The 43,496-nt window shown below is 63.3% G+C and carries 39 protein-coding genes, 2 tRNA genes and 2 pseudogenes; 20 read left to right on the plus strand and 23 right to left on the minus strand.

Annotated elements, in window-relative coordinates:
• The 17 genes and pseudogenes from BLT40_RS19410 to BLT40_RS19505 all read right to left on the minus strand — a co-directional run.
• Positions 1 to 167 (minus strand): transposase (locus tag BLT40_RS19410; protein WP_143025902.1); only part of this gene is annotated, 167 nt, incomplete at its 3' end.
• A gap of 603 nt (positions 168 to 770) precedes the next feature.
• Entirely contained in the window at positions 771 to 1,136 is a 366-nt protein-coding gene (locus BLT40_RS20700; protein ID WP_254857345.1) for a hypothetical protein, read from the minus strand.
• A 1,042-nt stretch (positions 1,137 to 2,178) separates the two neighbouring features.
• Entirely contained in the window at positions 2,179 to 2,748 is a 570-nt protein-coding gene (locus BLT40_RS19425) for a hypothetical protein (RefSeq protein WP_079523022.1), read from the minus strand.
• Between the two features lie 1,695 nt (positions 2,749 to 4,443).
• Positions 4,444 to 5,526, minus strand: coding sequence for a TrbL/VirB6 family protein (locus BLT40_RS19440; protein WP_079523019.1), 1,083 nt, complete (start codon positions 5,524 to 5,526; stop codon positions 4,444 to 4,446).
• A gap of 92 nt (positions 5,527 to 5,618) precedes the next feature.
• Positions 5,619 to 6,428: a hypothetical protein gene (locus BLT40_RS19445; protein ID WP_079523018.1), complete on the minus strand. Its 810-nt coding sequence runs from the start codon at positions 6,426 to 6,428 to the stop codon at positions 5,619 to 5,621.
• A gap of 42 nt (positions 6,429 to 6,470) precedes the next feature.
• Entirely contained in the window at positions 6,471 to 8,936 is a 2,466-nt protein-coding gene (locus BLT40_RS19450) for a VirB4 family type IV secretion/conjugal transfer ATPase (protein WP_079523017.1), read from the minus strand.
• Between the two features lie 63 nt (positions 8,937 to 8,999).
• Positions 9,000 to 9,311, minus strand: coding sequence for a VirB3 family type IV secretion system protein (locus BLT40_RS19455; RefSeq protein ID WP_043693047.1), 312 nt, complete (start codon positions 9,309 to 9,311; stop codon positions 9,000 to 9,002).
• Positions 9,304 to 9,723 (minus strand): TrbC/VirB2 family protein, encoded by a 420-nt coding sequence (locus BLT40_RS19460; RefSeq protein WP_043693050.1) that lies wholly within the window; start codon positions 9,721 to 9,723, stop codon positions 9,304 to 9,306. Before BLT40_RS19460 ends, BLT40_RS19455 begins: the two co-directional genes overlap by 8 nt.
• A 131-nt stretch (positions 9,724 to 9,854) precedes the next feature.
• Complete coding sequence (locus BLT40_RS20755; protein WP_176167898.1) at positions 9,855 to 10,871, minus strand: transglycosylase SLT domain-containing protein; 1,017 nt, start codon at positions 10,869 to 10,871, stop codon at positions 9,855 to 9,857.
• A gap of 49 nt (positions 10,872 to 10,920) precedes the next feature.
• Positions 10,921 to 11,961, minus strand: coding sequence for a P-type DNA transfer ATPase VirB11 (gene virB11 / locus BLT40_RS19470; protein WP_043693053.1), 1,041 nt, complete (start codon positions 11,959 to 11,961; stop codon positions 10,921 to 10,923).
• A gap of 7 nt (positions 11,962 to 11,968) precedes the next feature.
• Positions 11,969 to 13,216 carry a TrbI/VirB10 family protein gene (locus BLT40_RS19475; protein WP_079523014.1) on the minus strand — a complete coding sequence of 416 codons (1,248 nt, stop codon included), beginning with the start codon at positions 13,214 to 13,216 and terminating at the stop codon, positions 11,969 to 11,971.
• A complete protein-coding gene (locus tag BLT40_RS19480; protein WP_239708995.1) occupies positions 13,213 to 14,022 on the minus strand; it encodes a TrbG/VirB9 family P-type conjugative transfer protein in 810 nt (269 codons plus the stop codon). Before BLT40_RS19480 ends, BLT40_RS19475 begins: the two co-directional genes overlap by 4 nt.
• Entirely contained in the window at positions 14,022 to 15,059 is a 1,038-nt protein-coding gene (locus BLT40_RS19485; RefSeq protein WP_079523013.1) for a VirB8 family type IV secretion system protein, read from the minus strand. The genes BLT40_RS19480 and BLT40_RS19485 overlap by 1 nt, the downstream gene beginning before the upstream one ends.
• A gap of 134 nt (positions 15,060 to 15,193) precedes the next feature.
• A pseudogene (locus tag BLT40_RS19490) lies at positions 15,194 to 15,610 on the minus strand (hypothetical protein); the annotation flags it as partial.
• A 758-nt stretch (positions 15,611 to 16,368) separates the two neighbouring features.
• A complete protein-coding gene (locus tag BLT40_RS19495) occupies positions 16,369 to 16,920 on the minus strand; it encodes a hypothetical protein (RefSeq protein WP_079523012.1) in 552 nt (183 codons plus the stop codon).
• A gap of 1 nt (position 16,921) precedes the next feature.
• The gene (locus BLT40_RS19500; protein ID WP_090356143.1) at positions 16,922 to 18,091 is read right to left on the minus strand and encodes a peptidoglycan-binding protein; all 1,170 of its coding nucleotides are present in this window, start codon (positions 18,089 to 18,091) and stop codon (positions 16,922 to 16,924) included.
• Positions 18,092 to 18,103: 12 nt separating this feature from the next.
• A complete protein-coding gene (locus BLT40_RS19505) occupies positions 18,104 to 18,769 on the minus strand; it encodes a hypothetical protein (RefSeq protein WP_079523010.1) in 666 nt (221 codons plus the stop codon).
• A 283-nt stretch (positions 18,770 to 19,052) separates the two neighbouring features.
• Between BLT40_RS19505 and BLT40_RS19510 the strand changes: the two genes are divergently transcribed.
• From BLT40_RS19510 to BLT40_RS19540, 7 genes are all read left to right on the plus strand, one after another.
• Positions 19,053 to 19,562 (plus strand): CinA family protein, encoded by a 510-nt coding sequence (locus BLT40_RS19510; protein ID WP_036114736.1) that lies wholly within the window; start codon positions 19,053 to 19,055, stop codon positions 19,560 to 19,562.
• A 97-nt stretch (positions 19,563 to 19,659) separates the two neighbouring features.
• Complete coding sequence (gene recA, locus BLT40_RS19515) at positions 19,660 to 20,700, plus strand: recombinase RecA (RefSeq protein WP_036114733.1); 1,041 nt, start codon at positions 19,660 to 19,662, stop codon at positions 20,698 to 20,700.
• On the plus strand, positions 20,687 to 21,193 hold the full coding sequence (locus BLT40_RS19520; protein WP_036114731.1) for a regulatory protein RecX: 507 nt from the start codon (positions 20,687 to 20,689) through the stop codon (positions 21,191 to 21,193). Before recA ends, BLT40_RS19520 begins: the two co-directional genes overlap by 14 nt.
• Before the next feature lie 71 nt (positions 21,194 to 21,264).
• Entirely contained in the window at positions 21,265 to 23,898 is a 2,634-nt protein-coding gene (gene alaS / locus BLT40_RS19525) for an alanine--tRNA ligase (RefSeq protein ID WP_090356146.1), read from the plus strand.
• 302 nt (positions 23,899 to 24,200) lie between these two features.
• Complete coding sequence (csrA, locus tag BLT40_RS19530) at positions 24,201 to 24,404, plus strand: carbon storage regulator CsrA (protein WP_036114720.1); 204 nt, start codon at positions 24,201 to 24,203, stop codon at positions 24,402 to 24,404.
• A 77-nt stretch (positions 24,405 to 24,481) separates the two neighbouring features.
• A tRNA-Ser gene (locus BLT40_RS19535) sits at positions 24,482 to 24,574 on the plus strand.
• 178 nt (positions 24,575 to 24,752) lie between these two features.
• Entirely contained in the window at positions 24,753 to 25,157 is a 405-nt protein-coding gene (locus tag BLT40_RS19540; protein ID WP_090356151.1) for a globin family protein, read from the plus strand.
• Between the two features lie 104 nt (positions 25,158 to 25,261).
• Here BLT40_RS19540 and BLT40_RS19545 read toward each other — a convergent pair.
• Positions 25,262 to 25,338 (minus strand) — tRNA-Pro (locus BLT40_RS19545).
• Positions 25,339 to 25,495: 157 nt separating this feature from the next.
• On the opposite strand from BLT40_RS19545, the gene hisS reads away from it, so the two are divergent.
• Positions 25,496 to 26,887, plus strand: coding sequence for a histidine--tRNA ligase (gene hisS / locus BLT40_RS19550; protein ID WP_090356156.1), 1,392 nt, complete (start codon positions 25,496 to 25,498; stop codon positions 26,885 to 26,887).
• Positions 26,888 to 26,920: 33 nt separating this feature from the next.
• Positions 26,921 to 28,816 carry an HAL/PAL/TAL family ammonia-lyase gene (locus BLT40_RS19555; protein WP_090356161.1) on the plus strand — a complete coding sequence of 632 codons (1,896 nt, stop codon included), beginning with the start codon at positions 26,921 to 26,923 and terminating at the stop codon, positions 28,814 to 28,816.
• On the opposite strand, the gene BLT40_RS19560 is transcribed toward BLT40_RS19555, so the two are convergent.
• Positions 28,817 to 29,518: a response regulator gene (locus tag BLT40_RS19560; RefSeq protein ID WP_051943797.1), complete on the minus strand. Its 702-nt coding sequence runs from the start codon at positions 29,516 to 29,518 to the stop codon at positions 28,817 to 28,819. It lies immediately after the preceding gene.
• Between the two features lie 149 nt (positions 29,519 to 29,667).
• Between BLT40_RS19560 and BLT40_RS19565 the strand changes: the two genes are divergently transcribed.
• The 9 genes from BLT40_RS19565 to hisIE are packed head-to-tail and all read left to right on the plus strand — an operon-like array spanning position 29,668 to position 37,000.
• Positions 29,668 to 29,985, plus strand: coding sequence for a YerC/YecD family TrpR-related protein (locus BLT40_RS19565; RefSeq protein WP_036114643.1), 318 nt, complete (start codon positions 29,668 to 29,670; stop codon positions 29,983 to 29,985).
• Positions 29,982 to 30,875 (plus strand): ATP phosphoribosyltransferase, encoded by an 894-nt coding sequence (gene hisG / locus BLT40_RS19570; protein ID WP_090356166.1) that lies wholly within the window; start codon positions 29,982 to 29,984, stop codon positions 30,873 to 30,875. The genes BLT40_RS19565 and hisG overlap by 4 nt, the downstream gene beginning before the upstream one ends.
• A complete protein-coding gene (gene hisD / locus BLT40_RS19575) occupies positions 30,872 to 32,179 on the plus strand; it encodes a histidinol dehydrogenase (protein WP_090356171.1) in 1,308 nt (435 codons plus the stop codon). The genes hisG and hisD overlap by 4 nt, the downstream gene beginning before the upstream one ends.
• On the plus strand, positions 32,176 to 33,234 hold the full coding sequence (gene hisC, locus BLT40_RS19580; protein ID WP_090356175.1) for a histidinol-phosphate transaminase: 1,059 nt from the start codon (positions 32,176 to 32,178) through the stop codon (positions 33,232 to 33,234). Before hisD ends, hisC begins: the two co-directional genes overlap by 4 nt.
• Positions 33,231 to 34,295, plus strand: coding sequence for a bifunctional histidinol-phosphatase/imidazoleglycerol-phosphate dehydratase HisB (gene hisB / locus BLT40_RS19585; protein ID WP_090356179.1), 1,065 nt, complete (start codon positions 33,231 to 33,233; stop codon positions 34,293 to 34,295). Before hisC ends, hisB begins: the two co-directional genes overlap by 4 nt.
• Positions 34,295 to 34,885 carry an imidazole glycerol phosphate synthase subunit HisH gene (hisH, locus tag BLT40_RS19590; protein ID WP_090356182.1) on the plus strand — a complete coding sequence of 197 codons (591 nt, stop codon included), beginning with the start codon at positions 34,295 to 34,297 and terminating at the stop codon, positions 34,883 to 34,885. The genes hisB and hisH overlap by 1 nt, the downstream gene beginning before the upstream one ends.
• Positions 34,882 to 35,634 (plus strand): 1-(5-phosphoribosyl)-5-[(5-phosphoribosylamino)methylideneamino]imidazole-4-carboxamide isomerase, encoded by a 753-nt coding sequence (gene hisA / locus BLT40_RS19595; RefSeq protein ID WP_090356188.1) that lies wholly within the window; start codon positions 34,882 to 34,884, stop codon positions 35,632 to 35,634. The genes hisH and hisA overlap by 4 nt, the downstream gene beginning before the upstream one ends.
• On the plus strand, positions 35,628 to 36,398 hold the full coding sequence (hisF, locus tag BLT40_RS19600) for an imidazole glycerol phosphate synthase subunit HisF (protein ID WP_079523000.1): 771 nt from the start codon (positions 35,628 to 35,630) through the stop codon (positions 36,396 to 36,398). Before hisA ends, hisF begins: the two co-directional genes overlap by 7 nt.
• On the plus strand, positions 36,395 to 37,000 hold the full coding sequence (hisIE, locus tag BLT40_RS19605; protein ID WP_090356191.1) for a bifunctional phosphoribosyl-AMP cyclohydrolase/phosphoribosyl-ATP diphosphatase HisIE: 606 nt from the start codon (positions 36,395 to 36,397) through the stop codon (positions 36,998 to 37,000). The genes hisF and hisIE overlap by 4 nt, the downstream gene beginning before the upstream one ends.
• Positions 37,001 to 37,131: 131 nt before the next feature.
• Here hisIE and BLT40_RS19610 read toward each other — a convergent pair whose 3' ends face one another.
• From BLT40_RS19610 to BLT40_RS19620, 3 genes are read right to left on the minus strand one after another with little or no spacing between them, the layout of a single operon-like run.
• A complete protein-coding gene (locus BLT40_RS19610; RefSeq protein WP_090356195.1) occupies positions 37,132 to 38,754 on the minus strand; it encodes a pseudouridine synthase in 1,623 nt (540 codons plus the stop codon).
• Positions 38,751 to 39,608 (minus strand): SMC-Scp complex subunit ScpB, encoded by an 858-nt coding sequence (gene scpB / locus BLT40_RS19615; protein WP_090356199.1) that lies wholly within the window; start codon positions 39,606 to 39,608, stop codon positions 38,751 to 38,753. The genes BLT40_RS19610 and scpB overlap by 4 nt, the downstream gene beginning before the upstream one ends.
• Before the next feature lie 24 nt (positions 39,609 to 39,632).
• Complete coding sequence (locus tag BLT40_RS19620; protein WP_176167901.1) at positions 39,633 to 40,439, minus strand: segregation and condensation protein A; 807 nt, start codon at positions 40,437 to 40,439, stop codon at positions 39,633 to 39,635.
• A gap of 394 nt (positions 40,440 to 40,833) precedes the next feature.
• Between BLT40_RS19620 and dinB the strand changes: the two genes are divergently transcribed.
• Together dinB and BLT40_RS19630 are read left to right on the plus strand one after the other, a co-directional pair.
• The gene (dinB, locus tag BLT40_RS19625; protein WP_079522997.1) at positions 40,834 to 42,021 is read left to right on the plus strand and encodes a DNA polymerase IV; all 1,188 of its coding nucleotides are present in this window, start codon (positions 40,834 to 40,836) and stop codon (positions 42,019 to 42,021) included.
• Positions 42,022 to 42,154: 133 nt separating this feature from the next.
• Complete coding sequence (locus BLT40_RS19630) at positions 42,155 to 42,505, plus strand: PilZ domain-containing protein (protein ID WP_043693093.1); 351 nt, start codon at positions 42,155 to 42,157, stop codon at positions 42,503 to 42,505.
• A 63-nt stretch (positions 42,506 to 42,568) separates the two neighbouring features.
• On the opposite strand, the pseudogene BLT40_RS19635 reads toward BLT40_RS19630, so the two are convergent.
• Positions 42,569 to 43,405 (minus strand): annotated as a pseudogene (locus BLT40_RS19635) (IS3 family transposase); the annotation flags it as partial.
• Positions 43,406 to 43,496: the final 91 nt, after the last annotated feature.

Here is a 43,496-nt window from a genome sequence, read left to right on the forward strand (position 1 = left end):
AGTCGATGCACATCGGATGCCTCCATGCCGCCGTACTTTGACTTCCAGGCGTAGTACGTCGCCTCGGAAATGCCCAGCTCCCGGCACATATCTTTGACCTGCCTGCCGCCTTCGACCTGCTTCAGCGTCGCGACGATCTGGCTCTCGGTGAACTTGCTCTTGCGCATCGTGGGTCTCCTTGGGGATATTTTGCCCGGAGACCTCGGTTTATGTCTGGAGTAAGTTTACGGGGAGTCGACACCAACGTGGAGCCGGCGAGGGCGGGCTTTGTGCCTGCGAGGCGCCCGGAATTGGCACGCATGTCTGCCACCCTTGGCCTTGTTGCGGGTACTGTCCGGGTGGGCACCCACCTTCGGCGTGTGCCGGAATGCAACAAATCGCACACAAAGCAAGAAAGGTCGAAAAAAAGAACTTCATAAATACCCTTACGTTCTTAGAGGCGCGGACTTGGTTGTGCATAGCATGAGCAAAATAATCAGCGGCAAGATGCTGGGAACAAAGCGCAATGAATCGGTTTCCGGAGTGCGAAGTTGGGGCCGCCAAGCATCATGCCACCGGGTTGGCCTTGTCTCGTCGTTGCCGCAGATGAGGAGGTTGCGATCTTCGGAGAGGCAACGTGACGGGAGTCAACGTATCCGCTGAGCTACGCTGCACGCCGAATAATAAACTTGGCAGTTCTGGTCATCTTTGTTGCGGCTATCGATGCCTTTTCTTTCAACTTCTTCTTTTCGTATCAACGCTCTGTATGTTCAGCTTTTTTTCTCCAAAGATCATAGCGACGCACCAATTTCCAGTTGTGACCTGAACTTCACACGCAGTGCCCCCTTTTTCCCTGCAATCTGCTGCTGCGACTTGTTCGGCCGCGCTTGAACTACCTTGGTCCACTGATGTACCCAAGATGCCTTAAGGAATGTCCGCAACGAGGGATTGCCATCGATCACGGCAGACTGGTGCGGGCCGAACAGGCCTGGAGGCAGGTCGCTGATTTTAGTCGGGGCGCAGTAATTCCATCCTTGCCCAACAACCGGATATTGGCCGGGGGGACAAACTTGAGCGAAGGTATCTTGAGCGGCAAGCACGCCACATAGGATGAAGCTTGCTCGTAGCAGCCGTCTCAATGAGTTTGTTTCTTTCATGAGACTAGTCACCTCGCTTTATTTCGGCTGCACTTTCACGTCGTCGTTCACGGTCTGGACGGGTGTTGTTATCCGTTACGTCGAAAACCGCCCGCGCTGGTTCCTGTCGTATTCGGGCCATGTGAATCAGTATGCAGCGGGGTGTATCCGCCGCCCCCTGTTGCATCGGGCGGTTGCCCCTGCGCTCCGGGCCGGCCATTGCCGCCGGGGCCTCCGAACACCGAATAGCGTGCGAATCTACCCAGCGTCCCCTGGAAGAATCGCCGTCATAGGCGATTCGGAGACGCCCACGATGCTGAGGAACAAACCGTTGTCACCTTGTTACATCGCTACGCTACTCAAGCCCTTGGGCTGATCTCCCGTCAGCGAATTCCATTCTTGAGTGACCCGGAACGCGATGCTTATGCGAATCGTCAATTCAAGAAGCATGGCGGCGACCGCACACAAGGCTGCCATAGAAAATATCGCGCATATGCAGTGACTCAGTCAGCTCTGGAGTGCAGCAGATCACGAGTAGGGCGTATGGGCGGCGGGTATCTATTGAATCCGAACTGGCGGACTGCACTCAGCGTAGTGAACGGTGCACTGGGAGTTGGTGCGGCTACATTGCTCGTAGGCAGCGAGCTTCGCCTCGCTCTCAGTGGCTGCACTCTTGAAGTTCAGGGTCTTTTCGCCAACGACCATCACAATGCAACCGTTCTTTGCTGATACTTGCAGTTCGCAAGCAGTGCCTCCTTTTTCTCGACAGTCATTTATAGCTTGTTTCTCAGCATCACCTGCATTCGCAAGCCCCTTGGACGTCCCTAGAATGCCCTTGGGTATATCAGCTGCAGTTGCCTGCCAGCGATCGGCCCAGCGTGCTACAGGCACTTGCTGCGTTTGCTGTTGCTGCCCAGGAATGGGGACGCAAGTCTGGAAACCCTGCCCATTCTGAGGATACTGGCCTGGCGGGCAACCGCCTTCCGCACGAACGGGAGCGGCTACGAAGAACAGTAGCGCAAGTGACAGCACAGAAAGGGAGGAGCGAATCACAGCGAGACCCTCATGTTTTCGAAAATTGCTTCGTTGCATCTGCTTGTGCGACAGGAGTGGTACCGGAAAGGCGTGGCTCGAAGCCTCCGGCTTGTTGATCCCCCGTTTTTTGCGCGTGGCCCGCGTAACTTGGTGCCTTGATCATGCCCGGCGGCTGCCCCTGCGGCCCCGGTCGACCACCCGCACCCTCGAACGCCGAGTAGGTCAGCGCGCTACCCAGCGTCCCCTGGAAGAACATCGCCGCCATGGGTGGAACCGAAACAATGAGAATACTTAGCAGCAGCCCGATGCCGCCTTGCTGCTTGGCGACGCTCGTCAAACCTTCCGGCTGATTCCCCATCAAAGTGTTCAGCCCACGGTTGACCCAGAACGCGATGCTTGCATGCACGGTGAGCCGAAGCACCATGGCCGCCACCGGACTGAGCAACGCCATGGAAAAAATCGTGTCTATGCCGTACACAAACCCGCGTTGAAACAGGCATCTGGTCTGGACGAAGATGAGGGCACCGGCTTTTTCGAAAGCGCGACCCACGTCATGCGCACAATCGAAGGCTGTATCCACTTCTACAACGACCAGCATCCCATCAACCACCGAATATTAAGACACCGCTCCGGCATATGCTTAAGTGGCCTGGCCTGTACGGGTGATGGGGCCTTAGACACGCCGGATGTTTTGCCGACGGCCGCGATCTACAGCGAGTAATTCTTTGCCGGTTGCGTGTCGTAGTTACCCCGAACGAAGTTGGCCCCGTTGATGTGCATATGAAGGCTTGCTGCGGGCGAGATTCTGGACCACCGACCACTATGCCGTTTTCTTCCTTGGCGATGAGGTTGCTGGCTCCCTTCTTTGTCAGCTATTAAGCGAACCTCATTCGCCATCGCAATGCTGCGAGTACCTCAATTAGTGCAGTTTATTGCAATCTTACCGGTGGGCTACACGATGAGTAATATACCCTGCAATTCACATCGTCCTTATTGCACAGTGCAATGCCTTTATCTTCCGCTTGCGCCTTCGTTGGTGCGTCATTCGTATTCATCACGTTATCGCCGACGACCATCGCGACGCAACCATTCGCGTTCGTGATCCGAACTGAGCAATCAGTTCCACCCTTCGATTGGCAATCGCTTATAGCGGTACGCTCGGCAGCCTCTTCGCTTTTCTGATTCGTCGCGGTTCCGAGAATTCCCTTTGGCGTATCACTGGCGATTGCTTGCCACCGAGACTCCCACCTTACGGGCGGTTGTGAAGTGGTACGGTTGTCGCTACCTGGGATTGGGACACACGTTTGCCAGCCTTGACCAGACTGTGGATATTGGCCAGGGGGCAACCGCCCTCGGCGGCTGCCGGCTTACAACCTAAACCGCTCAAGATTAGGAGAGCGATCGAGAAAAGATACTTCATAATGCTTAAGTCCGAGCGATTTGATTATTCGTCTCCTTAGGCAGTGTGATCGTAGGAGACGGAGTGGTTTGGGCGCCCGTGAGTTCCCTGATTTCCTGATTCCGAATGAGTAGTCCTGCTTGCAGGTGCAGGTACAGCCCCGGAAGGAGTATCCCAATCGCCGGATCCTGGTGGCTGCCCCTGAGGCCCTAGTCGGCGACCCGTGCCCCGGAACAACGGGTAAACCAGCGCCGCTACCCAGCGTTCGCTGAAAGAACATTTTCGCCATCGGACGAACGGTACAATCTAATTGCACAGTATTAATCTTACGCTAACCTCGCCCAACTGCCCCAGTGATACGGCGCGCGGTTGCAGTCGAGCATACGAGTTTACTTGGTGAACTTTATTTGATGCGTACGGGTAGAGAGCAGGCCGAATAATATACGCTGCAATTCTCGTCTTGCATGTTGCAAGCTTTCACGGACAACGATTCTGCTTCTTCTTTTGTCCTTGCAGCCCTTGTCAGCATGCGCTTAGCACCCACTGCCATAGCGACACAACCGTTGGATGCTGAAATTTGGAGTTCGCAAGAGCGCCCGCCTTTTGCGCTGCAATCGCTTGTTGCGGAACGTATAGCATCCTGTTCTGTGGCGGCGCCAGTAGAGGTCCCAAGGGCACCCTTGTCAGCATCGGTAACGATGGCCTGCCAGCGTGAGCCCCACTGGACCGGAGCGGGAAGCGTGGCTTGCGACGAAACTTGCTGGCCAGGGATCGGTACGCATGTTTGCCATCCCTGACCTTGTTGTGGATATTGTCCGGGTGGGCACCCACCCTCCGCTTCGGCCGCAAGTGGAGCGAGGATCCAAATGATGGCGAGGAACGAGAGCTTTCTGATCATTGGGCCGGTCTCACTTGTGATGATGGCTTTGTCGCGTCCTGCTGTATTGGCTGTATCGGAGCCGACGTTCTCGAGAATGAACCGCTGGATGAGCCTTCTGCATGTGGCTGATTCGAAGTCATCTGCGGCGCGTAAGTGGTACCTGAGCCCGGCGGCTGCCCCTGAGGCCCCGGTCGACCACCCGCACCCTGAAACACTGAGTAAGTCAGCGCACTACCCAGCGTCCCTTGGAAGAACATCGCCGCCATGGGTGGAACCGAAACAATGAGAATACTTAGCAGCAGACCGATGCCGCCTTGCTGCATGGCGACGCTCGTCAGACCTTCCGGCTGATTTCCCATCAAAGTGTTCAGTCCACGGTTGACCCAGAACGCGATGCTTACACGCACGGTGAGCTCGAGCACCATCGCCGCTACCGCACTGAGCAACGCCATCGAAAAAATTGTTCCTATGCCGTACATAAGCCAGCGCTGAAACAGGGATTTGGTCTGGTCGAAGATGAGGCACAGGATAAAGAGTGGCCCGAGTCCGATGAACAGCGCCATAGCGAACTGGTAGAGAAGCAGCATCGCGCCGGCTGCCATAGGCGGGGAGGCGGTGCCGAAGGTTGCGATATAGAGCGAGCGATCCTTTGCTGACTGCATCTCGTCGTCGCCCTGGACGACCTTGACCCCGTTGATAGTGGAAAGGGCGAGCTGGGTATAAGCGAGGTTCTCATCGATCGACGACGAGGTGGTTTTGTCGTCTTTACCTGTGAATACACCGTTGATCTCCTTGTCGAGATTCTTGGTCAGGTAGGTATGCAGATCAGATCCGGCGAAGGCCATGGTCGTCGCTGCGCCGACGATAACGGCAATGCGTCCCATGTTGAGGACGGTCGCCATCAGCGGCTCGCGTGACTGACCGGTCAAAATACGGAAGCCCTGGAACATGATCCACAGCGTCACGAGCACCAGGGCGATACCGCTGGCCCAGCTCATCATGTTTTTCATGAGGGTCATGCCGAACGTGCTGATCTCATCGCTGAGATAGTCGTAGACAAGCCGGTAGTAGATATAATCCGCGACGTTAGTTGGCATGTGAACCCTGATTCCGGTGCCGGCAGGCAGTGCCTGCGACGGTCTTGCTTATGTAATGGACATCCGTGAACATCAAATCGATCTTGCCCGGCTTACTTGTCGACGGTGAGAGCAGCCTTGAGGACGGCCGCATTCACCAGTGATCCGATCAGCGTCGGCTGGCCGTTCATGGCTCGACGCGCGAAGATCGACTGCTGTTGCTTCAGCATGGCAATCTCGTTGTCTTGCTGCGTGATATTCGTCTCCCACGTCTCTTTTGCTTTAGCCATGGCGGCGTTGTAGCGTCCCGTGTCGCCCGAGAGCGCGCCCATGTTTGCATTGGATTGACCGATCGATGCGCGAATGGCGGCGAGTTGGGTGAGCATGCTCGATTGCTTTTCCAGCTCTTTGAAGTATGCGACCGTGAAGTTGTACTTCTTGTTCTCAGCTACGACCATCGCGGTGCAGATCTGATTTTGCCTGTCGACGATATTGCCATCCGCGTTGATCGCGGTGGTCAGTGCTGACATGATCGACGACTTCAATTGCGAAATGGCATCGGCCGACACGCCTGGGCATCGTTCGGCGACGCCATAATCGAGCGCGATTTCGTTGTACTGCTGCGTTATCGAGAAAATATCGAACTGCAGGGACTGAAGTTTGACGAGCTGCGTCTGCCAGAACTCGTAAGTCTTCTCCCAGTGTGCAATCTCTTTCCCATACTGCGCCGCAGTCTGCGCAAAATCTGCAACGGCTTTTTCGAACGAGGTCTCGCGCTGGATCAGCGCGGCGGCATCAACTACTGGTATGCCGGATGCTTCCGCGCGTTCGATGTTCAGCCCTGCCGCCAAGGTAATTGCAGCCGCCAGCGAGCATTTGGCGAAGCCCTGGATGACTAAGTTCTTGCGAGATGTCGTTTTCATACCATGGTTTCCGTATTTCGATACCGATCTGAGCGCGCCCTGTCAGGCGGCGCGCGTGGACGAGGAGGGCGTTGGGCGGGGTGAGGGCCGGCCTTTGCCGCTTCCCTTGCGGTTTTCGTAGAAGGCTTCCAGCCATTGTTCGGGTTTCAGATCATTGGTCGACACGCCTTCGCTCTCAGCGCGTGCCTGCAGAATCTCGTGCATGATTTCAATGTTGTCCGTCGAGGCGGAGATCACCGCCAGGGCGTCATCCAGGCCGCGCAGATTCAGCTGGCACACGGCCGAAGCGTGGCCTTGCTTCACGACGAAGCAGCGCGAACGCTCATCCAGACCGACCACCACCTGGTACTCGGCTTCGGTCAGTTTCAGGCCGTCGACGTAGTCTTCGCGGCTGGCATTCGGATTAGGCAGCAGGATCATGGTGGCGGTCTGCTCGATCAGCGCGGCCGAGATGTCGCTGGCCAGTGCATCTTCCGGGCTCTGCGTCGCGAAGATGCCCATACCGTTCTGCTTACGGATGGTCTTCTGCTTGTTCTTCGCGAACTCTTTCAGGCCGCCCTTGCCGTCGAGGATCTTCCAGAATTCGTCCATGACGTAGATCAGACGGCGACCGTCGATCAGCGCTTCCAGGCGATGCAACAGGTAGTTGATGACCGGGGCGCGGACTTCCGGATTGTCGATGATATCGGTGTAGTCGAAACCAATGATGTTTGCCTTGGTCAGATCCACGGTATCGCGCGGATTATCGAACACCCAGCCGAGCGAGTTGCCGGCAGTCCACTTGCGCATGCGGATGAACAGACCGTCGTCGCCCAGATTGGGCAGGCTCTTCTGGAAGTTCGTCATGTTGCGGAGGTGGATCGGCGTGTCTAGCATGTTTTCGACGGCGCGGAAGATGTCCTCTTCCTCGCGCGAGCTGTATACGCTCTTGCCGGCCAGTACTTTGATGAGGTTTCCCAGGAACTGGACATTCTCTTCGCTGCGGTCACATTGGAACGGATTGAAACCCGTGGGCTGGCCGTTCTCGAGCGCGAGGTAATTGCCGCCGCAGGCGCGCACGAAAATCTCCGCGCCACGGTCCTTGTCGAAGAAGAAAATTGTCGGCGCGGGGTCGAGCTTCTGCACCTGGCTCAGCAGAAAGTTGATCAGCGCGGTCTTGCCGGTACCGGACTTACCGATGACCATCGTATTCGCAATGGCCTTCTCACCCAGCGAGTTCTCGGCGGGGTGGGTGGCGTGAAAATTGAAGTAGTACGGCTGGCCGTTGGTCGTCTGCAGGGTGGTGACGCACTCGCCCCACGGATTGTTTTCTTTCTTACCCGTGGCGAAGTTGTGCAGCGGCGACAGGCCGAGGAAGTTCAGCGAGCTGACGTTAGCCAGTCGGGTACGGAACTTCCAGTTGCCGGGGAACTGAGCATAAAACGCGGAGGTGACGGCCAGATCTTCCTTCACCGTGACGAAGCCGGCGTTGGACATCTCCGCGCGCGTCGATGCGATCTGCTGCGACAGCAGGTCCTGGCTGGGCGCGTAGATGGCGATGGTGAAGTGATACTCGCCAAGCACGAAGTTGCCCGAGGCCAGCTGATCCATTGCATGGTCGAGCTCGATGATTTGACTGACGGCCTTATCGCCCGAGGAGATCATCATGCCCTTGGTTCGCTCCAGCGCGGACAGCGCGCTTGTGCGGCCCATGGGTGTGAACGAATGGGTGATGACGTACTCGAAATCCAGGTACTTCAGACCATTGAGGATGCCTGGATAGGTGCCGTCGGTGTATTCCTTGATGTTGAGTAGCGCGCCAAAGTGATTCACGCCACTGGGCGTGGTCAGTACGAAGTCGCCGGTCTTGGCCGAAAAGCGCTGGCGGCTGATGGCAAGGTAGTCGTAGACAGGCGCGTTCAGCGCAGGCACCGGCTCGTCCACACGGTTGAGAATGAATCCGTAGAGTTCGAGAATTTCGGAGAACACGATGCCGTTCGAAGCTTCGTACAAGCCAAGACGGTACGGTGCGTAATCCTTGAGTACGGCTTCTACGTTGCCCGCAAGCTCGAGAATGGTTGTGATCGCGTGTGCCTGCTCCTGCTGGAGCCGGTCGACGCTCGTGGATTTCTCCGCCAGTCGACGGTTCTCCGGCATCGGGCGGTACATCATGGTCAGGTAGAGCTCGTTCTGCATGAGCTTCTGCCCGGACAATGCGTCGAAGTACTGATCCGACATGTCCTGGTTGAACTTCTGGCCGAACTTCGACGAGTCGCGCAGGGTGCGACGACGACGGATGTCGTGCACCCAGAAGGCGACGTTGGTGTAGTCCGGCGCACGCAGCGTCTGCAGCATGCGGTTGAACGTATTGTGACGGTGTTCGATCTCCCACTCTTCTCGCCCGACGAAAGGTAGTCCTCCAAGACGCCACACCAACAGAAAGTCGCCGCCGGTCGTTTTCACGACGGTGGGGGAGACGTGGCTGGAGAGAGTGATGTGGGCTGAGATGGGCGCGTCGGGTGTGAACATGGTGGTCGATACCGTGAAAGCCGAAAGGCCCTGGCACGAGGTGCCAGGGCGTGGGTCCTTGATTTACCGCTTGTCCTTTTTACGCGGGTCGCGATAGTTGTTGGGTGTAAACACCCACATGCCGTCGTGTTCCCGTACGTTCCTGACCCTTGTCTTGAACTGAAAGCGCAAGCCAAGCAGGCGGAAGATCAATTCATCGCGACGCGCCATCTGGCGCATCACGAAGATCACCACCGGGATGAGGAGGAGGAAGAAATAATTGAAGTACATGGCCAGCAGCAGACACGAGCCGGCACCCATGAAGAAGGGCACGTAAGGCACGCCCATGAACATGGGCGGGCGCGTGCAGCCGCGGAACAGTACGTTCTTATGCATGGAACGACACGAGGTGGATCGCGGAGTTGATCACGTCCATGAGGAACAGAGACGTGCCGCTGGTGGCGCCGCACTCATCATTGTCCGAGCCGACCACGGTCTTCGCGATCTGGGCAGCCGCACCGATCATCACGCCGCCGATCAGAGCCGGGGTGACGTCCGCGATACGCTTGTGCGCGAAGGCGATCTGGTAGCCGGAGAAGATGACCGCGACGGTCACGACCACGATGGAAGCGGCGTTCAGGATGGTCTTGATGCTTCCGAAGAAGCCGCAGACCTTGGTCTGGGTGGTGTCGTCAGCAAGCGCCAGCTCCGGCAGGAAGGCCAGGGCAAGTAAGGCGAACAGGGCGACCGTGTTGAGCAAGGGGCGCTTGGACTTGGCGATCGTGGTGCTGAGGGCGGACAGGGCCATCTTTCGGTTCCTTCGTTGCGATTGAATCAAATTGCGCCGACGCAACATGCGACGGAGCGGATAAAGCTGCGTGCCGCGCAGCCAACGGTGCCATGGCGCCGCCCGGAATCCGTCCGGCACGGGCCTGCGTATCAGAAGACAAAAGCGTCATCGCCTGACTGCGTTCGGGTATCGGCGTTGTCGACAGGTCGTCCCTGGGGTTGTTGCATCTGGCGTACGGCACCCGGCGGTGGGTCGTTGGGTCCGTGCACCTGCGGTACGAAGATGCCGCCGGCATCCTGTGCGGGCGGTACGGCTTGCGCGCCGGTCGGTGACGCGGCCGACACACCGATCTGCGACATTGCCGCAGCGGTCGATGGATCGGTCTGTATCCGTCCGGCCTGCGACGGCGTATTGACCTGCGGCAGGCGTGCGCCGATCTGCGACATGATGGCGGCGGTATCGGGATCGGTGACGATCGCGCCGGGCGCCGTTTGTGGCGTCTGCACCAGCGCGGGGTTGGTCACCGGTACTGTCTGCATGGCGACCATGCGACTGGAGGGCGCGACGCCCGTGGCGGTGCCGATCATCGCGGCGGCGGCGCTGTCGAGCACGCTGCTGCGCATGGCGACGCGGTAGCTGGGGCTGTCTTCGACCACGCCCCTCATGCCGTTGCCGACCTTGACGACGCGTACCGGGACCGGCCTCGCCTGAAGCGGAATGGCCGCTGCGACCGCGGTTCCCGCGCTGCGCGCCATTGAGGCGAATATCTTCTGCACGTAACCGTGCTGGTATCCGGTGACGAAATTGCCGGAGTAGTAGCAGCTGAATGCCTTACCCCAGTCCTTTCCTGCGCTGTCGTAGCATTCGCGGAGGATGCGAGAGCCGGCTTGCAGGTTGGGGCAGAAGTCAAAGGCCTTCTCGAAGGTGTCCAGCCCGTACTTGCCGAGATTGGCGCGATTCACCTGTGCCGCGCCGACCGAGTAGTTGTAGCCCTGATCCTCGAGCGACTTGACCGTCGCGATGGCTTCACCGAGGTTCTGGGGCTGACGCACGAGCTGACCGCCCACCACGCCGATGGCGTACGGGTTGCGGCTGGACTCTACGTTGACGACGTGCTGCATCACCTCCGCCGGTACGGCAAGGTTGGGGCACGCCATCATTTCCATTCCCGGTATCACCGTTACAACTCCTGTCTAATGACCGATGTCTTAAGTGTTACCCCCCGTCCGCGCTCAGTGCGCGAGCCGGGTTGAAGTCGATGCCGGTGATATAGCGCCGGCCCGCATGTGCCTTGATGTGTACGACGATGTCGATGGTGAGCATGAGCAACCGCTTGATCGTCGCGAATTCCAGTCCAGCGCCTTCTGAAGAGGCCTTCACCATCAGTGCCAGCTGGTCCCAGGTCTGCTCTACGCTGCCTGCGTGGCAGCTTGTGATCGAACCAGGGTGGCCGGACGCGCAATTTCGGATGAAATAAAACGACTCGTCACCGCGCAGCTCCGCCAGGATAATCCGGTCAGGCTTCATGCGCAGGCAGGCTTCCATGCAGCTCTTTGCCGTTACATTGGCTGCACTCTGGCCGCCTTTGGAGTAGAGCAGGTGCACGACGTTGGGCTGGTCGATGAACAGCTCGCGGGCATCTTCAATGGTAACCAGCCGCTCGTCGTCGGGGATGTGACCGACCAGCGACTTCATGAATGTCGTTTTGCCGCTGCCGGTTGCACCAGCCACCACGATATTCTTCTTGCTGAGCACGGCATGGCGAAAGAAGTCCGCATAGCGACGCTCGGCACGTAGTTCGAGCAGTTCCTTGTCAGCCTGGCTGATCGTGTTCGCACCTTCGAGAATTTCGTCGAAGAAACCGTCTTCGCTGTACTGAGCGAGGGTACGCGTCTGCTTCGACGGAAGACGGATGGTGATCGACACACGACCGGCTTCCACGGCGGGCGGGATGACGAATTGCGCGCGCTGGCCGGTGGGGAAGGTCAGCGACACCACGGGATCCGTGTCCGTGATGCGCTGACCGGTATTGCTTTCGTTGACGACGGCGGTACAGAACTGCCGCGCACGCTCGAACGTCAGCGACGGGACGTCCACGCGCTGCCAGCCGCCCTTGCGCTCCAGATAGAGCTCGCCGGGCCGGTTGATGCAGATTTCGGTCACATCCGAAGACGCAAGGAAATCCCTCACGCCCAGCACTTCGTACTGGTAATCGAGGAAGTCGTTGCTGACCTGTGCTAGCGCGCCTTCGTCCATAGTTCCCTCAATACCTCGCGACCACGCCGGTGAAGTCAACGTCCTTGGCGACGTAGATTGCCAGCACCGTACCCTGGTTGATCGTGACGGTCGCCGGGCGGTTGGCCTGGCGCTGCACGGCCTGATTGGCCAGCTGCTGAATGGTGTCCGCGGTATTGCTCTCGAACGGTGTCTGGGTGACGACACCATTGCTGATCGTGGTGCTCTTCGGGCCGTGCTCGGCGGCTTCGTACTTAAAGGCGTCGCTGAGCAGGCTGATCAGCAGGGCGGCACCGATACGGCTACCCCAGTGAGCGTTGTAGTAGCCCGGATGACCGGCACCGCCGAGCGCGTCGATACCGGGGCTCGCCATGTTCACGTCGATACCGGTTGGCGTGACGATACGGTCCCAGATGACCGCGACACGCGGGCCGCTGGGTTCCATTTCGTACTTGCCCATCACCTTGCTGCCCTTGGGCAAAAGCAGGCGCTTGCCGGTGAACGAGTACACCGGTTCGGTCACGACGCAGGACGTAAAGCCCGGGATGTCCGTGATGATGCGGGTCTCGAGGACGCAGCGGATGAACGTGCCGCGCAGCATGATCGTGTCCGGATGCGTGAGCGGAGTGGCGCTCGACACATCCGGTAGCTCCTTCGCCGAGTAGGCGAGGTTGCCGTTGGCGCTCATGGAAGGTGCGGCAGGCGTCTGCTCGCCGAAGGCCCCGGGCGGGAACTTGAATCCGGTGCCTTCCTGCGACGGAGCGTTGGCGACGCCATTGGTCCCGCCATTCGACGCGGCGATGCGTCGCTCGAGCAGCGTCGGCCCACGCGGCGCTTCCGGCTGCGTCGGCATGGGCGGCATCTGCGACGGGACCGGCGGTGCCTTCAGTGCGATGGGATCCGCGGGCGGCGGAGTCGGCGCATTCTCGGGCGGCATCGGCGGCGGAGCGCGCGGTGCCTCGGGGATGCTGACCGTTTCTTCGCGGACCTTCGGCGGGGTCTTGGTGCTGCTGCCGCCGAATACCCAGAAACCGATCACCAGCAAGAGCAAGGCAATGCTCGCCAGCAGGCCCAGCGCCTTACGATTCATGCGCTGCATGTCGTTCGAGGTCAGCTGCGGTGCGGCGCTGTCGAGGTCCGGCTGTCGCGTCTGACGCGCATTGTTCGAATACGGGTTGTTTGCCAGTGGATCGTGCTGCTCGGCGGCACGATCCTGCGGCGGCACGTTGCTGCCGTTGGATTCTTCGTCCGGGTGATAGGGGTTGTTCGGGCTCACTTCTTTGTGTTCCTTCGCAGACCGACGACATTGCTGTCGTGGCGGATGACCAGGTAGGCGTACGTGCCATGGACGACGATGGTGTTGCCCTCGACGGTGGTATTAACCACTGCGTCTTCGCCGTGTTCCTTCTCGCGCATGTACACCGTGGGGAAGTTTCCCGTGGGGAACTGCTTGAGGTCCGGCATCTTGATGTACGTAAAGCGGCCGTCGTCGTACACGTTGATCGGCACGAGCCAGGGCGGCGTCTTGCGCGTCTTCGCGAAGTCGTAGTCGAAGTTGTAATCGCGACCCTTGACCAGCGAGGTGTCGAGCGCAGGCGCCTGTTCGACCTTCTTGGCTTCCGACATGAAGCTGGTGTCGGACGGATAGGTAAACACGACCTTGTACTGCACGCCGGCACGGCGAGCCTGGTCAAGGGTCTTCCAGTCCGTCGCCACGACCTTCAGCTCGAAGATGTACGAGTGGGTCGCCGTACGGATCATCATGTTGGTGTCGACGTCGACGTTCTTCGGCTTGACGTAGAACACATTGTCGCGCCGGGTAAGATCCCAGCCCGTGCTGAAGCCGGTGCTGTAGTCGAGGATCTTTTCGTTCGGGCTGAGTTCGATCTGGGTGGAAATGCCGAGGCCGGTGCGTACCTGATAGATGCGATCGGGCTGGTATTCATAGGACGTGACGCCGGTCACCGCCTGCATCGCGGCCGTGGGAGCACTCTGCTCGGTCTGGGCGATGGCGAACGGCGCCAGGCACATCGCGGCTGCACCAACGGCGGTGCGCAGACTCAGCTTGATTGGTCGATTCATCAACGGCGCCCTCCATTGGCGGCGCTACGGGGCGAACGAGCCGCAGGTGCGGCGTTGGAAGGCACGGGAACCGGGGTTCCTGCGGAGGGTGGTGCGGCGTAGGCGCCGTCGACCGGAATGGGAGCCGTCGGCATCGCACTGCGCTGAAGGGTGTCGTTGGTCGCCGCGCCGGGCGCGTAACCCTGCGGAGCAGCGCTCTGGGGCGCCGCACCCGCAGCGGGCAGGTCGTCGGGATCCACGCCCGGGGCGGTCGGCGCGACGGGCGCGTTCGGGTTGACCGTAGCCGCTGGATTGACCTGTACTTCGGCCGGCGGCGTCGAGCCGTAATCGTTGTCGACTCGATAGCTCGTGACCTGGAAGCCGAGCGGATTCTCGACGCGGCTCTGATCGTCCATGCGGAGGTTCGGGTTGTACGAGAACTCCATCGTCGCGATTTTGTTGTCGAGAACCGACGTGGCGCCGTTGGTCTTGTCGTAGATGCTGCGCTGGAAGCGTACGGTGGCGCCCTTCGGGGGCGAGCCCTGGCCACCGCCAATGAGCACGATGCTGAGTATCTTGACGCGAACGGCCTTGTTCTTGCCGTACAGCTTGTAAGGGCTGTTGTCATTGTTGGTCGAGTGCAGATTCATGTAAGGCCGCGCAACGTCGGGTGCGGCCATGGTCAGCACGGTGGGCCAGTCGCGCATGTTGGTCAGCGCGATGTCATAAGCCTCGCGAGCCAGGACAAAGTGCGCGATGTTGCTGCGATTGACGGCTTCGTTCGTAGTGACCCGCTTGTTGACCAGGTCTTCGGTGAGGCGCGCGAGCGAGCTCGTACCCGAGTACGGGTCGGCCATCACGATGTACGGCACCTTTTCCTTGAGCGGCAGCATGTAGAAATAGCCACCCACAAGAATGCACGAGACCCCGAGCGAGCAAAGCGCAACGATCCAAGCCCGACGCTCGCTGCGTCTGGCCATGTCGGCAACGGTAACTTCGAAGTTGACGCTCTGTTGCACGGCGGCGTCGATCTTCGGCGAACTTTTCTTCTTGAGCATGTGAGTGCGCTGCCTGGCGGTTACTTCGAATCGGGCGTCGCGGCGACGTTGCCCGCATCGCCTGTGGAGACGGCGGCGTTGGGCGCCGATGCCGGAGCCGGCGCGGCAGGCGCGGTCGGCGGGGCGATCGCGCTCACTTCCTCGACGATCAACTGCGGTCCGTCGACGACCACTGCGACGCCCTGCGCGGCGTAGATCGCGCTGAGCTGTGACGCGGCGTCGCGGACCTCCGTCGTGTGGATGGCGGACGTGGTCTTGGGCAGCGTGAAGTCGGAGCGGAGCTTGTAGGCCAGCTTCATGCCGGTATCGGTGGTCCACCGCGTCAGCATCGTCTTCAGCGTCCCGTCCATCGGCGCCGCGTAATACGTATAAGGCACGGCGAGCGGGATCTCGACCACCTTGTCGTCGTACTTGTTGACCGGACGCCAGCGACCGCCGAAGTCCTTCGCCGGCGGCGTGCCGCATGCGGACAGCAGCAGGACAAATCCGGAGACGAGGAAGAGAGTAAGGGCAGGGTGCAGGATTTTTTTCACGCGTGGCTCGTAAGTCATGAAAAGCAAACAGAAAACATCAGCGGCCCTCGTCGCGGAAGCCCGGACGCGGGGTCGAGAAACCGTTTACATCGCTACGAAAATGACGACGGAACGTGCCGCCTGGCGACTTGCCAGACCGGTATCGGTCGATGAGCCGTGGCGCGACGCGCGCCAACGGCAAAGGACTCCCCTGGAGGAGCTGGAACCTCGGGCCAACCGGCCCCGAGCGATATGCAAATCATCCATAGAACATCCTGTATCGAGCGCCTGCGCGCCCTTGCATTACGTGCCAGCAAAGAATGGCCGCACGACCCCCGGAGCGATAGAGATATCGCCACTCGCAGTTGCCGCACCGAACCAGTGATTCCCCAAAACGCTTCTGCGGATCTCAGTCCACGTTGTTAAGATAGCGCAACGCCGCATTCCTGACTAGTGGGCTGTATAACCGTTTTCTGTGGCGAATATCACACAAATCCAGCCCTTATCATGTCTTGAGCTAACCGAAAGTTGACGCAGATCACATTCTTGCCGTGCGTTAATGCTTACGAGAACGTTTGGAATGTGTATGTCTCGTGAAGGTTGCGCTTGAAACCAAGGCGCACGCTTCCTTGCGGATGCAAACGTTGTCACTTTGCGATGTCACTCGTGCGACAGCCGTGTCTCTGGCTGAGTTTTTGCCGCATTCAAAAACGGGGGTGCCATGCTGAAGGAGGAGCGCCGGTGCTGGCAATGTGCGTCGCCCTGAAAAACATGTGAGCAACGGCCAACCGTTGCCCTCAGTGGCCCAGGCGGTGCCAGCGTTTACCGACATAGACGCACACGCCGCCTTCAGGGCAGGGTTGCAGGCGCCCGTGCGCGCGCGCTTCCTGCACCTCGTCGAACCACGCGGCGTCGTCCATACGCTTGTAAGTCGTCCAGCTGAGCACGCAGGCGCCACAGATCGCGAAGACCGCCGCCGCGCCTGCGGCGGCCAGCGCCTTCCACGCGCTGATGGCGTGCAGGCGTCTCAGGGCGTGGACGTTCGCTTCCAGCGCCGTACTTGCACGTGTCAGCCGGGTCGACGCCTGCGTCATCGCACGCTCGAGATCGCCGGCGGCAGCGGCGGCGCTGGCGACGATCGCGTCGCCAGCGCGCAGGGCAAGTTCGGCGGTCGCGTCGCGTGCGCTTGTCTCCGCGGTCAGTGCAAGCGACTCCGCCGCGCGGACGAGTTCGGCGTGCGACAACTCCGCCTGTCGCGTCAGGCGCTCGCCCAGGCCCTGCAGGCCAGAAGCGAACATGCCGAGTTTGACCGTGATCTCTTCAGCGTCGGTCCGGGTCATCGGCAGCATGTCAGAGCGCCATCGCTGGAGCGCTTTGCTCCGCGACCTGGGTAGGCGCCTGTTCCGCTGCGGGCTGCACCGGGAGCGAATCGGTCAGGGCCTGCTGGTTGCTCCGTTCACCCTGAAGCAACCAGGTCTGCCCGTCCAACGTTTCGCCATAGATCCGACCGACCCGGCACAAGGCGTCCACGTCGCCCTCGGCGCCCGAACGGCACAGTGCCTCGAACATGTCGTGCGTCGACGTCTGCCGCGTGACATTTCCATCAGGTCTGTCGGGTGCGCTGACATATGGGCCCTTGTTCTGCATGAGCGTTTCATGCGCCGTCCTGGCTTGATCGACGGTCCGCACTCCCGCGATCCCGTCGACGACCAGGTCGTGGTTCTGCTGAAACGCCATGACGGCGAGCCGTGTGGCGTTGCCGTAAGCGCCATCCGGGCGCAACGCGTAGCCGAGGTCATGCAGTTGCGTCTGGAGTTCACGCACCCGATCCCCACGAGCGCCCTCGCGCAGGGTGGAAGAAGCCGGCGCGTGGTGCGACGCATTCATCGCCATGAGGTCTTCGGTGCCGATGGTCTGGTTACGGATCCCTTCGACGAGCTCGGGCGTGATGACGGTCGACCACTGATTCACCGCCGCGACGCGCTCGGCGTAGCCATTGCTGCCGCCATTGATGGCCTTGGTCGCCGCGCGTACGTCCGTAGGATCGATGTCTCTGCATCGTTCCTTCCAGTAGGCGATGGCGACATCGGCGGAAACGTCGGGCTCGCTGGCAAGGTGCGGGTGCTCGACCAGGTCCACGCCCACGAGTCGCCCGAACTTTTCGTAATTGGAGCGTCCGGTCAGCTGGATCACGCCGCGCCCGTGAAAACGCCAGCCATCCCCTGGCTCCCGGTTACCAAGCGTGGGGTGGGTGTCGTAAAGGAGGTTTGCAATGGTCTCGGGATCTCGCGTAGCCAGTGCCGCGTCGACCTCCTCGCGGGTGTGTCTGGAACCAAGGCCTTTGATCTGGCTGAGCGCACGATCCGCGCTCGAATACATCATGCTTTCGTTTACGCGATGAAAGTTCATCGACTCCACCGCGGCCTGGCCCATGAGATTGGCCAGCTCGGCGGGCGAGGTGATTCCTTTGTCGATCGCGCGCTTCAGCAGTGTCGTCGAGTGTTGGTTGAATGTGCTCACGGTTCCCTCCGCTCAGAACGTGGTTGTGGTGTGTTTGACGAGCAGAGGCCAGAGGCGGTCGGGATCGAGGTCTTCCATCGGAGTGACGGGAAAGTCGCGAGGCGAGACGATTTCACCGTGGGCGGCGCCCAGGGGCGCGTCGGGGTCGGCTGACCGCTCAACAGGGAAGTCCTGCGTCATCGCATGGACGTTCCACCGCTTTCTCGTGGCGTCGTAAGTGAACTCGAACGTGTGATGTTGGCGATGGGTCGCGTTTGCCCAGCGGATGGTGCCGGCGGCGATTTCCAGGTCGTAAATGCCCATCATTTCCTGCGGGCGACTCATGTAAGGGTTGTTGACGCAGTCAACCGCGCTGTCGCTGCGAGCCGTTTCCTTCCACGCGCCCTCGTGATCGGTGAACACGATCAGCTTGCATGGGTTGTTTCCGCCATGACGGGGCTCTTCCACGTAACGTGCGCCGGGGTAGACGGCAACGACGAGCCCTTTCGTGCCGTTGCCGGTCAACTCGCCGGTTTTGAAGGCGAGCACCAGGTCGTCGGGCGCGAGAGCGGCGCGGACGTCGTCCGGGACGGTCGGCAGCGGCGGCGCGGGCAGCGCGAACGGCCGCGTGCTGACGAACAGGGCGGTGGCGACAGCGACGCGAAGCCGCGCCACGTTGCGAGTGACGTTCCTTTTCATGAGGGTGCTTCTTCCTGCGCCTGCCGAAGCAGACGGTTTGATGGGCAGTACGCGTTGGTAGGGGAGGGCGGCGCTCTGGACCAGCTTGCGACGACGGGTCGGCAACTAAGGATCGTCGTTGCATGCCAATCATGGGTTGCCATCGTAGCGGCGTTGGCCGGACGCGACAATGCGTCGTACATAGAACTTTTCTGAAAAATCGTCCGGATTGGGGTTGGCTTCGCATCGACAGCCCGCCACCTTCCGGGTTAGAAGTTCTCTCTTTGCCCGACAGGATCCCCGGATGGCCGTTGACCTCATGCCCACCGATGCCGAACTCATGGCGCTGGCCCAGGAGGTCGCCGCCGCCGCGCAGGAGCGCCGGGTGATGGTCGCGACCGCCGAGTCCTGCACGGGCGGCTGGATCGCCAAGACGCTGACCGATCTGGCCGGCAGTTCCGCGTGGTTCGAAGCCGGCGTCGTGACCTACAGCTATAGCGCGAAAGAGTCGCTGCTCGGGGTCAACCCGCGCACGCTGGAGCGGACGGGCGCCGTCAGCGAGGAGACCGTGCTGGAAATGGTGTCCGGTGCACTGGCCCGGTATGGCGCCGGTGTCGCGGTGGCGGTGACCGGCATCGCGGGCCCGTCCGGCGGCACGCCAGACAAACCTGTCGGCACCGTTTGGATCGGCTGGAAGCGCCGCGGGGGCTATGCCCACGCCACGCTTCACCATTTCGATGGTGACCGCGAGGCGGTGCGGCGGCAGACGGTCGCGGCCGCACTTGCTGGAATGACTGCGGAACTGAAGGGCTGAACCGTCCGGGCTATGGCAAACTTGGGGATTGCGGATCGCAGTCCCTGAGACGACGGTCCGGCAAGATACTCACCTACACACGAGACCGGATACCACGATGGACGACAATAAGCGCAAGGCGCTGGCGAGTGCCCTCGGCCAGATTGAAAAGCAGTTCGGCAAGGGTGCGGTCATGCGTCTGGGCGACCGTGTCGACGACAACATCGATACCGTGTCCACCGGTTCGCTCGGCCTCGATATCGCCCTGGGCATCGGCGGCCTGCCGCGTGGCCGTGTCGTCGAAATCTACGGCCCGGAATCCTCCGGTAAGACGACCCTGACCCTGCAGGCCATCGCGTCCTGCCAGCGCAACGGCGGCACGGCGGCCTTCGTCGACGCCGAGCACGCGCTCGATCCGAGCTACGCCGAGAAGCTGGGCGTCAACGTCGCCGATCTCCTCGTCAGCCAGCCGGATACCGGTGAGCAGGCGCTCGAAATCGCCGACATGCTGGTTCGCTCGGGCGCCGTGGACATGGTCGTGGTCGATTCGGTGGCCGCGCTGACCCCCAAGGCGGAAATCGAGGGCGAAATGGGCGACTCCCACGTCGGCCTGCACGCCCGTCTGATGAGCCAGGCCCTGCGTAAGCTCACGGCCAACATCAAGAAGACCAACTGCCTCGTCATCTTCATCAACCAGATCCGTATGAAGATCGGCGTGATGTTCGGCAGCCCGGAAACCACCACCGGTGGTAACGCGCTGAAGTTCTACGCCTCGGTTCGTCTGGACATTCGCCGTATCGGCGCGGTCAAGAAGGGTGACGAAGTCATCGGTTCGGAGACCCGCGTCAAGGTCGTCAAGAACAAGGTGGCTCCGCCGTTCCGCCAGGCCGAGTTCGAGATCCTCTACGGCGAGGGCACCTCGCGCGAAGGCGAGATCATCGAGCTGGGCGTGCGGGAGAACCTGATCGACAAGTCGGGCGCCTGGTATAGCTACAAGGGCGATCGCATCGGCCAGGGCAAGGAAAACGTCCGCCAGTTCCTGCGCGACAACCCGGCCATGGCCAACGAAGTCGACGCGGAACTGCGAGCGCGCCTGCTGGTCAAGGCCGGTCCGAAGTCCGAAGCCTCGACCGAGGCCGACGAGCTTGAGGAAGTCTGATAAAGGCGCGGGGAAGGGCGACGGCAAGGCCGATCGCCCCACCCGTACCGCGTACGACAAGGCGCTTGGGCTGCTTGCCCGGCGCGAACACTCCCGCCGCGAACTCAGGCAGAAGCTTGATCGCGGCGGTTTTACGCGTGATGAGTCGACTGCCGCCGTCGAGCGGCTGGGCGACCAGGGCTACCAGGACGACGATCGCTTCGCCGCCTCGTTGTTCCGCAGTCGGGCCGGGCAGGGCTATGGGCCGGCACGGATCCGGGCCGAACTTCGCAGTCAGGGCGTCAGCGATGCCACGATCCGCCAGTTGATGGAGGAAACGGACATCGATTGGGACGATCTGGCCGCCGGTCAGCTGCGTCGGCGCTATGGCGGATCCTCGGCCGACCCCGCTGAACGGGCACGGCGGGCGCAATTCCTCTTGCGTCGCGGCTTCGCCGCCGCCACAGTACGTGGTCTAACCCACGCCGATGCGGAAGACGCCGACGACGACTGAAGGCAACGAGCCTTGATTCTGGACGGAGCGTCGACGTAACGCGTCTCGCAGCTTCCAAGCCACGATCGCTCATGAAAACCGCCGAAATCCGTTCGACCTTCCTCGAATTCTTCCGTTCCAAGGACCACACCATCGTGCCTTCGGCATCGCTGGTGCCGTCGAACGATCCCACGTTGCTGTTCACGAACTCGGGCATGGTGCCGTTCAAGAACGTGTTCCTCGGCAGCGAAAAGCCAGGCTACGTCCGTGCGGCCGACGTCCAGCGCTGCCTGCGGGCGGGCGGCAAGCACAACGACCTCGACGCGGTGGGCTACACCGCCCGCCACCACACCTTCTTCGAAATGCTGGGCAACTGGTCGTTCGGCGACTACTTCAAGCGCGACGCCATCCGCTTCGCCTGGGAGCTGCTCACCGACATCTACAAGCTGCCAGCCGAGCGCCTCTGGGTCACCGTGTACCACACCGACGACGAGGCCTTCGATATCTGGAACAAGGAGGTCGGTGTCCCGGTGGACCGCATCGTCCGCATCGGCGACAACAAGGGTGCGCCGTTCGCCTCCGACAACTTCTGGCAGATGGCTGACACAGGCCCCTGCGGTCCGTGTACGGAGATCTTCTTCGACCACGGTGCCGACGTGGCCGGTGGCCCCCCGGGCTCGCCCGACGAGGATGGCGACCGCTACATCGAGATCTGGAACCTGGTCTTCATGCAGTTCGACCGTGCCCCGGACGGCACGCTGACGCCGCTGCCGGCGCCCTGCGTCGACACCGGCATGGGTCTCGAGCGCCTGGCCGCCGTGCTGCAGCACGTGCATTCCAACTACGAAATCGACCTGTTCGCCCATCTGATCGCCGAGGCCGGTCGTCTGACCGCCACCGCCGATCTGTCGAACAAGTCGCTGCGCGTCATCGCCGACCATATCCGTGCCTGCTCGTTCCTCATCGTCGACGGCGTGCTGCCCTCCAACGAAGGTCGTGGCTACGTGCTCCGCCGCATCATCCGTCGCGCCCTGCGCCACGGCTGGATGCTGGGCGTGCGCGGCGACTTCTTCTGGAAGATGGTCGCGCCGCTGGTCGCCGAGATGGGTGAGGCTTATCCGGATATCGCGAAGAAGCAGGCGTTCGTTGAGCAGGCGCTCAAGAACGAAGAAGAGCGCTTCGGCGAAACCCTCGAGCACGGCATGCGTCTGTTCGACGACATCGCATCCCGGGCGGAAAAGGTGATTCCCGGCGTCGACGCTTTCCGTCTGTACGACACGTATGGCTTCCCGGTGGATCTCACGGCCGACATCGCCCGCGAGCGCGGCATGAGCGTCGACATGGACGGCTTCGAGCAGGCCATGGGCGAGCAGCGCACGCGTGCTCGCGCCGCCAGCAACTTCTCGACCAAGGCCCAGTTGCCCGCGGAAGTCGCCAGCGCGGTGTCGCCGACGGTTTTCACCGGCTACGACAGCCTCGAGCTGAGCGATGCCCGGGTGCTCGCGATCGTCCGTGACGGCAAGTCGGTGGATCGCCTCTCCGACGGCGAAGAAGCTTTCCTGTTGCTCGACCGTACACCGTTCTACGCGGAGTCGGGCGGCCAGGTGGGCGATACCGGCGTCCTGCGCAATCCTTCGGGCGCGCTGGCCGTGGCCGATACGCAGAAGGTCGGTGGCGCGTTCTTCGCGCACTTCGGAACCTGGCAGGGGTCCGCGCCGCTGAACAAGGGCGACATCGTCGGCGCCGCGGTGGACGCCTCGCAGCGTCAGGCCACGGTGCTGAATCATTCGGCGACCCATCTGCTGCACGCCGCGCTGCGTACCGTCCTGGGCGACCACGTTTCGCAGAAGGGCTCGCTGGTGGCTCCTGAGCGCCTGCGTTTCGATTTCTCCCACTTCAAGGCGCTGACCGCCGACGAGCTCGCGCTGATCGAGCGCATGGTCAACGACGAGATTCGCCACAACGATGCCGCCGAAGTGCACAACATGGCGTACGACGAAGCCATCGAGTTCGGCGCCATGGCGCTGTTCGGCGAAAAATACGGTGCCGAAGTGCGCGTGCTGAAGATGGGCGACTTCTCGACGGAGCTTTGCGGCGGCACGCACGTGTCCCGGACGGGCGACATCGGTCTGTTCAAGATCGTGGCGGAATCCGGCGTCGCCGCTGGCGTACGACGCATCGAGGCGGTGACTGGCGCGGGAGCCATGGCACGTGTTTCGGATGAAGAACGCGTCCTTGGCGAGGTCTCCGGACTGCTTGCCGCGACCGGTGACGAAGTTGTCGAAAAACTCCGTCAGCTGTTCGATCGACAGAAGAAGCTCGAGCGCGAAATCGAATCCTACAAGGCCAAGGCGGCCAGCTCCGCCTCGGCCGATCTCGCCGCCTCGGCGGTGGATGTCGCCGGTATCAAAGTCGTCGCCGCCCGTATTGAGGGTCTCGATGCCAAGTCGCTGCGCGACAGCGTCGATGTGCTCAAGCAGCAGCTCGGCGATTGCGCCATCGTGCTGGCAGGTGCGGTCGATGGTCGCGTGGCACTCGTGGCAGGCGTCGGCGGCGCCGCGCTGGGCCGGGTCAAGGCCGGCGATCTGGTGGGCGAAGTGGCCTCGAAGATCGACGGCAAGGGCGGTGGCCGCCCTGACATGGCCCAGGGTGGCGGCGTCGACAGCCCGGCGCTTCCCGGTATTCTCGAAAGCATCCCTGCGTGGGTGGAAGCTCGTCTGCGCTGAACGGGAGATAGATGGACCCGTACCAAAGTGCCGTAAAGGCGCTTTGGTACACGTCTTCACGGCTGTGTGCGTTGCTTACGCTGGATTGGCTCAGCTAGTATGATCCGAATGCCGAACGTAATTTTCGGTGTCGGTCCTTCGGATCGGAATGGCAGGACAGCTGGTCAGCGACACACACAACTAGAGCCGGGGAAGGCAGTTCGGCCTTCGATGGTCGAAACGTCAATCCATCGACGGCAAGCACTCGGGGTGAGGTTGTCGTTGGTGGGGAAGCCAATACCTGATTTTATGGAGTATCAATCATGCTGATTCTGACCCGCCGGGTCGGTGAAACCCTGATGATCGGCGACGAGGTGACCGTCACCGTTCTGGGTGTCAAAGGTAACCAGGTGCGCATCGGCATCAATGCACCGAAAAATGTCGCAGTCCATCGCGAAGAGATTTACCAGCGCATCAAGAACGAAGGCGACGCCGGCGGCCATTCCGGGGACGACCACGACCAGTAAGGTCTGAGGCTTTACGAGTCGACCAAGGTTAAGTATCCTTGCCGGCTCGTGAAGGCAGGTCCTTTACGAAACATCCCGGAGAGTTGCCCGAGTGGCCGAAGGGGCTCCCCTGCTAAGGGAGTATAGGGTCAAAAGCCTTATCGAGGGTTCGAATCCCTCACTCTCCGCCAGTTACGCAAGACGCCCCTAACGGGGCGTTTTGCGTTTCCAGACCACCGTTTCCAGAGTCATGTAGGAGCGCGCCCCGCGCGCGACCGGCTACCCTCGCGCCCGCAAATTTGACCAGAGTCGGGGCAGCCCACACCCCACCTTTCTAAGCTCGCAGCTTTTTCCCAAGGCGAGCCTCCCATGTCCACCGGATACGACGACCTTCAGGTCAGCTACGGTCGCTGCCTGAGCACGCGCGGTTTCATCGGGCGCTTCTACGAGATACTCCTGTCCCGCGACCCCGGCCTCGCGCTCCTGTTCGCCACGACCGACTTCCAGAAGCAACACATGGCCCTGCGCCGCGGCATCAGCCTGGCGATCTCCTGGGCCGCCGGCGACGGTATGGCGAAACGCCCGGTCGATGAGATGATCCGCGTCCATGCCCGCACGGGCAGGGCGCCGGTACCGCCGGAGTACTACGCGTACTGGCTCGACAGTCTGCTGCAGGCGGTACGTGAGCGTGACGATCAGCTCACGCCGGAACTGGAGGTGCGCTGGCGTGAGGCGATGAGCGCCGTGACGCACGCCTTCGCCGTCGCCTACTGACGCGGATCGCCAGGCGGCTGTGCCTGCGGGTCGTTCGCAGGCCGGATCCCGCGCAAACAAAAACGCCGGCACTAGGCCGGCGTTTTCATAATGAACGAATTCATTGGTCGGGGAGACAGGATTCGAACCTGCGACTTCTACGTCCCGAACGTAGCGCTCTACCAGGCTGAGCTACACCCCGACGGGAGCCGCGTATATTAGCCATGCTCCCGATCAATGGCAACAGGTCGCTTCAACTTTTTTCACGCATTGCCTACCGGGGCGGGCTGTGGCCATCTGCTAATCTATGCGGCTGCCGCGTGGCGGCCTCCGTATAAGCCTGTCCGAAGAGGAATTGCATGGCACTCACCCCGGCCCGCACCATGCCCGGTGTCCTCGAGCTCCTGCCGCTCGATCAGATCGCGTTTCAGCGCATGCTGGACACGATCCGCCGTAACTATGAGAAATTCGGCTTCCTGCCGATCGAGACGCCGGTGATCGAGCACAGCGATGTGCTGCTGACCAAGACCGGCGGCGAGACGGAGCGCCAGGTTTACTTCGTGCAGTCCACCGGTGCGCTGGGCGCGGCGGCGGAGAAGGACAAGGGCGGCGTACCCGAGCTGGCCCTGCGTTTCGACCTCACCGTGCCGCTGGCGCGCTACGTGGCCGAGCACGAGCACGACCTCAGCTTCCCGTTCCGTCGCTACCAGATGCAGCGCGTCTATCGCGGCGAGCGCGCGCAGCGCGGACGCTTCCGCGAGTTCTATCAGTGCGACATCGACGTGATCGGCAAGGACTCGCTGTCGGTGCGTTACGACGCCGAGATTCCGGCGGTCATCTACAGCGTGTTCCGCGACCTCAACATCGGTCCGTTCACCATTCAGCTGAATAACCGCAAGCTGATGCGCGGTTACTTCGAAAACCTCGGCATCGCCGACGCCGAGCAGCAGATGCTCGTGCTGCGCGAAGTCGACAAGCTCGACAAGCGCGGTCCGGACTATGTGCGCGACACGCTGACCGGTGAGGCGTTCGGCCTGTCGGCCGACGTGGCGACGAAGATTCTCGCGTTCGTCCAGGTACGTTCCACCTCGGTCGACAACGCCTTCGCGCATCTCGACGCGCTGGGTGCCGGTTCGGAAACCTTCGAGCAGGGCAGGGCCGAGCTGAAGGAAGTCCTGACCATGATCCGCGACTTCGGCGTGCCGGAGACGCATTTCGCACTGAACCTGTCGATCGCCCGCGGCCTCGATTACTACACGGGGACGGTCTACGAGACCACGCTCAACGATCATCCCGGCATCGGTTCGATCTGCTCGGGTGGGCGCTACGAGAATCTGGCCGGTCAGTACACGAAGTCGCATCTGCCGGGCGTCGGCATCTCGATCGGCCTGACGCGTCTTTACTGGCAGCTGCGTGACGTCGGCCTGATTTCGACCGCGCAGAGCACGGTGGACGTGCTGGTGACGCAGATGGACGCGGCGCAGTTGCCGACCTATCTGGCCGTCGCGACGGAACTGCGCAACGCGGGCATCGCCACCGAGGTCGTGCTCGAGGGCGGCAAGCTCGGCAAGCAGTTCAAGTACGCGGACAGGGCGGGCATTCGCTTCGTCGTGGTGCTGGGCGAAGACGAGATCGCGAAGGGCGTGGTCACCGTGAAGGATCTTCGTCGCGAAGATCAGTTCGAGGTGGCTCGTGCCGACCTGGTCAAGACGTTGCGCGTCGAACTGGCCCAGGCCGAAATCGGTCGCTGAGCTTTCTCATACCCCCACCGCACGGCATTCCCCATGACCAGCAGCATTCTTCTCGACGGACGTAGCCTCACGCGCGCCCAGGTCGCCGCTATCGCTCGCCACGGCGCTTCGATTCGTCTCGACGACGCGCAGCTGGTGAAGGTCAGGCGCGCGGCCGACTTTCTCGCCGAGAAGGTCGGTGGCGGCGAGCCGATCTACGGCGTGACCACGGGCTTCGGCAGCAATGCCGACAAGCTGCTCGGTGCGCATCGCGTGCGCGACGAGTTGCCCGGCGGTAATCCGGAGCCGCGCGAAGGCACGTTGCTGGAAGAACTGCAGCACAACCTGATCATCACCCATGCGGTGTGCGTGGGTAAGCCCTTCGCTGAAGACGTCGTGCGCGCGATGCTCGCCATCCGCGTCAACACGTTGATGAAGGGACACTCCGGTATTCGCGTGGAAACCCTGCGTGCGCTGGCCGAGCTGCTCAACCGCAACGTCATCCCGGTGATTCCGGAGAAGGGCTCCGTCGGCGCCAGTGGCGACCTGGCTCCGTTGTCGCATCTGGCCATCGTGCTGCTGGGTGGTGGTGAGGCCTTTTATCAGGGCGAGCGCCTGCCCGGTGCCGAGGCGCTGAAGCGTGCCGGTCTCGAGCCGGTGCGCCTGTCCTTCAAGGAAGGTCTTGCGCTCAACAACGGCACGACGCAGATGCTGGCCACGGGCGTGCTCGCGCTCGACACGATGGACATGCTGATCCGCACGGCGGACCTGGCGGCCGCGATGACGCTCGACGCGTTCGCTGGCCGCACGGGCGCTTACGCCGAACAGGTGCATGCGCTGCGCCCCCATCCGGGGCAGGTGGCGGCGGCACGCAACATACGCGGTCTGCTCGAAGGTTCGACGCTGGCGGACATCGCGTACCACATGGTGCCGCGCTTCCGTCCGTGGCTGTCGGACTCGTGGGCGGATCCCGCCGACCAGGCGTATCGATTCGACATCGGCTGGGATTGGGTGCCGGCCACGCAGCGGCATGGCAAGGAAGCGTTCTACTCCCGCTTCCTCCCGTTCAAGGGCGGCAAGAAGCATCAGCCGCAGGACGCGTACTGCCTGCGCTGTGCGCCGCAGGTGCATGGTGCCGTGCGCGACGCGTGGGAGCAGGCGTGTCGCGTGTTCGACGTCGAGCTCAACGCCGTCACCGACAACCCGCTGGTCTTCCCCGATGCCGAGAACGCCGAGGTCATCGAGGATCAGGTGATTTCCGCCGGTCACTTCCATGGCATGCCACTGGCGCTGGCGATGAGCTACGTCAAGGCGTCGATTCCGGTACTCGCCTCGATCTCGGAGCGTCGCACCGCCAAGCTGGTGGATCCCGCGAATAACGACGGCCTGCCGGCCTTCCTGATCGGCAATGAAGACGCCACGGATTCCGGTTTCATGATCGTGCAGTACACCGCGGCGGCGCTGGTCAACGACCTCGCCACGCGCGCGCACCCGGCCTCCGTCTATTCGGTGCCGACCAGCGCCAACGCGGAAGACCACGTGTCCATGGGTGCCAACGAGGCCCGTCACGTGCTGGAGATGACCGAGGACCTCGGCCACGTGCTGGCGATGGAGCTGTATACCGCCGCGCAGGCGCTCGAATACCGCCAGGACATGCTCAACGCCGCGCGTACCCTTGCGATGCGCGGTGACTGGCAGGCGCTGGCGTCGAAAATCGCCGGAGCGCCGCGTACCGACTCGCCGCACTACGCGCGCTTCGAAACCGAAGTGCGCGCGCTGATGGACGCCCTCGCTGTCGCCGAGGATTTCCATGGCGGTGTCGCCGTGCGCGAGGCACTGGCGGCTCTTCGCCAGCACATCGCCTTCATGCAGCGCGATCGTGCGATGGATGGCGAAGTCCGCCTGATGTGCGAACTGGTGGCCTCCGGGCGTCTCGTCGCCGCGGCCTGATCACGGCGGGAAAAAGTTGAGGCTGGCGGCGGCCTCGTCGGTCGGGGACCAGTCGTCGAGTTTGTCGGCGCGGATGCCGGCCAGGTAGTGATAGAGCTGGGCGTCGTTGACGAGGCCCAGCTTGCTCATGGCCGAGCGCTTCTGCCGGCTGATCGTCTTGATGCTGCGACCCATGGCCGAGGCGATCTCGGGCAACTGGTAGCCCTGCGCGTACCCGCGCAGCACCTCGATTTCACGGGGGGACAGCCGGGTGGCGAGTTCTTCTTCCTGCGCCGCCGCGCAGTCCGCCTCGTGGAAGAGGCGGCGGATGGCCGGGCTGAGGTAGGAGCGCCCGACGTTGGCCGCATGCACCGCGACCGGGATGTCGCGCAGATTGGTGCGCTTGTCGAAGATGGCCGCCACGCCCGCGTCGAGCAGGCTGCGCAACATGGCCGTGTTCGACAGCATGGTGAGTACGACGATGCCGGTGTCCGGACGCATCGCACGGATGCGCCGGATCATGGGCATGCCATCCGGGCGGCTGCCTTCGGGCATGGAGAAGTCCGTCACGACGACGTCGCACGGGTAATCGGCCAGGGCGTGGAAGAGGGCGTCGGTGTTGTGGACGCGCGCGACGATGTCGTAGCGATGCGACTTCAGCACGGTTTCGACCCCCGCGACCACGACCGGGTGGTCGTCCGCGATGATCACGGTACTACGCATGGATAAGGCTCACAGCTTGGAGATGGTCGCCATGTTGGCCGGGTGCTGCGATGCGGTATATGGAAGAAAAGCGCAATTCTCTGTCGGCGCTTGCCACGAACCGGTTGCTCAAGTTAGGATGCGTTATCGTATTAACGCATTAGTACACTATGAAGCGTCGCTCACTCGACCCTGAGACGCCCGCCGATTCGGCGGAAACCAGCCTGTGCGAAGCCCTGGCCGGCCTGGCCACGATCGAGGAGATGCGGGCCTTCCTTCATGACCTCTGCACGCCGGCCGAGATCGAAGTCATGGTCGATCGCTGGCGCGTTGTGCCGTTCCTGCTCGAGGGCCGTTCGTACCGCGAAATCCATGAGCGTACGGCCGTCAGCATCACCACTATTGGCCGGGTCGCCCGGTACCTCAACCAGGGCAGCGGGGGCTATATGGCGGCCGCTGCCCGCCGTAATGCCGGGAGTGCCGTATGAAGCCGCGTGATCGACTGCGCATCGCCATGCAGAAATCGGGGCGCCTCACGGAGCCCGCACAGGAGTTGCTGGCCCGGTGCGGCCTCAAGTTCCGCCAGAGCCGCGACAAGCTGTTCTGCTTCGGCGAGGGCGAGCCGGTGGACCTCCTGCTCGTTCGCGATGACGACATTCCCGGCCTGATCGCCGAAGGCGTGTGCGACCTCGGAATCGTCGGTCGCAATGTCCTGCGCGAATTTCAGCTGTCCAATCCCGAGGCCGGCACGGGCATCGACGAACTGCGCTCACTGGGTTTCGGTCACTGCCGTCTGTCCATCGCCGTGCCGCAGGAAGACGCCTACGAAAGCCCGGCGCAGCTCGAAGGACAGCGCATCGCGACGTCATACCCCGGGCTGACCGGCGAATGGCTGCGCGCGCACGGCGTGGATGCGAAAGTCGTCATGCTCAATGGCTCGGTGGAAATCGCGCCGCGCCTCGGCACCGCCGACGCCATCTGCGATCTCGTTTCCAGCGGTGCGACGCTGGTCGCGAACCAGCTGCGCGAGACCGCGGTGGTGATCGAGAGCGAAGCCGTCCTCGCCGGCCACGCGGAACTGCCGCTGGACGAGCGCGGCGAGATCGCCGAACTGCTGCTGCGTCGTCTGGATGGCGTCATCCAGGTGCGCGACTCGCGCCTGATCCTGATGCAGGCGCCGCGCGCCGCGCTGGCGGAGATCACCCGCCTTCTGCCAGGGGCGCCGGTGCCCACGCTTACACAGGTCGACGGCTCGCCCGATCAGGTCGTTCTGCAGGCGCTGTGTGCCGGCTCGGTGAGCTGGCGCCAGCTGGAAGACATGAAACGCGCCGGTGCCCGCGACATGCTGGTGCTGCCGGTGGAGAAGATGCTGGCATGAAACGGATCGACTGGAAGACCCTCGACGAAAATGGCCGCGACGCCGCGCTCGCCCGCCCGGCGCAGTCCCGCGCCGCGGAACTGCGTGATGGCGTGGAGGCGATTATCGCCGACGTGCGCGCCCGCGGTGACGATGCGCTGCGCGAACTCACCGCACGCTACGACGGCACGACGCTCGACGACCTCGCGGTCACCGAGGCGGAGTTCGCCGCGGCGGAAGCGCGTCTGTCGTCTGAACTGAAAGCGGCGGTGCGCGAAGCCGCGGAACGTATCGATACCTTCCACCGTGCCGCCGCACCAACCGAAGTCGGTGTGGATACGGCGCCGGGCGTACGCGTCGAACGCGTGCTTCGTCCCATTCGCCGCGTTGGCCTGTACGTTCCGGCCGGTGGCGCGCCGCTGCCGTCGACGGCGATCATGCTCGGCGTCCCCGCCGCCATCGCCGGTTGCCGCGATGTGGTGCTGTGCACGCCGGTACAGGCGAACGGCCGCTGCGACGATGCCGTGCTGTTCGCGGCGAAAACGACGGGCGTGCACCGCGTCTACAAGCTCGGCGGTGCGCAGGCGATCGCCGCGATGGCCTATGGCACGGCGTCCGTTCCGCGTTGCGACAAGTTGTTCGGTCCCGGCAATGCCTGGGTGACCGAAGCCAAATTGCAGGCGGCCGGCGATCCCTCCGGTGCCGCCATCGATATGCCCGCTGGCCCGTCGGAAGTACTGGTGATCGCCGACGCCGGCGCCGACCCGCGCTTCGTTGCCGCCGACCTGCTGTCGCAGGCAGAGCATGGGCCGGACTCTCAGGTCTTGCTGGTCAGTCCGTCAGCCGGTCTTCTCGACCGCGTCGAGGCGGAGGTGGAGCGTCAACGCCGGGAACTCCCGCGTGCCGAGGTCGCCGCCATGGCGCTGTGCGAGAGTCGCCTGATCCTCGTGAGCGATCTCGCGGAGGCCGTCGAGGTAAGCAACCGCTACGCGCCTGAGCACCTGATCATCCAGACGGCCGAACCGCGCGCGCTGCTCGACGACGTCGAATCCGCCGGCTCCGTCTTTCTCGGCGAATGGACGCCCGAATCCGTCGGTGACTACTGCAGTGGCAGCAACCATGTCCTGCCGACCTACGGCTACGCGCGCAGCTACAGCGGTGTCTCCGTGGGCAGCTTCCAGAAACAGGTCACCGTGCAGGAAGTCACCGCCGAAGGCCTGCGCAACATCGGTCCGTGTGCGGCGATCCTCGCCGAAGCGGAACAACTCGAAGCCCATCGTCGCGCGGTGACCCTGCGCCTTGCCGTTATGGATGCCGTCGCATGAGCGTGCTCGATCTCGCCCGTCCCGATATCCGTGCCATCACGCCGTATTCCAGCGCCCGCATGGAAGCGCAGGGAGGCACGGTGCTGCTCAATGCCAACGAGTCGGCCCGTTCGCCGAACGTGCCGGGCGGCGAAGGCCTGAATCGTTATCCCGACCCGCAGCCGCGCGGTCTCGTCGAAACGCTCGCCGATCTCTACGGCAGCACCAGCGAGCGCCTGCTGGTCACCCGGGGCAGCGACGAAGCGATCGACCTGCTGGTCCGCGCGTTCTGCCGGGCGGGTCAGGACTCGATCGCGATCTCGCCGCCGACGTTCGGCATGTATGCCGTCTGCGCACGTGTGCAGGCGGCCGGCGTGATCGAATCGCCGCTGGATGCGTCCGGCAAGCTCGATCCCGACGCCTTGCTCGCCGCCGTCACCGACACGACGAAGCTCGTCTTCGTCTGCTCGCCGAACAACCCCACCGGCAACCTGGTCGAACTCGCCACCATCGAACGACTGGCCCGCGAGCTGCAGGGCAGGGCGTTGCTGGTGGTCGATGAGGCCTATCTCGAGTTCAGCGGCACGCGCAGCGCCGCCTCGTTGATCGACGACTTCGACAACATCGCCGTGCTGCGAACCCTGTCCAAGGCCTGGTCGCTGGCAGGTGCTCGCGTCGGCACCCTGATCGCACGGGCCGAGGTCGTGGCCCTGCTTCGCCGGATCATCCCGCCGTATCCGCTGCCATCCCCATGCGTGGACGCGGCGCTGGCGGCGCTGTCGTACGAAGGACGCCGCGTGCAGCGCCATCACGTACACGAACTGCTCAACGAGCGCGCCCGGATGGCCAGGGCGCTCGCCGCGCAGCCGGGTGTGCGCGAAGTCCTCCCGTCGCACGCGAACTTCCTCGCCGTACGCTTCGACGATGCGGCGGGTACGTATCGCCGACTGCTCGCCGCCGGTGTCGTGGTGCGCGACATCACGAGATACCCGGGCCTCGGCGACGCGTTGCGCATCACCATCGGCACGGGCAACGAGAACGACCGCGTGCTTGCCGTGCTGGGAGCCGGGACATGAGCCGCAAGATTCTCTTCGTCGACCGCGATGGCTGCCTCATCGAAGAACCCGCGGACCAGCAGATCGACAGCTACGAAAAGCTGGCGCTGTTGCCGGGGGTGATCGCGGCGCTTCAGCGCTGCGTCGCGGCCGGCTACGAACTGGTGATGGTTACCAACCAGGACGGGCTCGGGACGGATGCCTTCCCACAGGCCTCGTTCGATGGTCCGCATGCGTTGCTGCTACGTATTCTCGCTTCGCAGGGCATCACCTTTCGCGAGCAGCTGATCGACCGCAGCTTCGCGCACGAAAATCTCGACACGCGCAAGCCGGGTGTCGGTCTCGCACGGCACTGGCTGGCGGACGACGGCTGGAGCCGTGCGCAGTCGGCCATGATCGGGGATCGCGAGACCGATCTGGCGTTCGCCGCGAACATGGGCGTGCGCGGTCTCCGGGTCGGTCCCGAGGGCATGAGCTGGGCCGAGCTGGCGCACGCGTTGCTCGATGCGCCGCGTACCGCCGAGGTCGTGCGCAAGACGAAAGAAACGTCGATTCGCGTGTCGGTCGATCTCGACCGTGTGGCGGATCCGGAGATTCACACGGGTCTGGGCTTCTTCGATCACATGCTCGAACAGATCGGCAAGCACGGCGGCTTCGCCCTGAAGCTGCGCTGCGATGGCGACACCCACATCGACGAACACCACACCATCGAAGACTCCGCGCTGGCGCTGGGGCAGGCTCTGAAGCAGGCCCTGGGCGACAAGCGCGGCATCGGCCGCTACGGCTTCGCGTTGCCGATGGACGAGAGCGCGGCGCGCGCCGAGCTGGATCTGTCGGGGCGTCCGTATTTCGTGTTCGAAGGCGAGTTCCCGCGTGAGCGCGTCGGCGATGTCCCCACCGAGCTCGTGCCGCACTTCTTCCGTTCGCTGTGCGAGACGCTGGGCGCCAACCTGCACCTCACCGTGCACGGCGATAACGCGCACCATATGGTCGAAGGCTGCTTCAAGGTGGTCGCGCGTACCCTGCGCCAGGCGATCCGTCGCGAGGGTGCGGACCTGCCGAGTACCAAGGGGAGTCTCTGATGCGCGTGGTCCTCGTCGACGCGGGAGGCACCAATATCGGATCGGTGCGGTACGCGCTCCAGCGTCTCGGCACCGATGCCGAACTGACCTCCGACGCGAATCGCATCCGTAACGCCACGCACGTGATCCTGCCGGGCGTGGGTGCGGCGGCTCCCGGCATGCGCATGCTGCGCGAGGCGGGCCTGGTCGATGTCATGCGCGGGCTGACTCAGCCGGTGCTTGGCGTGTGCCTCGGCATGCAGTTGCTGTGTGCCCGTTCGGAGGAAAGCGACACGGAGTGCCTGGGCATGATTCCCGCGACGGTGCGTCGCTTCGCGGAGCAGCCGGGTTTACGTGTCCCACACATGGGCTGGAACACCCTGACGGCGACCGGCGATCACCGTCTGACGGCCGGTCTGAGGCAAGGCGATACCGCGTATTTCGTCCACAGCTACGCCGTGCCCACGGGCGATTACACGCTGGCGTCGAGCGAGCACGGGACCCCGTTCTCCGCCGTCGTCGCGTCCGGTAATTTCATGGGTATGCAGTTCCATCCCGAGCGTTCGGCCGGTGTCGGCGCCCAGCTCCTGCGGAATTTTCTCTCGCTATGACACTTCCCATTCCAGCCATCGATCTGCGCGAAGGCAAAGTCGTCCGCCTGTTCAAGGGCGACTATGCTCAGCAGACCACCTTCGCGTTTGAGCCTGAAGCGCTTGCCGCGCATTACGCCGACGAGGGCGCTTCGTGGCTTCACGTGGTCGATCTCGATGGCGCCCGGACGGGCCGCTTCGAGAACCTTTCCACCCTCGCGGGTATCGCCTCCAGCGGACGTTTACGCGTACAGGCCGGTGGTGGCGTGCGTGACGAAGACGGTGTCCGTCGTCTGATCGACGCCGGCGTACAGCGCGTCGTGGTCGGCAGCATCGCCATGCGCGATCCTGAAACCGTCGCCGCATGGATCGGTCGCTACGGCGCGGAACGCATCGTGCTGGCGCTGGATACGCGTTTCCGCGATGGCCTGTGGAAGCTGCCGAGTGCGGGCTGGACCGCCGACGAGGAGCGCACGCTCCACGACCTGGTGCCCTGGTATCGCGCCGCCGGTGCGCGCCACCTGCTGTGCACGGACATCGACCGCGACGGCACGATGACCGGGCCCAATCTCGCGCTGTATCGCCACCTGGCGACGCTGGCGCCGGGCATGGATGTGCAGGCCTCCGGCGGAGTCCGTTCGCTGGAAGATATCGCGACGCTTGCGCTGCAGGACGTCTCCGGCGTGATTCTCGGGCGTGCGCTGCTGGAAGGGGCGTTCGCCCTGTCCGATGCTTTCGTGACCGCCGAGAAGGCGAACGCATCATGCTGAGCCGTCGTATCGTTCCTTGCCTGGATGTGCGCGACGGGCAGGTGGTTAAGGGGGTGCGATTCCGCGATCACGTGGTGGTCGGTGAGATCGTCGAGCTCGCACTGCGTTACCGCGATGAGGGCGCCGACGAGCTCGTGTTTTACGACATCACCGCGAGCCCGGAAGGCCGCCGTGTGGATCGCGACTGGGTCGAACGCGTGGCGCGCGAAATCGATATTCCCTTCTGCGTGGCCGGAGGTATCCGCAGCGTCGATGACGCGCGTGACGTGCTGCATGCGGGTGCCGACAAGATTTCCATCAACTCGCCGGCACTGGAGCGTCCTGAACTGGTCGCCGAAATCGCCGACGCCTTTGGCGTGCAATGCGTGGTCGTCGGCGTGGACAGCCTGCGCGATGACGACGGGGAGTGGCGTGTGCGCCAGTACACGGGCGATCCGTCGCGTACGAAAGCGCTGCGCAAACGCACTCTCGACTGGATCGAGGAAGTGCAGGCGCTGGGTGCGGGCGAAATCGTGCTGAACTGCATGGGCACCGACGGGGTGCGCCGCGGTTATGACATCGAACAACTGGCCGCCGCGCGCGCACTGAGTCGCGTGCCCTTGGTCGCGTCGGGTGGCGCGGGCGCGGCGGATCATTTCACCGAGGTGTTCCGCGTCGCGGACGTCGACGCGGCACTCGCCGCCAGCGTCTTCCACAGTGGCGACATCGGCATTCCCGCGCTCAAGCGCGAACTGCGTGCGCAGGGCATCGAGGTAAGACTATGAGCGAGACGACGACACCGGACTTCGCCAAGGGCGACGGCTTGCTGCCGGCCATCGTGCAGCATGCGCGGACCGGCGAGGTGCTGATGCTGGGTTACATGGATGAGGCCGCCCTGGCGAAGACGCGCGAGGCAGGTCTCGTGACGTTCTTCAGCCGCAGCAAGCAGCGTCTGTGGACGAAAGGCGAAACGTCAGGCGATACGCTGACGTTGGTCGACGTGCGTCTGGACTGCGACGCGGACACGTTTCTCGTGCGTGCGATGCCGGCCGGGCCCACCTGCCATAACGGCACGACAAGCTGCTTCGGCGATGACGTGGCGCCGCCGCTTGGTTTTCTGGGTGAGCTCGACGCGCTGGTCGCGTCGCGGCATGCCGAGCGGCCCGAGGGCAGCTACACGACGAAGCTGTTCGAGGGCGGCATACGGCGTATCGCGCAGAAGGTCGGCGAGGAGGGCGTGGAAACCGCGCTCGCCGCCGTCGCCGAAGACGACGACGCCTTGATCGGCGAAGCGGCCGACCTGGTGTTTCATCTGATGGTGGTACTGCGTGCCCGCGGTATCGGCTTCGACGCGGTGGCGAAGAAGCTGGTCGAACGGCACCGCTGACCCGATGCGGGAGGGTAAAGCCGTCCGGCACACGGCTTCTGTAGGAGCCAGCCCTGCTGGCGAATCAATCTCTCTGGAGACCTGAATCGCCAGCAGGGCTGGCTCCTACACGAGCATTTGGCGTTTAGCGCTTAGCGGTTGCCGCCGCGGTTACCACCGCCACCGCCGCCGCTGCGATTACCGCCGCCACCCGGACGCGGACCGCGATTGCCGCCGCCACCGGGGCGCTGGCCGCCGCCGGTGCGATTGCCGCCGGCGGCGGCACGGTTGCCCGCGTTGCCGCCGCCACCGGGACGACCGCCGCGGTTGCCGCCGCCTTCGAAGCGGGCGCCGCCGCCCGGAGCGGCGCGATTACCGCCGCCTTCGAAGCGCGAACCGCCGGACGAAGCGCGGTTGCCGTCGGCACGACCGCCGCCAGCGGCACGGTTGCCGTCGGTGCGCGGACCGCCCGTGCGACTACCGCCCGGACCGGCCGAACGGTTGCCGTAGCCACCGCCGCCACCGCCATTGCCGGTATTGCCGCCAGCGCGGCCACCCGGACGCGGACCACGGTTGCCCGTGCTGTTGCCTGCGGCGTTGCCCTGGCCGCCACCGGTGCGCGAGTCACCCGCGAACCACGTGCGCACGCCCGGCAGTTCCTGGCCCGGGGCGACGCGACGCTTACGCTGGCCACCCGCGGCGTTGCCGCGCTCCGGACGATCGACGTTACCGTTGACCTCGCGACGCGGAGCGCCGCCACGGCCACCGGCACCGCCGGCACGACCGCCACGGCCGCCGCGCGGATTGTCATCGCGCAGACGATCGAAAGCGGTGAGCTCACGGGCTTCGTCATGACGTGCCGAGCTCCACGCGCTGGCACCGCCGGCGTTGGGCTTGTACTCGGTGACGTGGCGCGGCGCGCGGCGCTGGTGCACCACGGCGCTTAGCGTCAGCACCGGGGCGGGTGCGCCCAGGCCCGAACGCTCGCGCAGTTCCTTGATGGCGGTTTCGTCGAGCGACTCGCAGTCGCCGCGGCGCAGGGCGCGCGGCAGTTCGACGGTGCCGTAGCGAATGCGCTTCAGGCGGCTGACGAGGAAGCCGGCGGAGTCCCACAGGCGACGGACTTCGCGGTTGCGGCCCTCGCGGATGGTGACGCGGAACCAGCTGTGGCTGCCGCCGCGGCTGATCGTGGCGATTTCGTCGAAGCGGGCGGGGCCGTCTTCCAGCTCCACGCCGGCCTTCAGACGCTCGATCGTCTCGTCCGGCACTTCGCCGTGGACGCGGCAGAGGTATTCGCGCTCGAGGCCGCTCTTCGGATGCATCAGCGCGTTGGCGAGTTCGCCGTCGGTCGTGAGCAGCAGCAGGCCGGTGGTGTTGATGTCGAGGCGACCCACGGCGACCCAGCGCGCGCCCTTCAGGCGCGGCAGCTGTTCGAACACGGTGGGGCGGCCTTCGGTGTCTTCGCGGGTGGTCACCACGCCTTCCGGCTTGTGGTAGACGAGCACCTCGGCGTCGTTGCGGTTGTCGGTGGCGACGACGAACTGCTTGCCGTCCAGGACCACGCGGTCACCGGCATGCACGCTGGCGCCGATGGTGGCGACGGTGCCGTTGACTTCGACTTCGCCGGCCTGGATGCGTTGTTCGAGCATCCGGCGGGAGCCGAGGCCGGCGTTGGCCAGGACCTTGTGCAGGCGCTCTTCGAGCTGCGGACCGTCTTCGGTGGTGCGGCTCTCGCCGCGCTTCAGGCTGAGTAGGGAACGTTGCGGCGCATTCATGCGCGTGACTCCTCGGTATCTTTGCCGGCGTCGTCGTCTTCGACGTCGCCTTCGGGGTTCTCTGCCTCTTCGGCAGTGGGGGAAGCCGCGGCGACGTCATCGTCGCCGGCTGGCAGCTGGGTCGCGACTTCGACATCGTCGCCCTCGGGGGGCGCGGTCTCCGCGGCGGTGTCTTCGATCGTCGTGGCTTCGGCCACGACATCATCGTCGTCTTCGGTATTCGTCAGGCTTTCGTCGTCGTCCACGTCGACGGGCAGATCGGTCGGCATCGCCGCCTTGGCGGGAACGCCGTCCGCATCGCCCAGGCGAAGCTGGGGGTTGAGCTCTTCCAGATCGCGGATCTCGGAGAGCGGGGGCAGGGCATCGAGCGACTTCAGGTTGAAGTAGTCGAGGAACAGCCGGGTGGTGCCGAACAACGCCGGCTTGCCGGGAACGTCGCGGTGTCCGACGACGCGGATCCATTCGCGCTCTTCGAGCGTCTTGATGATGTTCGAGGAAACCACCACGCCGCGGATCTGTTCGATCTCCGGGCGGGTAATGGGCTGGCGGTAAGCGATCAGTGCCAGCGTCTCGAGCAGTGCGCGGGAGTAGCGGCTCGGCTTTTCGGCCCACATCCGCGAAACCCACGGATGAACGTCGCGGCGGACCTGGTAGCGCCAGCCGGTGGCGACCTCCATCAGTTCCACGCCGCGACCGTCGGTGTCATGCGTCAGGGACTTCAGCGCCACGACCAGGTCGTCGTCGGTCACTTCATCCTCGTCGACGAAGATCGTCTTCAACTGCGCGACCGTCATCGGCTGGGTCGACGCGAGCAGCGCCGCTTCCACGATGGGTTTGAGTTGTTCGGGTTGCATAGGCCTTTCGGATGCGTGCTTGGGTCAGGCGAGCGCTTCGTCGCGCGCGGCCTCCGTCTGTACCTTCGTTTTCAGGTAGATCGGCCCGAGGGCCTCTTCCTGAACGATCTCGACGAGCATTTCCTTTGCGAGCTCGAGCATGGCCAGAAAGGTGACCACGACTCCGAGTCGGCCTTCGCTGACGTCGAACAGCGTTTCGAACCGGCGGAAACCGCCGCCTTCACTCAGCGTGCCGAGCAGGTCACCCATGCGCTGACGAACGCTGAGCGGTTCGCGCTGGATCGCATGGTGGGTGAACAGGTCGGCACGGCCGAGCACATCCTTGAGCGCGAGCAACATCTCCCTGAGGTCCAGCGGCGGCGGCACACGCACCACGTTGTGCTCGCCGACGAAGGCGTGGACCACCGCCGTATCGCGTTCCAGCCGGGGCAGTTCGTCGATATCCGCCGCGGCCTTCTTGAAGCGTTCGTATTCCTGCAGCCGACGGACCAGTTCGGCGCGGGGATCCTCCTCCAGTCCTTCCTCGGCGGGCGGCCGTGGCAACAGCAGTCTGGATTTGATTTCCGCCAGGATCGCGGCCATCAGCAGGTATTCCGCCGCCAGCTCGAGCCGCATCACCTCGCGCATCATCTCGATGTAGTCCATGTACTGCCGGGTGATCTCGGCGACAGGGATGTCGAGGATGTCCAGGTTCTGCCGGCGGATCAGGTAGAGCAAGAGATCCAGCGGGCCTTCGAACGATTCGAGAATGACCTCGAGCGCGTCCGGCGGAATGTACAGGTCCTGAGGCATCTGCAGCACCGGCTGCCCGCGCACGAGCGCAAGGGGCATTTCCTGTTGCTGCGGAATGCCCGCGAAGGCACCCTGAATGTTTTCGACCACCTGGACGTCGGTTGTCTCGTTAGTCATCGGCACACGTCAGAAGGGCCGCGAGTGCGACCGGGAACGCAACAATCGATGCCGTCCGGCGGCTTTACCGCCACCTCGCCCGGCCATGCCTCGCATCGTCGCCGACGAGCGGAAGGCTTTGCCGCTGGACACCCCAGGAGGGTCACCGCCTGTGAAGAATCGTCGGAAGCTGTCCGCCGCCGGTCCCGTCTGTCGGACCGGTGAGGGCGTGACGCCCGAATAAGTTCACCCGAATGGACACAGGGTATCGCCTGTTTCCGCGCAAGTCCAGCGGGCGTAGACGCCCGTCCTTCATCGTTTTGGCACAATACGCGTTATGCCCGCTCCCGATCGCGCCATCATCCACGTCGACATGGACGCCTTTTACGCGTCCGTGGAGGAACTGGACGACCCGACGCTCATCGGCAAGCCGGTGGTCGTGGCCGGTCTGGGGCGCCGCGGCGTCGTTTCGACCTGCAATTACGAGGCGCGCAAGTACGGCGTGCGGTCGGCCATGGCCACCGCCGAGGCCCGTCGGCGCTGCCCGGACGCGGTCTACATCTTCCCCAGGCATGACCGTTACGCGGAGATCTCCGCGATCGTCTTCGGTGTCTTTGCCGAAGTTACGCCGATGATCGAGGGCCTGTCCCTCGACGAAGCCTTCCTCGATGTCACCGCCAGCCTGAGACTTTTCGCATCGATCGAGGCGATCGGTCGCAGAGTGAAGGAAACCATCAAGGCGCGGACCGGGCTGAATGCCTCGGTCGGGATGGCGCACAACAAGCTGCTCGCCAAGCTGGCCAGCGAGCTGTCCAAGCCCGATGGGTTTCTCGTCATCCCGCCCGATCAGGTGCGCGGTTACCTGGACCCCCTGCCGATAGGGCGCATGTGGACGGTAGGCAAGGTGGCGGAAGAGTCGCTGCACAAGGTCGGCATCCGCACCATCGGCGACCTGATCCGCTCCGACGCCTGGCGTCTGAACAAGGCCGTGGGCGAGCGACATGCCGCTCAGCTGCGGCTGCTGTGTCAGGGGGAGGACCGTCGCCCGGTGGTTACGGACGCACCCGAGGTGTCGATCGGCTCGGAGTGGACCTTCGAGTACGACGTCGAGGAGTTCGGTGTGGCGGAAGCCTGGTTGCTGCGCCAGTGCGAGCGGGTCGGTGCCCGCGCCAGGGGCAGGGCGGTCGAGGCGCGGACCGTCTCGGTAAAACTACGTGAGCCACCGTTCGTGACGCACAGCCGACAGGCCCAGCTGCCCGTGCCCGGGAACGGAACCCCCGAAATCTTTGAAGTGGCACGCCGCTTGCTTCACATTTGGTGGGACCAGCACCCCCGGCCGCGTTTGCGGCTGCTCGGGGTGACGCTATCCGGGTTCGATGCACGGCGCGGCGACGAGCAACAGGATATGTTCGCGGCTCCGGCTTCTAAAAAGCCTTCGGATGGCGTACAGGATTTGATAAACGGCCGCTTTGGCGCCGGGGCGCTGGTCCGCGCTGGTGTGTTGAAAACGCGTGGTAGCGAGTGAACGCTGACAGGATGGGCGGAACCTGCGACTGCGCTAATGTGTCCGTTTGTGACACGCAAGGTAAGTCGGTCGAGGTGCGCTCATGCACGTTGCCACGAGTACAGACGTTAAACCGGTATGGACAAATACGTTGATGTCGTCTGACAAGGAAGGAACGCGCTATCGCCACGCGCGCATGAAAGTCCACAGCGCCGTCCTCATGAGTCGCGGCGGTGAAGCGCACCCGACCGATCTGGTCGACATCTCGGCCACCGGCGCGCTGCTTCGTCGTCCGCTGGGCTGGCGGGGCGAGGCCGGCCAGACCTGGGTGCTGGACATGATCTTCGGCCACGACCTCCACATTCATATGGAGGCGTGCGTCGCGCGGGTGTCCGCCCGCCAGATCGGCCTGGAATACACGCTGATCCCGGAAGACAAGCAGGCCCCCCTGTGGGAGCTGCTGGGCGGCTACGCCGACACCCTCGAGGCCTGGCAAGACGAGTAGCTGGCAGGACGAGTAGGAGCGCGCCTGTAGTGGCCGGGTATTTGAGGACCACGCATAGGAGCGTTAAGCCGCCATCCTCTCAAACTCGGCCGGCGGGCGGTAGTCGAGCGCGGAGTGCAGGCGCTCGTGGTTGTAATAGCGAACCAGGTAGTCGATCGCGTCTTGTGATGCCAAAGCTCGGGTCGGGAAGGTTTCCTCGCCGAACCACTCCTGTTTAAGGCTTCGGAAGACGCGTTCGACGACGGCGTTGTCCCAGCAGTTCCCCTTTCGGCTCATGCTTTGAACGATGCCGTGCCGGGCCAGATGTTGGGTGTAGCGATCGGAGGTGTACGAGGCGCCCTGATCGGTGTGCATGACTAACCCGGGAGCCGGCTGGCGCAAGCCGATGGCCAGCTCGTTGGCCTTGATGGCCAGTCGTGAATCGGGCGTGTGGCCGGTGGCCCAGCCGACGATTCGCCGGGAGTACAGATCGACCACGATGGCCAGATAGAGGAAGCCCTGGCCCGTTCGGATGAAGGTGATGTCGCCGGCCCAGGTCTGGTTGGGACGCGCCGGATCGAACTGTCGGTTGACGATATTTTCGGCCGGTGCAGGTTTCGTGTTGCGTCTGGCGTAATGAAACCGCTTCTTCCTCAGTCGAATGTCCAGCCGGCGCATCAGTGTCGCCGCCCGTTCGCGACCCACACGAAAGCCGTGCCGGCACAGGCTGCGCGCAAGGCGGCGTGCGCCATAGCTGCGGCGACTATCCCGATGAATGGCCAGAGCGGTCTGGGCAAGCCCTTCGTCGATGGCGGGAGCCGCCTTGACGGGGGCGTAGTGCCGGCTCCGGGGCCAGCCAAGAATCGCGTAGACCTGCCGTATCGACAAATCCCCTCTCACCTTTTGGACGATCTCGGCTTTCGCAAGATGGCGGCCAGGTGAGAGGGCAACTGTTTTTTTAGGACGTCACGCTCCTGTGCCAACACCGCACGAGCGTCTTCAGAGGCTTTCA

Origin of the sequence: Dyella sp. 333MFSha (genome assembly GCF_900102405.1) — a bacterium.
Lineage (GTDB): Bacteria > Pseudomonadota > Gammaproteobacteria > Xanthomonadales > Rhodanobacteraceae > Luteibacter > Luteibacter mycovicinus.

Bases quoted from the DNA above. Each gene is read 5' to 3' on its own strand.
- BLT40_RS19425 (WP_079523022.1), bottom strand. From the start codon at position 2,748: ATGCTGGTCGTTGTAGAAGTGGATACAGCCTTCGATTGTGCGCATGAC.
- BLT40_RS19555 (WP_090356161.1), top strand. From the start codon at position 26,921: ATGACCAGCAGCATTCTTCTCGACGGACGTAGCCTCACGCGCGCCCAG.
- BLT40_RS19510 (WP_036114736.1), top strand. From the start codon at position 19,053: ATGGCCGTTGACCTCATGCCCACCGATGCCGAACTCATGGCGCTGGCC.
- hisA (WP_090356188.1), top strand. From the start codon at position 34,882: ATGACACTTCCCATTCCAGCCATCGATCTGCGCGAAGGCAAAGTCGTC.
- BLT40_RS19610 (WP_090356195.1), bottom strand. From the start codon at position 38,754: ATGAATGCGCCGCAACGTTCCCTACTCAGCCTGAAGCGCGGCGAGAGC.
- BLT40_RS19485 (WP_079523013.1), bottom strand. From the start codon at position 15,059: ATGCTCAAGAAGAAAAGTTCGCCGAAGATCGACGCCGCCGTGCAACAG.
- hisC (WP_090356175.1), top strand. From the start codon at position 32,176: ATGAGCGTGCTCGATCTCGCCCGTCCCGATATCCGTGCCATCACGCCG.
- BLT40_RS19480 (WP_239708995.1), bottom strand. From the start codon at position 14,022: ATGAATCGACCAATCAAGCTGAGTCTGCGCACCGCCGTTGGTGCAGCC.
- hisH (WP_090356182.1), top strand. From the start codon at position 34,295: ATGCGCGTGGTCCTCGTCGACGCGGGAGGCACCAATATCGGATCGGTG.
- dinB (WP_079522997.1), top strand. From the start codon at position 40,834: ATGCCCGCTCCCGATCGCGCCATCATCCACGTCGACATGGACGCCTTT.
- BLT40_RS20700 (WP_254857345.1), bottom strand. From the start codon at position 1,136: ATGAAAGAAACAAACTCATTGAGACGGCTGCTACGAGCAAGCTTCATC.
- BLT40_RS19540 (WP_090356151.1), top strand. From the start codon at position 24,753: ATGTCCACCGGATACGACGACCTTCAGGTCAGCTACGGTCGCTGCCTG.
- BLT40_RS19460 (WP_043693050.1), bottom strand. From the start codon at position 9,723: ATGGCCCTGTCCGCCCTCAGCACCACGATCGCCAAGTCCAAGCGCCCC.
- virB11 (WP_043693053.1), bottom strand. From the start codon at position 11,961: ATGGACGAAGGCGCGCTAGCACAGGTCAGCAACGACTTCCTCGATTAC.
- hisG (WP_090356166.1), top strand. From the start codon at position 29,982: ATGAAGCCGCGTGATCGACTGCGCATCGCCATGCAGAAATCGGGGCGC.
- hisS (WP_090356156.1), top strand. From the start codon at position 25,496: ATGGCACTCACCCCGGCCCGCACCATGCCCGGTGTCCTCGAGCTCCTG.
- BLT40_RS19450 (WP_079523017.1), bottom strand. From the start codon at position 8,936: ATGTTCACACCCGACGCGCCCATCTCAGCCCACATCACTCTCTCCAGC.
- hisD (WP_090356171.1), top strand. From the start codon at position 30,872: ATGAAACGGATCGACTGGAAGACCCTCGACGAAAATGGCCGCGACGCC.
- BLT40_RS19445 (WP_079523018.1), bottom strand. From the start codon at position 6,428: ATGAAAACGACATCTCGCAAGAACTTAGTCATCCAGGGCTTCGCCAAA.
- hisF (WP_079523000.1), top strand. From the start codon at position 35,628: ATGCTGAGCCGTCGTATCGTTCCTTGCCTGGATGTGCGCGACGGGCAG.
- csrA (WP_036114720.1), top strand. From the start codon at position 24,201: ATGCTGATTCTGACCCGCCGGGTCGGTGAAACCCTGATGATCGGCGAC.
- BLT40_RS19630 (WP_043693093.1), top strand. From the start codon at position 42,155: ATGTCGTCTGACAAGGAAGGAACGCGCTATCGCCACGCGCGCATGAAA.
- BLT40_RS19455 (WP_043693047.1), bottom strand. From the start codon at position 9,311: ATGCATAAGAACGTACTGTTCCGCGGCTGCACGCGCCCGCCCATGTTC.
- BLT40_RS19440 (WP_079523019.1), bottom strand. From the start codon at position 5,526: ATGCCAACTAACGTCGCGGATTATATCTACTACCGGCTTGTCTACGAC.
- BLT40_RS19560 (WP_051943797.1), bottom strand. From the start codon at position 29,518: ATGCGTAGTACCGTGATCATCGCGGACGACCACCCGGTCGTGGTCGCG.
- scpB (WP_090356199.1), bottom strand. From the start codon at position 39,608: ATGCAACCCGAACAACTCAAACCCATCGTGGAAGCGGCGCTGCTCGCG.
- BLT40_RS19620 (WP_176167901.1), bottom strand. From the start codon at position 40,439: ATGCCCCTTGCGCTCGTGCGCGGGCAGCCGGTGCTGCAGATGCCTCAG.
- recA (WP_036114733.1), top strand. From the start codon at position 19,660: ATGGACGACAATAAGCGCAAGGCGCTGGCGAGTGCCCTCGGCCAGATT.
- BLT40_RS19495 (WP_079523012.1), bottom strand. From the start codon at position 16,920: ATGCTGCCGATGACCCGGACCGACGCTGAAGAGATCACGGTCAAACTC.
- BLT40_RS19565 (WP_036114643.1), top strand. From the start codon at position 29,668: ATGAAGCGTCGCTCACTCGACCCTGAGACGCCCGCCGATTCGGCGGAA.
- alaS (WP_090356146.1), top strand. From the start codon at position 21,265: ATGAAAACCGCCGAAATCCGTTCGACCTTCCTCGAATTCTTCCGTTCC.
- hisIE (WP_090356191.1), top strand. From the start codon at position 36,395: ATGAGCGAGACGACGACACCGGACTTCGCCAAGGGCGACGGCTTGCTG.
- hisB (WP_090356179.1), top strand. From the start codon at position 33,231: ATGAGCCGCAAGATTCTCTTCGTCGACCGCGATGGCTGCCTCATCGAA.
- BLT40_RS19505 (WP_079523010.1), bottom strand. From the start codon at position 18,769: ATGAAAAGGAACGTCACTCGCAACGTGGCGCGGCTTCGCGTCGCTGTC.
- BLT40_RS20755 (WP_176167898.1), bottom strand. From the start codon at position 10,871: ATGGAAATGATGGCGTGCCCCAACCTTGCCGTACCGGCGGAGGTGATG.